Below are 54998 nucleotides of genomic sequence, written 5' to 3' on the forward strand. Positions count from 1 at the left end.
AAGCTCCTGGCCGAACTGGGCGTGGCCGACGGCGTGCTGATCGACATGCTGCAGGGCCAGCCGGAAGTGGCGCTGCCGACCGCATATGCGTGCGCCGTGGCGGCGCTGGCCATTCCGCGCGAGGAGGCGCTGCTGGCCATGCTGTTCGCCTGGGCGGAAAACCAGGTGCTCGTCTGCGTGAAATCCGTGCCGCTAGGGCAGGTGGCGGGCCAGCGCCTGCTGCTGTCGCTACGGCCGGAGCTGGAAGCGGCGGCCCTGACGGCGCAAACCTTGCAGGACGACGAGATGGGCAACTGGGCGCCCGGCCTGTCGCTGCTGTCGATGCGGCACGAAGTGCAATACAGCCGGCTGTACCGTTCCTGAACCATTAATGAGAGAGCAAAAATGACATCGATTACCTCGAATCCGCTGCGCGTGGGCATAGGCGGCCCCGTCGGCTCGGGCAAGACGGCGCTGTGCGAAATGCTGTGCAAGGGCATGCGCGCGCGCTATGACATGGCCGTCATCACGAACGACATCTACACCAAGGAAGACATGGAAATCCTGCTGCGCGCCGATGCCTTGCCGGCCGAGCGCCTGATGGGCGTGGAGACGGGCGGCTGCCCGCACACGGCCATCCGCGAAGATGCGTCGATCAACCTGGAGGCGATCGCGCGCATGCAGGCAGATTTTCCCGACCTCGACTTGATCCTGGTCGAATCGGGCGGCGATAACCTGGCCGCCACCTTCAGTCCGGAATTGTCGGACCTGACCATTTACGTGATCGACGTGGCCGGCGGCGAAAAAATCCCGCGCAAGGGCGGGCCCGGCATCACGCGTTCCGATTTGCTCATTATCAACAAGACGGACCTGGCGCCATATGTGGGCGCCAACCTGGACGTGATGGCGCAGGACGCCAGGCGCATGCGCGGCGAGCGCCCGTTCGTCTTCACCAACCTGCGCAGCGGCGACGGCGTGCAGGTCGTGATCGATTTTATCCGCGAGCAAGGTTTGCTCGACCAACCAGGCAAGGAGCTGCAATGAGCGCAAGACTGATGACGAAAACGGCCGCCGTGGCCGCCCTGTGCCTGCTGGCGCTGCCCGCCGTGGCGCATCCCGGCCATGGCGAGAGCGCCGGCTTCCTGGCTGGCCTGGCCCATCCGTTCACGGGCATCGACCATTTGCTGGCCATGCTGGGCGTGGGTCTCTGGGGCGGCCAGCAGCGGCGCGGCCTGGCGCAACCGGGCACCTTTCTCGGCATGATGTTGCTGGGCGCGCTGGCCGGCATGGTCGGCTTGACCGTGCCCGGGCTGGAAACGGGCATTGCCGCCACGGTGGCGCTGGTGGGGCTGGCCATCGCACTGGCGCTGGCCATGCCGAACTGGCTCGGCATGGGGCTCGTGGGCCTGTTTGCGCTGGCGCATGGCAATGCGCATGGGCAGGAATTGCCGGCCGCGTCGGCCGCCTGCGGCTTCATGCTGGCCTCGGCCACCTTGCTGTTTGCCGGGCGCTTCATGGGCCAGGTGATGGCCGAGCGCATGCTGCGCGTGGCCGGCGTGGCGCTGACGGCCGCCGGTGTGGTACTGATGGGAATGAATTAGGCGTCGGGGCGGCGTTCCGACAGCACGATGGGCGCCGCGTTTTCAGGGTGCAAGCCCTGGTGCCCTGCATACACGGCGGCGATGGCCGCCATGTCGGCATCCTTGTCGCCCGTCAAGTCGATGTGGTCGACGACGCCCAGCACCTTGTTCGGATAGTCGATGTAGACCAGCAGCAGCGGCACCTTGGCGGCCAGCGCCAAGTGATAAAAGCCGCTCTTCCAGTTCGGGCGGTAGCTGCGCGTCGCTTCCGGCGTGATGGCCAGCCAGTACCAGTCGGCGGCCAGCATGCGCTCGGCCTGGCGGCCGATGGTGCCGCTGGTGGTGCTACGGTCGACGGGCTCGCCGCCGAGGTAGCGCAGCACCTTGCCCAGCGGGCCGCGGAACAGCGAATCCTTCGCCAGCCAGCGGAATGGCAGGGCCAGCGCCCATTTGCCGAACAGGCCCACCATGAAATCCCAGTTCGACGTGTGCGGGTAGACGACGGCGATGCCGCGCGGACCCGGCAGGGGGCGAAAGCGCATGCGCCAGCCGAACAGGTGCAGCACGCGCAGCGCGCAGCGCTGGTGCCAGGTCGGCAAGTCGCCCGCTTGTACAAATAAGTCGTTCATGGATACCCTCTACTATGTGCGTGTCTCTGTTCTTATAAGATGGCGCTGATGGTGATGTTGCTTGAAGCAAAAAATCTGCGCAGGCATTCTATACGGGGCTGGCGGTGGCGACAAGCAGCGAAGGCCGCTATCCATGCGGTGCCGGGGCTGTTGGTGCTGCCATTTTAGCCATGTTTGTGGCGAATGCCGGGCACTAACCGCGGGGGATGTGGTCAAAATGTGATGCAGTGTTGATCCACCCGACATGGAGCCGTGGCATGAAAAACAACATCGATATGGTAAATGGGGACAATGTCAGATCGGACAAGGCGATGGCCGAACTGGTCGAGCGCGGCGTTGCCTTTCATCACACCTTGGGCAGGACGGTGGCGACGGCCTATTTGCGTGAACACGCGGTGCCGGTCGACGTGATACACCGCGTCTTCAGCAGCGTGCAGGCGCGCCGCCCGGCAAGGCCGGCGCGGCGCCGATGGCGTTGAGCGGCTAGCCGCATGCCATGCAAGAAATGTTGAAATAACGACAGACAGCGGAATTGACGCTGGCGTACGGCGGCGGGCGCTACGATAGTGACGCATGATTGCGTGGGTATCGTTGTGCCCGCCATCAGGGGAGCGCAGGCACCGCCGTCAGGAGGCGCCTGCGCTGCCGCGAGTGGTGACGGGCCGCCCGGCCAGGTGCTCAGGCCATCCAGGCCAGTCACTCGGGCCAGTCGCTCAGGCCATTCAGGCCACGCACTCAGGCCAGTGCGGGATAATCCGTGTAGCCGGCAGCATCGGGGGCGTACAGGGTTTCCGCGTTCAGCGGATTGAGCGGCGCGTCGCTGTGCAAGCGGATCGGCAAGTCCGGGTTGGCGATGAACCACAGGCCAAAGGCGACGGCATCGGCTTCGCCGGCCGCCAGCAGGGCTTCGGCGGCGGCCTTGTCCATTTTCTCATTGGCAATGTAGACGCCGCCGAATTGCTGTTTCAGGTAAGGGCCCAGGCGGTCTTCGCCGAGCGCTTCGCGCGCGCAGATGAAGGCGATGCCGCGCTTGCCCAGCTCGCGCGCCACATAGCCGAAGGTGGCGCGCGGGTCGGAGTCGCCCATGTCGTGCGCATCGCGGCGCGGCGCCAGATGCATGCCGACCCTGTCGGCGCCCCATACCTCGATGCAGGCGTCCGTCACTTCCAGCATCAGGCGGGCGCGGTTTTCAATCGAGCCGCCATAGTTGTCGGTGCGCAAGTTGGTGCTGTCTTGCAGGAACTGGTCGAGCAGGTAACCGTTGGCGCCATGGATTTCCACGCCGTCGAAGCCCGCTTTTTTCGCGTTGACGGCGCCCTGGCGGTAGGCGGCCACGATGCCGGGAATCTCGTCCGTTTCGAGCGCGCGCGGCGTGACGAATTCCTGTTTCGGCCGCACCAGGCTCACGTGGCCGGCCGGCTTGACGGCGCTGGGCGCCACGGGCAGGTCGCCGTCCAGGAAGATCGGGGCGGAAATGCGGCCCACATGCCACAGCTGCAGCACGATCAGGCCGCCGGCGTCATGCACCGCTTTGGTGATATGTTTCCAGCCTTCCACCTGTTCATCGGACCAGATGCCGGGCGTATCCGCATAGCCGACGCCCTGCGGCGTGACGGCCGTCGCTTCCGAGATGATCATGCCGGCCGTGGCGCGCTGCGTGTAGTACTCGGCCATGAGGGCGTTGGGCACGCGGCCCGGGTTGCCGGCGCGCGAACGCGTGAGCGGCGCCATGATGATGCGGTTTTTCAGTTGCAGGCTGCCAATGGTGATGGGGTCGAATAAAGTTGCCATGATTGTTATTTCCTTGAGGTTGCCGGTCAGGCGTCAGAGTGGATGTGGCGTAGGGTATTGCTTGCTTATAAACCTTGATGCATATGGTCGAGAAAGGCCTGGATGGTTGCTTCATTGCGGCTGAAAAAACTCCATTGGCCGACTTTCCTGACTGAAATCAGGTCAGCCTTTTGCAAGGTGGCCAGGTGTGCCGAGACCGTCGATTGCGACAGGCCCACGCGGCGGTCGATCAGTCCGGCACAGATGCCGAAGTCGAGCGGATGCTCCTGCTCGCCGAAATACTGCTCGGGCTCCTTCAGCCATTGCAGGATCTGCCGCCGCACGGGATTGGCCAGCGCCTTGTGGATGGCGTCGATGTCCATGCTGATACTCCTGGTGGTTTAATTCGCCTTTCAGCGATGTATATATCGTATTTTTCAAATTCCAATATCGTAATATTACGATATAAATGGACAGCGTGCTGGCGGTGCGCGTTTTTGCCGCTTCAGGCGGGCTGGGAAGTGCGCTGCAGCACGGCGGGTCCGGTGAGCACGATGCGCACCAGATCCACCTGGCGCTGGGCGCCGGCCTTGGCGGTGGCGCTCTTGATCTGCGTGCGCGCCGTGTGGATGGAAATTTGCTGGCGTTCGGCATATTCCTGCAAGGAATAGCCGTTGACCAGCGCTTCCGTCAGGCGTGCCTCGGCCATGGTCATGCCATAGAAATTGCGCAGGGTGGCCGCGAGGGACGTGATCAAGTCATTGGTATCGCTGAGGAAGACGGCAATCGCGCTGGCCGAGCCAAACGGGCTGTGCCAGGAGGGCAGGGGCGTGATGCGCAGGCGCAGCCGCTCGCCGGCCAGGCCGCTCAGGTTCAGCACGCCACCGGGGCCACCGGCGGCGGCGCTGCCCGTTTGCGCGGCGTCGTGCAGCAGGCGCCGCAGCGAACCGTTATCCGCTTCGCGCGGGCAATACAGGGGGGCGCCTTCGCGCAATTGCAGCAAACGCGTCGCGGCCGTCATGGCCAGTGCCCGTTCGTTGGCGTACAGCAGCAGCGACGAGGCATCGAGCAGCAGCACGCCGAACGGCAGCAGTTCCAGCACCTGCGTGGAACTCTGGGACAGCATTTCCAGGCGGCGCAGCTTGCGCTGCAGGGCGAAGGCCGTTTGCAGGTGCGGCATCAGGCTGGCGATCAGCGCCAGCTCGTCGGCGTCATACGCGCCCGCCCTTTCGGCGCGCACGACGGTGACATTCGTCGAGCGCTCGGCGCGCAGCTCGACGACGGCCGCCGCCGTGTAGAAAATGTCTTGCGGGCGCAGCCAGTCCGTCCAGTATTCCGTCTTTTTCAGGCAGTGATCGGGAAACAGCATGGAGCCGGTGACGACGGCCCCTTCCCGGTGCAGGCTGGCGTCTTCCAGCCAGACATTGCGCGCGCCGTAATAGCTGGCAAAGCTGGCCATGGCTTGCGACTCGAAGCCGTAGGTGGCGGACAGGCCGCTGCCCGGCAACTGCACGTCGACCGAGCGGTTGCTGAAATCATTGGCCCAGATCAAGCCCGCATGCGATTGCAGTTGCTGCGCAAAGGCGGCGAGGAATGCCGGCCAGGCGCCATGCCGCATGGCCGCCTCGTAAATCAGGGTGATCAGCGCCTGGCTGGCGGCGGGGAGCGATGGCGTCATTGACGATCCTCATGGCGGCAAGCGATGGGTAATGCACGGGAAACGGGGGCTGCGCGGAGGCGGCCGCAATGGCCATCCCCGTCCTGCCATCGTGTTCAGCGCGCTTCCAGCCAGCTTTTGCCGCCGGAGGTGCAGCTGCTGAGACTAGCGTACTGGCTGACATAGCTGTAACCGCTGCCGCAGCCCCCTTCGCCGGATTTGACGGGGCCGTAGCAAGCGCCTTCATAGCTGAGCTTACCATTGACCGACGTGCTTTTGACACAGAAATTGTAGTTGCTTGCCGTGCTGTTGTTGGGCAAGGTCGGGCCATTGTTTTGTCCGCAACCGAGTTCCTTGCTCACGGAGCGCGCGTAGTCGACCATCTTCTTGTAGGTGCTGTTGTAGTAATTGTCGGCCGTGGTTTTTTGTCCCTGTTTGCAGGCGGCAATCACGCTATCGTAGCCGGAGTCGGCCTGGGCATAGTTGCCCGACACTTGAATGCCGCAGGCGCTGGCCTGGCTGCGTTCCGAGTCGCTGATCAGGTTGCTGTACTGGCAGCTTGCCGACGTGCCGCCACTGCTGCCGGCGTTGCTGGAACCGCTGCCCGAGCCGCTGTCTGCGCTGCCGCCGCCACCGCAGGCGGACAGCAGTGTGCAGCTTGCCAAGGCGACGGCAAGCATGGATGGATGTGTTTTCATGATTTCCCCTGTGGACTGTGACTTGCCACCATCGTGTCTGGTGGTATCTTTTTTATTGCTACAAGGAATTGTATCGAGCATGTTTTCAGGAAACATCACCCATTTGGGGTATGCCCGTGGCGGGCGGGGGACGGCGCGGATGGCCGTCCCGGCAGGAATCAGGCGAAGTGGAACAGCAGCAGGGCGATGACGGCAGGCACCGTCTGCAGGTAGAGGATGCGCGTCATGACGGTGGCCGCGCCCCATAGTCCCGCCACGGCGATGCAGGCGAGGCCGAAGACGGTGAAGGCATGGGCGATGGCGTCATCCGGGTAAAAGAAGCCCAGCGCCAGGGCGGCCACGAGGAAGCCGTTGTAGCAGCCCTGGTTGGACATGGCGGGGCGCACGATCTCCGCTTTTTCCTTGCTGAGACCAAATACCTTGCGCCCGCGTGTATCGAACAGCACGGTTTCGAGCAGCACGATATACACGTGCAGCAGCAGAATGATGGCGGTGAGGGCCTGGGCCAGTAGTAGCATCGTTGCTCCTGATAGTGGGTGGGTGCTGCCATTATCCTGCCGATGCCATGGTTTTTCGCTATTTTCGATTAGAGCGCAGGCACTAGCGATAGTGTGCTTCCGGCAAGAGTTTCCGCCCGATGGTATACTTTTCCTTTTGCTCCTGTGGGGACGACCCCGCTCGATGACGGGGCTCATGGCGGGGACGACCCTGCCGCCTCAGGAGGGTAGTATGGCGTGGATAATCTTGGTCCTGGCGGGCTTGCTGGAAATCGGCTGGGCCATCGGCCTCAAATACAGCGCCGGCTTTACCCGCCTCGTGCCATCCGTGCTGACGGCCATCTCCATGGTGGGCAGCGTGGTGATGCTGGGCCTGGCGCTACGCACCTTGCCGCTGGGTACGGCGTATGCGATCTGGACGGGCATCGGCACCGTCGGCACGGCCATTTTCGGCATCATGGTGCTGGGCGAGCCGGCCAGCGCCGCGCGCATCGCCTGTATCGCGCTGATCGTCTCGGGCATCCTCGGCTTGAAGCTGCTGAGCCCGCAGTAAGTTTTTTGACGCGCCCTGCGCCGTTGCGCCGCCCTGAACGAACAGGCGGCGAGCGGGCAGGGCGTTGTTGTATCTGCCATCTTTGAAAGGACTATCGCATGAGCCTAGCCATGACCTATTTCTACCTGGCCATCGCCATCATCGCCGAAGTCATCGCCACCAGCGCGTTGAAGGCATCCGAGGGTTTCAGCCGACTCGTGCCCAGCATCATCACCGTGGTCGGCTATGCCATCGCCTTCTGGTGCCTGTCGCTGACCTTGAAGGTCATTCCTACCGGCATCGTGTACGCGATTTGGTCGGGCGTGGGCATCGTGCTCATTTCCGCCGTCGGCTGGTTCTGGTTCAAGCAAAGCCTGGACACGCCGGCGTTGATCGGCCTGGGGCTGATCATTGCCGGCGTGCTGGTGATTAATCTGTTTTCCAAGTCGGTCGGGCATTAGCGCGCCAGGCATCGGCTGCTGCGCGTCGCGATTTGCGGCCTCCGATGCTCACTGACTCGGCGTCCCCGTGCATGCGCACAGTTCCGCTTCTCGGGCCAGCGGGCGCGCCGAGCCTCACTGCCGCTCGCTACGGCTTTGTCGGGTGCCGTACAGCATTCAAAAACTGCTGGCCACGCGCGCCAGGTAATACCACTCGGCATTCGCTGCCGCATTGACGTCGGGGAACAGGATGTAGGCGTCGAATTCGGCCGTCACCGGCGTGCCGTCGGCGCGCACGCCGATCTGGTCGCCCTGTTTCACCTTGTCAAAGCTGGACCAGATCTTGATGAAGCGGTCGTCCGCGTGCAGCTTGTCGTGCACGACGACCATGTTCAGCGCTTCCATGTCGGCGTCGGCGATGGCTTCCGGTTGTGGTGCATCAATGAAGCCGAGGAAGGCCAGCGTATTCTTGATGGCGCGGTAAGCGACGTCCGGCGCGGCCGGGTCCGCGTGCTGGCCGCATTCCAGGGTCAAGGCGTAGCCGCCCGTCGAGCGCATGTATTCGGTGGTGCCCACGCCATAGCGCAAGACCATGCCCACCTGGTCGCTGCTGCCCATGCGGCGTTGCACGCCCGAGCCATAGGTTTGCAGCCAGCCATCGACGAAGCGGCGCACGCCCAGGCGACGCGCCAGCGCGCGTTCTTTTTCCTCGTGCTGGAACGGTTGCAGCGGGCCATCGTTGTTGCGCGGACCCACCATCACGAAAGGCTGGCTGTCGGCATTGAACGAGTGCAAGTCCAGCAGCACGTCGTGCTGGCCCAGCAAGGGGCACAGCCAATTGGCGATGCGGTCTTCGAAATCCTGTGGATTGTCGTTCGGGAACAGATTGCGGTTCAGGTTGCGGTCGCCGCTGCGCACGCCCTTGGCGTAGGCGAGCGGGTTGGTGATGGGCACGAAGGTGACGCTGCCGGCCACGATGGAGAGGGCGCCGCTGTCGAGTTCAGCCATCACGCGTTCGATGCCTTTGGTGCCGCAGGTTTCATTGCCGTGCACGGCGCCCGTGACGATCAGGCGCGGGCCGCTGCCCTGGCCCGTGTAGTTGATGGACTTGAAGTGGAGTGCGCTGCTCATGCTGGACATATCCTATGCTGTTGCGGGAAGGGGAAGCGGGGTCGGCATATTTTAGCGGGATTCGCCGTGGCCGCCTGTAAAAAGTTGGCCATGGCAGCGTGCGGCGTGGCATGATCGGCGCCACCGTTGTTTTCCCTTGCTGATATTCATGTCGACTTCCCTGCATTCCTCCCGCCTGGCCGGCCTCGACACCTTGCGCGCGCTGGCCATCGTGCTGGTCTTCATGAACCATTATTTGCTGTTCGTCAGCGATGGCGGCGCGTTTGGTTTCTGGGGAGAAATCGGCTGGACGGGCGTGGACCTGTTCTTTGCCCTCAGCGGCTTTCTGATCGGTAACCAGATCTTTGCCGCCCTGCGCAGCGCGCATGGTTTTTCCTTGCCGCACTTTTATGCGCGGCGCTTCCTGCGCACCTTGCCCAGCTTCTATGCCGTGCTGGCGCTGTATTATTTGTGGCCCGCGTTCCGCGGCGACAGCGCGCTGCTGCCGCTGTGGAAATTCCTCACCTTTACGCAAAACATCAACCTGACGCCGGGCACGGCGTTTTCGCATGCGTGGTCCTTGTGCGTGGAAGAGCAGTTCTATGTCTTGCTGCCGGCCGTGGCCCTGGCTGTCGCCGCCTGCCGCCGGTCCTTGCTGTGGGCGTGGCTGGCCGTGGCCGCCAGTTTGATTGCCGGCATGCTGGTGCGCGCGTATTTATGGGATGAGTATGTGCAAGTGCCGCGCGGCGGCCTCGGTTATTACAAGTATATCTACTATGCCTCGTGGTGCCGTTTCGACGAGCTGGTGGCGGGCGTGGCGCTGGCGCTGCTGAAGAACCACCATCCTGCCGCCTGGTCGCGCCTCATTTCCTATGGCAACCGCACTCTGCTGGCAGGGATGGCCGCTACGGCGCTGATGTTTTATGTGTTTCTCACCGATCACTATGGCTATTGGGTGACGGTGTTCGGCTATCCGGCCCTGGCGGCCAGTTTCACCTTGCTGCTGATCGCCGCCTTGAGCCCGGGCAGCGTGCTGTACAAAGTGCGCGTGCCGGGCGCGGCCAGCCTGGCCTTGTGGTCGTATGCGATTTATTTGCTGCACAAGCAGCTGTGCATCCTGCTGCGGCCCCTGTTGCAGGATATGGGCTACGGGCCGGACAGCGTGCCGGCCATGCTGGCGATGATTGCTTTCAGCATCGCCTCGGGCTGGCTCCTGTATCTATTGGTGGAAACGCCGTTCATGCGCTTGCGGGCGCGCTATGTTCCCGCCAATCACGCCTGACTGCAAATCGCTCGCTACATGTCGATCACGTCGAGTCCCCGTGGCGTGCCGACCAGCAATTCCAGGATGGCGTGCACGCGCAGATTCGTTTCCTCGTGCTGCGTGTCCTGGATCAGCTTGCGCAAGCCGGGCACGGCTTCCGTGATGTGCGCGCTGGCGTAGGCCTGGATCAACAGCAGGACCAGGTCCGTGGCGCCCGCGCCGGGCTGGCGCCGCAGCCGCTCGTGGATCACGCCCAGCAGCGCGCGCTGCATGCGCGGCGTGGGATTCGTGATGTAGGCGAACACGCTCGGCGTGTTGGCGATGGCCGCGCACAGGCGCCGTTCCATGTCGTCGGGCTTCACGTCGGAAGCGATATCGAAGTACGCGGCATTCCAGCGCGTGCGCGCATACGGGTGGCCGGGCGGGAAGGAGTCGGCCGTTTCGAAACCGCAGATGCGGCTCAGGGTTTTCAGCCAGGCTAATAGGGTGGAGTTCATGCCGCGATTTTAGCGGCATTCCATGCGCGCCGGGCCGTATGCTTTTGCTTGCCTATATAAAGGGGGCTGACGCCCGGGAGGCGAATGAAAAACAGATTAAAGTTTCCTGTAAAACAGCCCTTGTCATTCTGGGAAAGCCTCTCTATAATGCTGGTCTTCGGGGCGGTTAGTTCAGCTGGTTAGAATACTTGGTCGACATCCAAGGGGTCGGGGATTCGAATTCCTCACCGCCCACCAGAATTTGGCAGTAGATGGTTTTTTAAGCTGGCGCAAGCCGCAAGCGGTCATTTGAAATAAAATGATCAACAAAAGTTTTACGGGCGGTTAGTTCAGCTGGTTAGAATACTTGGTCGACATCCAAGGGGTCGGGGATTCGAATTCCTCACCGCCCACCAGAATGCAGTTAGAGAGAAAGGTAAAACCGGTTATGACACCGCGAACTACTACCAAGCTTTGGGAGTGACGCTAGTCGAACGGGTTTCCTTTGTCTCAAGAAAGTGAAAAACGCGGCTAGTCCGCGTTTTTTTGCGTCTGCGTTTTCCTTTCAGTTTTTCAGTCCACACCATTCATTGCAGTTTTACCTGGCGCCAGCGCCGATATGGAGATCAATATGCTTACAATCCGACTTCCCGATGGTTCCGCCCGTCAATTCGACGGTCCGGTCACCGTGGCCCAGGTTGCGGCCAATATTGGTACCGGCCTGGCCAAGGCTGCCCTGGCCGGCAAGGTCGACGGCAAGCTGGTCGACACTTCCTATCTGATCGAGCAGGACGCGGAGCTGGCGATCGTCACGGACAAGGATGCCGATGGCCTGGAAGTGATCCGCCACTCGACGGCCCATTTGCTGGCATATGCCGTCAAGGAATTGTTCCCGGACGCGCAAGTGACCATCGGTCCCGTGATCGACAACGGTTTCTATTACGATTTCGCCTACAAGCGCCCGTTTACGCCGGAAGATCTGGTGGCGATCGAAAAGAAAATGGCCGAACTGGCCAAGAAGGACGAGCAGGTCACGCGCAAGGTCGTGGCGCGTGACGAAGCCATCGACTACTTCAAGGGCATCGGCGAAGCGTACAAGGCTGAACTGATCGGCTCGATTCCGGCCGACCAGGAAGTGTCGCTGTATTCCGAAGGCAAGTTCACGGACTTGTGCCGCGGCCCCCACGTGCCATCGACGGGCAAGCTGAAAGTGTTCAAGCTGATGAAGCTGGCCGGCGCCTACTGGCGCGGCGACTCGAAAAACGAGATGCTGCAGCGTATCTATGGCACGGCCTGGGCCAAGAAGGAAGACCAGGAACTGTATTTGCACAACCTGGAAGAGGCGGAAAAGCGCGACCACCGCAAGCTGGGCAAGCAGCTCGATTTCTTCCATTTCCAGGAGGAAGCGCCGGGCCTGATCTTCTGGCACCCGAAAGGCTGGTCGATCTGGCAACAGGTTGAGCAATACATGCGCAATGTCTACCAGGTTAACGGCTATCAGGAAGTCAAGGCGCCGCAAATCCTCGACCGCGGCCTGTGGGAAAAGACCGGCCACTGGGATAACTACCGTGAAAACATGTTTATCACGGAATCGGAAAACCGCGCCTACGCGCTGAAGCCGATGAATTGCCCTGGCCATATCCAGATTTTCAACAACGGCATGCGCAGCTACCGCGACCTGCCTTTGCGCTACGGCGAATTCGGCCAATGCCACCGCAATGAGCCGTCGGGTGCCTTGCACGGCATGATGCGCGTGCGCGGCTTTACGCAGGATGATGGCCACATCTTCTGCCTGGAAGAGCAGATTGCCGGCGAAGTGACGGCTTTCCACCAGCAGGCGATGGATGTGTACACGGCGTTCGGCTTCACGAATATCGACGTGAAACTGGCCTTGCGTCCCGATAACCGCATCGGCACGGAAGAGTCGTGGGATTTCGCCGAGGAATCCTTGCGTTCGGCCCTGCGCGCCTGCGGCGTGGAATGGACGGAGTTGCCAGGCGAGGGCGCGTTCTACGGTCCGAAGATCGAATACCATCTGAAGGATAGCCTGGGCCGCGCATGGCAGGTGGGTACCGTGCAGATCGACCCGTCGATGCCGGGCCGCCTCGGTGCCGAATACGTGGCCGTGGACAACACGCGCCAGGTGCCGATCATGCTGCACCGCGCGATCGTCGGTTCGCTGGAACGTTTCATCGGCATCCTGATCGAACACTATGCGGGCGCGATGCCGTTGTGGTTGTCGCCGGTACAAGTGTCGGTGTTGAATATTTCCGACGCTCAAGCTGATTATGTACAAGAAGTAACAACAAAACTGCGCAAAGCGGGGCTGCGCGTACAGGCTGATTTGCGTAACGAGAAGATTACCTATAAAATACGTGAACATTCCGTACAAAAATTGCCTTACATCTTAGTAATTGGCGACAAAGAGCGGGATGCCAATACAGTGGCCGTGCGGGCGCGGGGCAATGTCGATCTGGGCGTCATGTCCGTCGATGCCCTGATAGAGCGACTCAAACATGAAGTCGACACCAAGGCCTGACGAGGAAACTCGCTGCACGACCGTCTTACAAGATTTTTAAAGGAAATTACAATAGCTACTGACAAGTCACATCGCATCAATGGCGAAATCACTGCCCCTGAAATGCGTTTAAGCGGGGTCGATAACGAGCCACTCGGTATCGTAAGTTTGGCTGAAGCCTTCCGCCTGGCGGAAGAGGCAAACGTCGACCTGGTGGAAATTGCGCCTACCGCGCAGCCACCGGTCTGCCGTTTGATGGACTACGGCAAATTTAAGTATTCGGAGCAAAAGAAAGCTCACGAAGCCAAATTGAAGCAAAAGATCATCCTCGTGAAGGAAGTCAAATTCCGTCCGGGGACTGATGATGGTGACTACAATATCAAGTTGCGTAATCTCATCAAGTTCCTCGAGGATGGCGATAAAACCAAAATCACGCTGCGTTTCCGCGGCCGTGAGATGGCGCATCAGGATATTGGCTTCCGCATGCTGGAACGTCTGAAAGCGGATCTGGAGCCGTACGGCCAGGTCGAGCAGTTCCCGAAGATGGAAGGCCGCCAAATGATCATGGTTCTTTCGCCTAAGAAGAAGAAGTAAGCTACAATAGCGTTTTACTGTGGATCGACGTGGTTTGTGCCAGCATAGGCGCGACACCAGATTCCAGGCAGAATTTGCGCGGCCCGGCCAGTCATGTCCGGGCCGCGTGAACTGTAGCGGACTCGCATCCGCTGCACAACATGTGAAAGCAGGCATCTAAGCGCAGCGTCGTGCTGCCACCTGCAATCCTGTTATAAATGGAGCTGTCCGTAAGAGGACAGATTGCTATGCCTAAAATGAAGACCAAAAGCTCCGCGAAAAAACGTTTTCGCGTGCGTCCAGGTGGAACAGTCAAGTCGGGTCACGCGTTCAAACGCCACATCCTGACCAAGAAAACCACCAAAAACAAACGTCAGTTGCGCGGTACCCGTAACATCAACGCATCGGATGTCACATCCGTCATGCGCATGATGCCGACTGCTTAATCTCACACTCAATTTAAGGAGTTACTATGCCTAGAGTAAAACGTGGGGTTACAGCTCGTGCCCGTCATAAGAAGATTCTTGTTCAAGCTAAAGGCTACCGTGGTCGCCGCAGCCGTGTATACCGTGTTGCCAAGCAAGCAGTTATGCGCGCTGGCCAATACGCTTACCGCGATCGCCGCAACAAGAAACGCGTTTTCCGCCGCCTGTGGATCGCCCGTATCAACGCCGCTTCCCGTGAGCATGGCGTAACGTACAGCGTATTCATGAACGGCTTGAAAAAAGCAAATATCGAACTGGACCGTAAAGTCCTGGCCGATATGGCTGTGATGGACAAGCCAGCATTCGCTGCGATTGTCAACGCAGTTAAAGCAAAAATCGCTGCGTAAGCATCGGTCATTGCACAACGTCATCCGTAGGGTGACGTAATAAAGAGCGGGGCAGGGGTTTTAACACCTTATGCCCCGTTTCCGTTTTTGATTGTTGGGCTTTAGATCGCTGAGTCCAGAATTGATGTCCAAAACAGGAAATGCCGCATGAACTCCCTAGAAGAACTCGTCGTCTCGGCCCAGGCTGACTTTATCGCCGCCGCAGACGCTGCCGCACTTGAAAACGCCAAAGCCCGCTACCTGGGCAAGACTGGCCAGATTACTGAAATGATGAAGGGCCTGGGCAAGCTGGACCCGGACGCGCGCAAGGCGCAAGGCGCCCTGATCAATGCCGTCAAAGTGCAGATCGAAGACGCGCTGACGGCGCGCCGTGACGCGCTGGCCGATGCCCAGATGCAAGGCCGTCTGAACGCCGAAGCGATCGACGTGACCCTGCCAGGCCGTGGTCGCATGCCCGGCGGCATCCATCCCGTGATGCGCACGTGGGAGCGCGTCGAGGAAATCTTCCGCTCGATCGGTTTCGACGTGGCCGACGGCCCCGAAATCGAGAACGACTGGACCAACTTCACGGCGCTGAACAGCCCGGAAAATCATCCAGCCCGTTCCATGCAAGACACGTTCTACATCGACGGCAACGACACTGACGGCAAGCCGCTGCTGCTGCGCACGCACACGAGCCCGATGCAGGTGCGCTATGCGCGCACGCATACGCCGCCGATCAAGGTCATCGCGCCGGGCCGCACCTACCGCGTCGACAGCGACGCCACCCATTCGCCGATGTTCCACCAGGTCGAAGGCCTGTGGATCGCCGAAGACATCAGCTTTGCCGACCTGAAGGGTGTGTACCTGAACTTCGTCAAGGCCTTTTTCGAGACGGACGACCTGCAGGTGCGCTTCCGTCCGTCGTACTTCCCGTTTACGGAACCGTCGGCCGAGATCGATATCGCCTTTGGCTCGGGCCCGCTGAAAGGCCGCTGGCTGGAAGTGTCGGGCGCCGGCCAGGTGCACCCGACCGTGGTGAGGAACTTCGGCCTCGATCCCGAGAAATTCATCGGTTTTGCTTTCGGCTCCGGTCTGGAACGCTTGACGATGCTGCGCTACGGCATCAACGACCTGCGTCTGTTTTACGAGGGCGATTTGCGCTTCCTCAAGCAGTTTAACTAAGGCGTTTCATTATTCCATGTCACTCGATGCGCTGGAGCGTGCCCTTGCATGCTCGCGTATTGAACATTTGAAAGCTTGATTATGCAATTTTCCGAAAACTGGCTCCGTACCATGGTCGATCCGAAGATGACTTCGGACGAACTGGCCCATCTGCTGACCATGTCCGGTCTCGAAGTCGAGGACGTCGATCCGGTCGCGCCCCCGTTCTCGAACGTGGTGGTGGGCCTGGTCCTGGAGATGGAGAAACATCCGAACGCGGACCGCCTGAATGTGTGCCAGGTCGATGTCGGCACCGGCACCATGCTCAACATCGTTTGCGGCGCGCCGAACGTGCGTCCTGGCTTGAAAGTCGTGTGCGCGATGGCTGGCGCCGTGCTGCCGCCTGGCGCCGATGGCAAGCCGTTTGAAATCAAGGTGGGCCAGCTGCGCGGCGTCGAGTCGCAAGGCATGCTGTGCTCCGCGCGCGAATTGAAATTGTCGGAAGAAAACGCCGGCCTGATGGAATTGCCGGATGACGCGCCGATCGGCCAGAACTTCCGCGATTACTTTGCGCTCAATGACTTGAAATTCACCATCAAGTTGACGCCGAACAAGGCGGACTGCCTGTCCGTGCTGGGCGTGGCGCGCGAAGTGTCGGCCCTCACGGGCGTGGTCCTGAACGCGCCGCAATTCCGCACCGTACCCGTCAGCAGCGATGAAATCCTGCCGGTGAAAGTCAGCGCGCCGGACCTGTGCGGCCGTTTCACGGGCCGCGTCATCCGCGGCCTGAATGCCAAGGCGGCCACGCCGGACTGGATGAAGCAGCGCCTCGAGCGCAGCGGACAGCGTCCGCTGTCGGCCCTGGTCGACATTTCCAACTATGTCATGCTGGAACTGGGTCGTCCCAGCCACGTGTTTGACCTGGCGAAGATCCACGGCAGCCTCGACGTACGTTGGGGCAAGGCTGGCGAATCCGTCAAGCTGCTGAACGGCAATACGGTCGCCGTCGACGAGTGGATCGGCGTCATTGCGGATGACCAGGAAATAGAATCGCTGGCCGGCATCATGGGCGGCGACGCCAGCTCCGTGTCGGACGAGACGGACAGCATCTACCTGGAAGCGGCATTCTGGTGGCCGAACGCGATTCAAGGCCGCACACGCCGTTTGAATTTCTCGACCGATGCGGCGCACCGCTTCGAGCGCGGCGTCGATTTCGCCACCACCGTCGAGCACATCGAACGCATCACGGCGCTGATCGTGGAAATCTGCGGCACGCCGGCCACCACCGTCGGCCCCGTCGACGACCACGTGGTGAACCTGCCGCAGCGCCAACCCGTGTCGATGCGTACGGCGCGCGCGCAAAAAGTCATCGGCGTGCCGCTCAACGATGAGCTGATCGCCGATATCTTCACGCGCCTGGCCCTGCCATTCACCCTGGCCGACGGCGTGTTTTCCGTGACCTCGCCCAGCTACCGTTTCGACATCGAGATCGAGGAAGACCTGATCGAGGAAGTGGCGCGCGTGTACGGTTTCGAAAACATCCCGACCCTGCCGCCCGTGGCCGCGAACGTGATGCAGATTGCACCAGAAAATACCCGCTCCCTGTTTGCGGTGCGTCATGAGCTGGCCGACCTGGGCTTCCAGGAAGTGGTTAATATGAGCTTTGTCGATACGGCATGGGAGCGCGATTTCTCGGGCAACACGAACCCGATCAAATTGCAGAACCCGATCGCCAGCCAGATGAGCGTGATGCGCTCCTCGCTGATCGGCAGCCTGATCGCCAATGTGCGCTATAACCTGAACCGCAAGACGAACCGCGTGCGCATCTTCGAAGTGGGCGCCATCTACCAGCGCGACGACAGCGTGGAAAACGGTCCCCTGTCGGTGGCCGGCTATGCGCAGCCGAAGCGCGTGGCCGCCATGGCGTATGGCGCCGTGGCCGACGAGCAGTGGGGCCAGCCATCGCGCACCGTCGACTTCTTCGACGTGAAGGCGGACCTGGAAGCGCTGTTCGCGCCGCTGGTCTTGCGTTTCACCAAGGCCGAGCATCCAGCCCTGCATCCGGGCCGTTCGGCCAATGTGGAACTCGATGGCAAGGTCATCGGTTTCATCGGCGAATTGCACCCGCGCTGGATGCAAAAGTACGACTTGCCGCTGGCGCCCGTGCTGTTCGAAGTCGATGCGGATGCGCTGACGCAGCGCGTCGTGCCCGTGTACCAGGAAATCTCGAAATTCCCTGGCGCCAGCCGCGATCTGGCCGTGGTCGTCAAGCAATCGGTGGGCGCGCAGGATCTGCTCGACAGCTTCCAGGCCGCCGCCAAGGCAAGCCCGGCAGCACGTATCGTGCAAGCCATTGTTTTATTTGATGAATATCGTGGAAAAGGTCTGGAAGCGGATGAAAAAAGCCTTGCTTTCCGGATTAGCTTGCAAGATACTCAAAACACCCTGCAAGACGATGTCGTCGATGGCCTGATGGCTGTCCTGATCGAGGCCGCCAAGCAGGGCCACGACGCGAAACTGCGTTCGTAATTGCCGGGCCGGCCGTCGCTTTTGCGTGACGGCCGGCCCGCCGTCAACCGTTAACGCGTCCGCCATGTGGCGGGCTCGGGCGCACAGAAAAGGCAGGGCAGGAAAATTAATAATAGCGACGTTGATTCCGCCGTACTGCAGTCCGCACTGGCCGCCGATCTGCATCGGGCCATGCTGGTTGCCAAAGTGCGCCAGGAAGCGGAAAAAGATTTACCCACCTTGACCAAGGCGGAACTGGCCGAACTGTTGTTCGAACAGGTGGGCCTGAACAAGCGCGAAGCGAAGGACATGGTCGAGACCTTCTTCGACGAGATCCGCAATGCGCTCGAGCGCGGTGAAGCCGTCAAGCTGTCCGGTTTCGGCAATTTCCAGTTGCGCGACAAGCCGCAACGGCCGGGCCGCAACCCGAAGACGGGCGAAGAGATTCCCATCACGGCACGCCGTGTCGTGACCTTTCATGCGAGCCAGAAGCTGAAGAGCATGGTCGAAGAGACCAGTCCGCTGGCCCGTGCTGCCTGAGTGAGTGGCGATGAACGAGCGCATCAGTAAAACCGAGTTGATCGCCTTGCCGCCCATCCCGGCCAAGCGCTACTTCACGATCGGCGAGGTGAGCGAGCTGTGCGGCGTCAAGCCCCATGTGCTGCGTTACTGGGAGCAAGAGTTTTCCCAGCTCAAGCCCGTGAAGCGGCGCGGCAACCGCCGCTATTACCAGCACCATGAAGTGCTGTTGATACGGCGCATCCGCGAACTGCTGTACGAGCAGGGCTTTACCATCAGCGGTGCGCGTAACAAGCTCGACAGCCGTGGCGCGGCGCATGCCGTTATCGACGATCTGCCGCTGCTGCCGGACGGCCCCTTGCTGCCGCAGGAAGCGCCGCTCGATCGCGTATGGATACGCAATGAATTAATTGCGATTTTAAACTTGCTAAAATAAGATTTGTACCAATATAGGTCGGGTTGTCCGATACCGACTGACTATACTGAATTGGCGCCACGCCTCGGCGCATTGTTTTCGCGCACGGCCGGTATCGTACGGTGCGCCGCATTTTGAATATAATGTTAATGTTGCGTTTTTGTTAGTAACGCTGAACCGGAGCAGCGTTCAGGTTCCGGTAGTCTTTCCCAGACCAGGAAAATTTAAGGGGAAACAATGATACGCGTTGCCATTTGTGATGATCACCAAATAGTACGAGCTGGATTCAAACAGATTTTTTCGTCGTCGAGCGATTTCAGTGTGGTGGCGGAAGCCGGTACGGGGCGCGAAGCGCTCGATATCGCCCGCCGCGAAATTTGCGATGTGTTGCTGCTCGACATAGCCATGCCAGATCAGAGCGGCATCGATACCTTGCGCACGATCCGCCAGGGCCAGCCGGAATTGCCCGTACTGATCCTCAGCGGCTATCCTGCGCAGCAGTACGCGCTGAACCTGTTCAAGATGGGGGCGAACGGCTATCTGAACAAGGAATGCGAAGCCGACGAGCTGATGACGGCCGTGCGCACCGTGTTCCAGGGCCGCCGCTACGTCAGTTCCACCGTGGGCGAACTGCTGGCGCAGTCCTTCGACCGCGACACGAATGCCGCCCTGCATACGGAATTGTCGGACCGCGAGTTCCAGGTCTTCCTGCGCCTGGCGCGCGGCGCCACCGTGTCCGACATCGGCGTGGCCTTGTCGCTGAGCATCAAGACCGTGAGTACTTACCGTACGCGCATCATGGAAAAAATGGGCTTGCAATCCAACAGCGACTTGACCTATTACGCAATGAAAAACAATTTGCTTGACTAGCGCTGCGGTGCGATCATGGAAATATGATCGCTCAGCCAGCTAGCCAGGCACGACTTGATGTTGTGCAGTGCAGCAGTTTGTGGCGAGGACTATAATTGGCCGGCGCCGGCGCTCTCTCCCGCGCCGAACCTTGCTAAGGATGCACACCAGGATGTATTTCACCGCTGAACCGGCCCCGAATCACCGCCTGCCCCTGTACAAGACGATCCTGTGCGTGACTTGCGCCTTGCTGCTTGTACTCAATGGTTTCAGTCTCTTTCATAACCTGCAGTCGCTGAAGGGCACGAATGCCTTGCTCAGCCAGAGCGCCCGCGTGGCCGACCGCCTGCAGTATCTGAACGTGCTCGTGCTCGATGCGGAAAGCAGCTTGCGCGGCTATTTCATTTCCGGCTCGGAAACCTACCTGGGTCCGTCGAAGACGGCGTCCACGGAAATCGAAAACGAATTCAACGAGCTGCAGACCTTGCTGGCCGGCAGTCCCACGCAGCTGAAGAACCTGGCCCAGCTGAAAAGCTTGATCCGGCGCAAAATGTCGATGTTGCAACAGTCGATCGACGTCTACAAGCAGGGCGGGCTGGCCGAGATCGTCAATATTTCGCGCGTAACCGATGACCGCGCCACCATGGACGAGATCCGCCTGCAGGTGGTGATCATGACGCGCGAACAGAATGAAGCGCTGTCGTCCGGCAGCGCCGCCTTTTACCACGAGTACCAGAAAGCCGTCCTGCTGGGCATCGGCATCAATGCGCTGGCCATCCTCGTGCTGATCATGTTTTACCAGCTGGTGCGGCGCAGCTTCCAGAACCGCGCCGCCGTCGAGTATGCGCTGCAAAACGCCAACGACACCTTGGAATCGACGGTCAGCAAGCGTACCGAACAGTTATCCGTGCTGTCGCGTCATTTGATCAGCGTCAATGAAGTGGAAAAGGCGCGCCTGGCGCGCGAGTTGCACGATGAGCTGGGCGCCAACCTGACGTCGATCAGCATGGACCTGGGCGCCGTCACGCAGCAGCTGGCGCACGCGCAGCCGGAACTGGCCGCCCAATTGCGCCGCGCCAAGGCGACCCTGCTGGAAACGGTGGAGCTCAAGCGCCGCATCGTCGAAGACTTGCGTCCCAGCCTGCTCGACAACCTGGGCCTGTGCGCCGCCATCGAAAGCTATTGCGAGGATTTTGCGCGCATGAGCTCGGTGCGCTGCGACACGGACGTGGCCATCAATATCGATAACCGCGAAGCGACGCTGACCATCGCGCTGTTCCGCATCGTGCAGGAATCGCTGACGAATATCCTGAAGTACGCGCGCGCCGGCATGGTCAGCGTGACCCTGAAGCGCAATGAGCACGGCCTGGTGCTGCGCGTCATCGACGACGGCATCGGCATCACGGAAGATGCGCTGCAAAAACCCATGTCGCACGGCTTGCTGGGCATGCGCGAACGGGCCTTGCTGCTGGGCGGCACCCTGACCGTGCGCCAGGGCCCGGAAGGCAAGGGCACATGCGTGGAAGCCGTGATCCCGCTGCCGCTGACGCCGGAGCCGGAAGACATCGACGCGGATGCCGAGGCCTGAAGTTTCTTGGTGCAAAAAAAATGGCCGGGCAATTTGCCCGGCCATTTTTTTGCCTGTCTTGTTGATTCAGATCAGCAGCGCGACACGTCGCGCAGCAGGCGGTCGTATTCCGTCTTGGCCACCTTGTAGCATTCGCCCGCATAGCATTCGAGGCCGGCACGGTCCAGCACCGTGATATTGCCACGGCGATAGTGGATCAAGCCTTCTTCCTGCAGCTTGCCGGCGGCGGCCGTGATGCTTTCGCGGCGCACGCCGAGCATGATGGAAATGAGTTCCTGCGTCACTTTCAATTCGTTCGATGGCGAACGGTCCAGGCGGTCCAGCAGCCAGCGGCAGAGTTTTTGCTCGATCGAGCTGTGGCGGCCACCGACGGCGTTTTGCGCCATCTGCGCAAACAGGGCATTCGTATAGCGCATCAGCAACTGGGGCAGGGCGCCGCCCTGGTTGAAGGCATCGCGCAAGCTTTGCGTTTTCAGGCGGTAGCCGTAGCCGGCGCTCTGCACGACAGCCGTGCACATGGCGCGTTCGCCTGCCAGCAGCGAGGCACCGGCCACGCCTTCATGGCCGACGACGGCGATTTCCGTGGTGGCGCCGTCTTCCATCACATACAGCAGCGAAATGATGGCCGTGGTGGGGAAGTAGCTGTACTCGAGGTTGTTGCCGTAGGCATACAGTTCCTTGCCGAATGGCAGTTCCACCAGTTCCAGGTCTTCGAACAGCGATTCGAGCGCCGCGCGCGGCAAGGCGCCCAGCAATTCATTTTGTTGAGCACTACTGAGGCTAACCCGCGACGCAAGCTTGATTTCCCGGCCGGCCGCCGGCATGGCGCGCGGCAGCAACTGGTTCTTCTGGACCGGGGTGCTAAGTTGAGTATGGTTCATAGTATTCCTCACAGGCTTTTTACATCGGAGTGCGACTGCCGCGTTGCTGGCTGAAACAAGCCGCCGTTCCATTCGGTAACAGCGTTTTTTTTCAGCCGCGCGGTGCAGATCGCGATGTAGCTACTTTAAAAGCTTATGTAAGTGGCGAACATAAGATTAGCAGTCGCCACTTTGTAGTCTCTTTTGAGGCGAAATTGTAGTCCTAGTCCTACATGCACACTTTTGACTGTCAAGCCTTGCGCCGTTGTGTGCGATTTTGTGATATTACGCGCGGTTTATTCGCGCTCCACAGGCCGGCCGGACGCACGCTGGGCAAGCCTTCGCGGCTGGCCGGCGCCGCTGCCGGGCGCGCGCTGGCGGCGTCGCTTTCATGCAGGCGGAAGCGGCTGACGGCCTGCGTCAGCGCCTCGCCCTCCTGGTGCAGGCGCTGCGAGCCGGCGCGCGCCTCGTCGACCAGGCCCGCGTTCTGGCGCGTCATGTCGTCGATCTGCGCCAGGGCGCCATTGATCTGCGTGATCTCGGCATTCTGCTCGGCGCCGGCGCTGCTGATGCGCCCGATCACCACGGCCACCTGCTGCACGGCGTCCACCACCTGGCGCATGGTGCTGCCGGCCGTGTTGACCAGTTCGCCGCCGGCGTCCACGGTGGCGACGGAATCGCCGATCAGGCGCTTGATTTCCAGCGCCGCCGCCGCCGAGCGCTGCGCCAGGCTGCGCACTTCGGATGCCACCACGGCGAAGCCGCGTCCCTGTTCGCCGGCGCGCGCCGCTTCCACGGCCGCGTTCAGGGCCAGGATGTTGGTCTGGAAGGCGATGCCATTGATGACGCCGATGATGTCGACGATCTTGTGCGAGCTGGCCTTGATCGAGGCCATGGTCTCGACGACGGCGCTGACGGTCTCGCCGCCGCGCAGGGCCACCTCGGCCGCGGACGCCACCAGCGTGCGTCCCTGTCCTACGTGGGCTTCGTTGCGGCCCACGGTGGCCGTCAGCTCGCGCATCGAGCCCACGGTGGCCCCCAGCGCTTCCGATTGCGTGGCCGTGTGGCCGGACAGGGCGGCGTTGCCCTGCGCGATGTCGGCGCCGGCCGCCGCGATGACGGCCGCGCCGCCGCGGATTTCCTGCACCAGGGTGGCCAGGCCATGCGTCATGGCGCCGAAGTCGCGCACCAGGTCGCCGATCTCGTCGTGCGCCTGCGAGGTGATGCGCTGCGACAGGTCGCCCGCCGCCGCCGCTTTCACGGCCACGCGCAGTTGCGTGACGTCGCGCGCGAAGGCGGCGTAGAAGCCGGCGCACAGGTAGGCGGCGGCCAGCAGCACCAGCAGCATGGCGGCCAGGATCAGCGCGCGGCGCGCCTGGTCGCGCGCGATGCGCTCGGCCAGCAGATGGTCGAGCGCGCCGGCGGAGGCGCCAGAGAGCGCGTGCAGGGCGTCGATGGCCTGCATGCCGGCCGCGTGGAATTGCGCGCCCGAGGTCTGGTCGTAGGAATTCGTCACTTCATTCTTCGTGCGCTCGAGGAAGGCCAGTGCGGCCGGCAGCGCCTTCAGCGCCGGCTGCAGGCTGGCGTCCAGTGCCGGCTTGGCGGCGATGATTTCCGCGTAGCGGGCAGGCAGTCGTTCCAGTTCGTGGCGCGCGATCAGGGCGTTGGCGTTGACGAACTGGTCTTCATTCGCTTCGAACAGGCCCGTGTCGATGTAGGCGGCGCCGCGCCCGGCGATGTCGGCCAGGCCCTCGGCCAGGTCGGGCAGCGTGGCCGTAAACACGGCGCTCAGATGATTGGCGCCCGCGTCCGGGTCCAGGCTCAGGTGCGAACGGTCGGCCACCAGCTGGCTCAATTTGCCCGCCTGGCGCAGCAGCGCCGTGTGCGCCGCGTAGCTGTCGCGCGCCGTGATGGCGGCCTGGCGGCCCAGCAGGGCTTGCCATTGTTTGACCAGCTCGGCCGCCTGCGGCAGGCCGGCGCCGGCCTGCATGCGGCCCAGGCCTGCCAGCGCTGCCGTGATGCGCGGGTTCAGGGCCGTATTGTCCATGCCCGCCTTGCCGCTCAGGCGCAGGTGCTCGAGGCCGCGCCGCTGCTGCAGCAGGCGCGTGCCTTCGTGCAGCTGGCGCACATATGTCACGCCCCGCTGCGCATCCTGCGCCTGCGCCAGCGACTTGCCCAGTTCCGAGATCAGCAGGGTGGTCGCCAGCGCCAGCGGCAGCAGGAAAACGAGGCAGACGAGCATGAATTTGGGCAGCAGGCGCAAGCGCTGCATGAGACGGATGGCGGGGGTGAGGAGCATTTTCATCGGGTTTCCAGGGTAGGGTGACAACATTTCTGCAGTGCAATGTTGCCTGCCAATTGTGACCCCTTGATGAAGCGGGCCCCGGCATGTCCATTTTTGCCGCGCCCGGGAGTGGAACAGTTCACACGGAGTGCCCAACCTTCTGTAAAATCGAGGGTTTTTTGCGAGGGCCATATTATGGTCACCAATATGGCCAACGAGAACGACATCACTACCCCCGATTCCACCGACAGCGCGGACAGCGCGACCGATTCCGCCAGCAGCGCCGTCAGCAGCAAGGCGCCGGCCGTGATCGCGCGCGAAGTCAAGCGCCGCCGCACCTTCGGCATCATTTCCCACCCGGATGCGGGTAAGACCACCTTGACGGAAAAACTGCTGCTGTTCTCGGGCGCGATCCAGATGGCCGGTACCGTCAAGGCGCGCAAATCGGGCCGCCACGCGACGTCGGACTGGATGGAGATCGAGAAGCAGCGCGGCATTTCCGTCGCTTCCTCGGTGATGCAGTTCGAATTCCGCGACCACGTCGTCAACCTGCTCGACACCCCGGGTCACCAGGACTTCTCGGAAGATACCTACCGCGTGCTGACGGCCGTCGATTCGGCGCTGATGGTGATCGATGCGGCCAAGGGCGTGGAAGCGCAGACGATCAAGCTGCTGGCCGTCTGCCGCATGCGCAATACGCCTATCGTCACGTTCATGAACAAGATGGACCGCGAGACGCGCGACCCGCTGGAACTGCTCGACGAGCTCGAATCGGTGCTGAAGATCCAGTGCGCGCCCGTCACCTGGCCTATCGGCATGGGCAAGAACTTCCGCGGCGTGTACCACCTGCTGAACGACGAAATCATGCTGTTCAAGGCCGGCGAGGAAAAAGCCGACGGCGCCTTCGAAATCATCAAGGGCATCGACAACCCGCGCCTGCAGGAGATGTTCCCGCTCGAGATGGACCAGCTGCGCATGGAAGTGGAGCTGGTGCACGGCGCCTCGCATCCGTTCAACCTGGACGAATTCCTCTCCGGCGTGCAGACGCCGGTGTTCTTCGGCTCGGCCATCAACAACTTCGGCGTGCGCGAGATCCTCTCCGCGCTGGTCGACTGGGCGCCGGCGCCGCGCGAGCGCGACGCCACCGTGCGTTCCGTCGATCCGACCGAACAGCCATTCACCGGCTTCGTCTTCAAGATCCAGGCGAATATGGACCCGGCCCACCGCGACCGCATCGCCTTTTTGCGCGTTTGCTCGGGACGTTTCGAGCGCGGCATGAAGGTCAAGCATTTGCGCCTGGGGCGCGAAATCAAGGTGTCGAACGTGGTGACGTTCATGGCATCGTCGCGCGAACAGGTGGAAGAGGCGTACGCGGGCGACATCATCGGCTTGCCGAACCATGGCAACATGCAGATCGGCGACAGTTTTTCCGAAGGCGAGATGCTGACGTTTACGGGCATTCCGTACTTCGCGCCGGACTTCTTCCGCTCCGTGCGCATCCGTAATCCCCTGAAAATCAAGCAGTTGCACAAGGGCTTGCAGCAGCTGGGCGAAGAGGGCGCGGTGCAGGTCTTCAAGCCGGTGCTGGGCGGCGAACTGGTGCTGGGCGCCGTCGGCGTGCTGCAGTTCGAGGTGGTGGCCAGCCGCCTGCTCAACGAATATGGCGTCGACGCCGTCTTCGAAGGCACCAGCATCAGCAGTGCCCGCTGGGTCAGCTGCGACGACAAGCGCGTGCTGCAGGACTTCGAGAACGCGCTGGGCCACAACGTGGCCTACGATGCGGCCGGCAACATGGCCTACCTGGCCACGTCGGGCGTGAACCTGCGCCTGACGGAAGAGCGCTGGCCGAAGCTGACCTTCCACGCCACGCGCGAACATTCGGCCAAGCTGGCTTGATGTAGCGGTGGTGGTGTCGGATTGCGCGCTTTGCGCCAATCCGACCTACGCGCACCCTTGTTCAGACCGGCAGGCGTCGGCTCACGCGCCTTGCGCTAAGCCGGCCTGCCCGTTGATGGCGTAGGTCGGATTAGGCCAACGGCCGTAATCCGACAAGTGGCAGCTCGGATTAGCGCGGCAACGCCGCGCGTCATCCGGCGCCATCGTTGGCGCAATTCAAGCCGGCAGGATCGTCCGCGTGCTCCAGTCGCGCCGCTCCAGCAGCAGGGCCGTCAGCTGCGCCGCCGTCATGGGACGCGCGAAGAAGAAGCCCTGCACATTGTCGCAGCCGGCTTTTCTCAGGAATTCCACCTGCTGCAGGGTTTCCACGCCTTCGGCCACCACTTTCAAATGCAGGCTGTGCGCCATGGCGATGATGGCCGTGACGATGGCTTCGCCTTCGCCGGGCAAATCGTGCACGAAGCTGCGGTCGATCTTCAACTGGTCGATCGGCAGGCGCTTCAGGTAGGACATCGAGGAATAGCCGGTGCCGAAGTCGTCGACGGACAGGTGGATGCCCGTTTCCTGCAGGCGCCGCATCAGTTCCACGTTGGCGTGGATATTGTCCATCAACACGCCTTCCGTGATTTCCAGCTCCAGCAAGCCGTGCGGCAGCTGCGTTTCATGCAGGATGGCGCGGATATCGTCCATCAGCCCCGGATCGCGCGCCTGGCAGGCCGACAGGTTGACGGCCACGTGTTCCAGCGAGTCGAGCAAGCCCGCCTTGCACCAGGCGGCCGCCTGGCGGCAGGCGCTTTGCAGCACCCAGCGTCCCAGTTCGACGATGATGCCGCTTTCCTCGGCCACGGGAATGAATTCGGCGGGGCTCAGCTGCCCCATCTCGCGGCAGTTCCAGCGTATCAGCGCCTCGACGCCGACGATGCGGCCGCTGCGCAAGTCGATCTGCGGCTGGTAGTGCACATACAGTTCCTCGTTTTGCAGCGCCTTGCGCAGGTTGGCCTCCATGCGCAGGCGGCGCTGGGCGCGCAACTCCATTTCCGACTGGAAGACGGCATAGCGGTTCTTGCCCTGGTGCTTGGCGTGGTACATGGCCGTATCGGCATTGCGCGTCAGGGTCGCCACGTCCTGCGCGTCGAATGGGTATAGGCTCACGCCGATGCTGGCGCTGACGTACAGCTGGTGGCCTTCGAGGGCGAACGGCTCGGCCAGCACGGCGAGGATCTTGCGCGCCACGCTGGCCATTTCCGAGGCGTCGTCGGCCGGTTCGACGATGACGACGAATTCATCGCCGCCGATGCGGCAGATGATGTCGGTGGTGCGCAGGATGGCCACCAGGCGCTCGGACACCAGCTTGAGCAGCTGGTCGCCGCAATGGTGGCCCAGGGTGTCGTTGACGACCTTGAAGTTGTCCAGGTCCAGCAGCAGCAAGCCCACGCTGCTGTCCTGGCGGTCGGCGCGCGCCAGCGCGTAGGCCAGCGCATCGTTGAACTCATGCCGGTTCGGCAGCTGCGTGACGGGATCGACGTGGGCCAGGTAGTGCAGATGGTTTTCCGCATGCTGGGCGGCGATGCGCGTGCGCCGCACCATCAGCACCGTCAGGCCGAACGCGCACAGGCTCACCAGCAGGGTGAAGGCAGCAAAGTGCGCCAGGCTGCGGTATTGCTGTGCCAGGCTGGCGCGCAGGAACAGGGCGCCGCCGCCAGGCAGCGGCTTGAGCAGGCTGGCGTTGCCGGCCAGCAGGTCGACGTGTAGACCGGCAACGGGGGCGGCTGGCGCGGCATCGGCGCTGCTGCGCGCATAGCGGGCAAACGACGCGCCGTAGGGCGTATAGAGCAGGGCTTGCTGGATATGGGGGGCGGCCGCGAGGGGGGCGAGAACTTGTTCTGCGGCAAGACGATTGTCCTGGCGCAAGGCCATGGTGGCGGCGGGCGCCAGCATGTCGGCCTGGATGTGCAGGCCGCGCTGCAATGCCGCCTGCAGGGAAAACCATTGGAACAAAATCAGCAGCAGGCTGGCGCCGGCCAGCATGGCCGCCGCGGCCAGCAGGTTCAGCCTGGCTATCCGGTCGCCGCGCAACTGCGCCGACGGCAGCATCAATGGCGCCATCATGACGCCGTTTCCTGCCGGCCCCGCCTGCCGCCGCCCCGTGTGAACCTGCCTCGCCCTGCCATACTTTACGTTCCAGTCTGATGAAAACCGAAGTGAGCCGGAACTCTCAACGTGTTGTTAAGGCCGACATATTGTCATTTTGTAGCGTGAAAGTACAGGGTATGCGGCAATTTTGTGCGCCTGCCGCAGATGGGCGGCGGCAGGCAATGCGATAGCGAAGCGGTAAGGGCAGGCAGGCGCAAGACAAAAATCGGAGCATGTCTTTCTAATAATAATCGAATCTGAATTTTAATCCTTTTTTTGCGCGCCGGGTTTTTCCTCGCAAAGACATGCCAAGCGTAAACAAAATGCCATCAGGAATAACTTCTCGGCACCCGGGAAAATCGGGCAGTCCGCGCGGCGGTTTACTTTCGGTATAAATATTACCTTGCAAGTCATTGATTCTAATAAATTTTAATGGGGAATGCGCGAACGCTATGGCCTTGCTCGGCGAGTTCGTCCATAATCCGCTGATGATGGACGTTCTGATGCTGTTTGTTTTGTCTCGCGCGGCCAAGTACGGCGCCGCCAGCAAAACCGGACGTCGCCCTAATGATAATCAGTGAGGATATCTTGGAAAAAAAACCAAAAATTATTTTGTCGTCACAAGACCTGGAACGACTGGAAGCGTTGTTGTATGCCTTGGGAAATAACCTGTCGCCGGACAAGGCCGCCTTGCTGGAAGAGCTGGGCCGCGCCGAGGTGCTCGAGCCGCAGGAAATTCCACCCACCGTCGTGACGATGAACTCCACCGTGCGTTTCACGGTGGAGAACAAGGATGAGTTCTGCCTGACGCTCGTGTATCCGAAGGATGTGGAAGGCCAGGCCGACCGCATTTCCGTGCTGGCGCCCGTCGGCAGCGCGCTGCTGGGCCTGTCCGTCGGCGACAGCATCGCCTGGCCCATGCCCGGTGGCGTGGTGAAGGTGAAGATCGAAGAAATCGTTTATCAGCCTGAACGGGCCGGCGAATACCACCGCTAAGTACCGCAAGCTCCATGGCGGACGGCGCCTGCCGTTCGCCCGCCTGGCCGTGTATCCGATACCGTATTCCCGATAATTAGGTATTGCGTTGCACGCGCACCACCACCCATCCGGCCACGACCGTAAATGTGACGATGATGGCGACGATGATCCAGAAGCCCTGCGGATGCTGGGCCAGCGGAATTCCCCCCACATTCATGCCCAGCATGCCGGCAATGATGTTGATCGGCAACGCCAGCACGGTGACGATGGTCAGCACGAACAGGCTGCGGCCGTTTTCCTCGTTGACCCGGGCGGCAATCTCTTCCTGCAACAGCTTGATGCGTTCCTGCAGCGAGGACATATCGCTGAGCACGACGGAAAATTCCTCCGTCGACTGGCGCAATTCCAGGCTGTCCAGTTCCGACACCCATGCGGGCGGGCGTTGCAGCAGGCGGAACAGGGCCGCCGGCTCCGGCGCCAGCAGGCGCTGCAGCCGCACCAGCACGCGGCGCATGGAACCGAGGTCTTCGCGTTTGGGCACCAGGCGCCCGGCCAGCAGATGGTCCTCGATATCGTCGACCCGCGCCACGGCGTCGCGCACGATGTTGACCAGCACGTCGGCCTGGTCGCGCAGCAAATGGATCAGCAGTTCGACCGACGAGCGGATCGGCTCGCGGTTCTTGAGGACGGCCTGGCGCAGGCGCTCGATCGACTGCAGCGGCGCGCGGCGCGCCGTGATGACGAGGTCCTGCGCCACGCTGGCCCACATGGTGGCGATGTCGGACGCCTCGAACGAGAAATTGTGCACCACATCGTTGACGACGGCGATCAGGGTGTTTTCCGCCTGCTCGATGCGCGTCGAACGGGAACCCTGATGCAGGGTTTCATAGAATTCGTCGGCCAGCCGGGTGTGCGTCAGCAGCCATTTTTCGCTGGCCGCATGCGACAGATTGAAGTGCAGCCAGACGAATTCCTGCGCCGGGCGCGCCGCGCCATCGGCCAGCCAGGCCAGCGCGGCCCTTGAGTCGAGCGCCAGCGGCTGCGTTTCGCGACCAAACAGGAAGCCCCAGACCAGGCCCGAGGTGTCCGAACCATATGTAAAGCCGGCAGTTTCCATCGCCATCGTGAATCTTTCTCGCGCAGTGTGATTGATCGTCGCGCGATTCTAATACACGGATATGTCTGGGGCATGACAAGGCCACCGCGATGGGTGGCCTTGTGGGGGACTACGGCCGCGTGTTAACTGCGGCGCGGGTTGTCGGGCCGGTGATCGTCGCGGTTCGGCACGCCGTCACCGTCGCGGTCATGGCGGTTGCCATTGTCGCGGTCATAGCGGTTGGGGATGCCGTCGCGGTCGCGGTCGCCGTTCGGGCCGCGTGGCGACCAGCGGCCTTGCTCCATCTGCCAGCGGCCGTCGCGCTGGTTCCAGGCGGGCGGCGCATATACATAGCCGGGACGTTCGGCGATCCACACGCCCGGCGTCCAGGCGTAGCGCTGGGCGCGCCATTCCCAGTGGCCGGGCGCCCAGACGTAGCCGCGGCGCGCGCGGGGGATGGCTTCGCGGCGCGGTGGCGGCGGGGCGTTGCGGATCTCGTCATAGCGCACGGGCTGCACCTGCGCCGCGACCCAGCCGCCGCGGTCCAGGCGCCAGCGGTTGTTTTCCTGTATCCAGGCGGCGCGGCGGTACTGATTGCCGCCCCGTTCGCGCAGCCATTCGCCATTCGTCCAGACGTGGCGCTGGCCGTCCCAGTTCCAGTAGCCCGGCGCCCAGACATAGCCGCTGCGCGCGGGCGGCACGCTTTCGAACCGTGGCGGGGGCGGGGCGTTGCCGATGACAATGCTGACGCCGACCTGGCTTTGCGCCATGGCTTGCGCAGGCAGGAAAGCCGCGGTGCTGATGGCGAGCATGGCTGCTGCGTAGAGTGTGATGGGTTTCATTTCCGTCTCCATTTCGGTAATTGCGTGAAATGGACTATAGCGACTTGCTGGCGGCGGATACGCCTTTGATTCAACTTATTACAATTGACACAATGCTGTGTGTCCGTGTATCCGTGGCGGATACAAATGGCGGCCTGGCGCGGGTGGGAAAAGGGGCGCCAGGCGGCGTGGGGTCGGCATGCGGCGCTCAGATGGTGCTGGCGCTGGCGTTGGCCAGCATGGCCTGGCGCTCTTCGATCAGCGAGATCTTTTTCTCGTGTTCCGTCATGCGCTTGGCGCTGACCACCACCACGGGGATGGCGCCCGCTTGGGCCACGTCGGCCATGTTGGCGGCCGATGGCTGCATGAAGCTGACATAGCTGGCGCCGCAAGCGATCGCGACGGCGACGGTGAAGATGGCTTCCATGTTTTTCAGGGTTTTCATGATATGTCCTTTCGGGTGGCGGGTGGGTATGCATGCACTGTAGCCAGGCGCGCGCCCGGCCGCCATGCGCATGCGACCGGCCGCGTTTTTGGCGGGATGGCCTGCAAAAAAACGGCGCTGAAACGCCTGCGCATGGGGCCGGCAGCGGCACCGCTTGAATTGAGGGCTAAATAGCCCTGTATCCGGGCATATGAATGCAATTGCCGCATGGCATTATTTAAGACTGGACGGTGTTACGCACATGCCGCGCGCGGCGCGTGCCTGGCATGCCGTCCTGCTAGAATCGGCACAGCAGCCCGGTTGCGCACACGATCATTTTCATCAGGAGTCACACATGTTCCAATTGTTTGGTTTTGGCGGCGCCCGCTGTCCCCGTTGCGAGCACCGGAACGGTGCCGCCGCAGGCTACTGCGCGCAATGCGGCCTGTCGCTGGGCGCGCCCGACAGTGACGCGGTGCTGCACGCCAACCAATGGCGCCTGGCCGACGAGCAGCTGGCCCTGTTTTTCGGCGTGCGCGAACTGTCCTCGCTGTTCGGCGGCGCGGCGCGCCGCCTGCAGGTGCCGGCCGGGACGCGCGCCTGGATCGTGCAAACGGACGCTTTCACCTTGATACCCGCCGGCGACTACGACAGCGCCGCCTTTTTTGCGCGCCTGCCCGCGCTGCTGCCGGCGCGCCCGGCCGAAGTGCTGATCGCGCGCGCCGACGCGCTGGCGCTGGCATTCGACCTGCCCGACCTGGCCAGCACGGAAATGCTGTCCATCGCCGCCAGCCTGCGCATCGACATCGCGCTGGGCCAGCCCGATGCGTTCGCGCGCCAGTTCATGCGCGCGCCGGGCGCCGTTACGCGCGCCCACCTGCACGCCTTGCTGCTGCCCTCCGTGCGCCAGATCGCGCTGGAATTCATCGGCAGCCGCGCCTTGCGCGAGATGGACGCCAACGCCGACTTGCGCCCGGAACTGAACGAATGCCTGCAATCGGCCCTGACGCAGCGCCTGGCGCCGAGCGGCCTGGCCGTGGCGCGCGTGGAAACGCTGGCGCTGCGCCATGACAAGCGCGAGGGCGAGGGGGCTGCCTGCATCGGCACCCTGTGGCTGGGCGGCTTGCCGGCGCAGGAGCTGGAGCAGCACAGCATGGAGCGCATGAAACAGCTCGACCAGCTGTATGACGAGGAAGAGTGGCAGCGCATCCGCCGCGAAGAGATGGCGGCGCGCCATGCGCAGCGCCGCGCCGAGCTGCAGCAGGATGCGACGGTGGGGAAGGCCGAGCTGGGCCACCAGGAAGCGGAACGCCTGCAGGCGCTGCGCGGGCGCCAGATAGACCTGTATGGCCGCATCCTGGAAGCGAAATCGCGGCGCCAGGCGCTCGACCATGGCGCCGCGCTGGCGCTGGGCGAGCTGGAACAGGAACTGGCGCAGAAGGGTGCGCAGCGGGCCGACGAAGCGGCCAACTGGGAGCACGTGCGCGCGCTGGCGGCCATCAGGATGCGCGGCGAGCTGGAATTGTCGCAGTTGAACGGGCGCGAGCAGATCCAGCTGGCGCAGCAGCGTTTCACGCACCAGGTGCACCTGCAGGCGATCGCGCAGCAGATCGAAAGCGCGCTGCTGATCGACGACGAGGCGGGCCGCCGCACGCAGCTGGCGCGCCTGCGCCAGGCCGAGATGGAGGCGGCGCAGCGCGAGGCGCAGCTGGAGGCGGAGCAGCACAAGGCCGCCTGGCAGGGCCTGATGCTGGCCAATGCGGCGCGCAAGCGCGAGGCGGAGCGGGTACAGGAATGGGAAGAGCAGATGCAGCTGGCGCGCCAGCGCGAATTGCTGCGCGCCGAGGCGCACAAGGATGAAGCGGCGCAGGTGCAGGCGGCGGAGATCGCGGAAAAGGTCGCCGCCCTGCGCCGTGGCGGCGCGCGCGAGGACGCCATCGCGCAGCAGGAAAAGCTGCTGCGCACGATCGAGGCCGATGGCGTGCACGCGCGCCAGCTGCAGCAGCAGGCGCACCTGGCGCAGCTCGACGCGCTGGCCATCGAGGAACAGCGCCAGCAACTGCGCCAGCTGGAGCAGGAAGCGCAATGGCAGCGCGACTTGCTGGCCATGGCGCAGCAGCGCGACAGCGATTACGCGCGCTGGAAGGGCGAGTACGAATCCCTGCTGGCGCAGCAGGCGCATGCGGCCGAACTGGCGCGCATCGACATCGACCGCATCGAAAAGATCGGCAGCCTGAGCGACACGGGCAAGGTGGCCATGGCGGACGGCCCGAATGCGGCCGCGCTGGCGCAAGTGCTGCGGGTGCAGCTGCAGGCGGGCATGAGCGCCGAGCAGATCCACGCGCTGGCGGCGCTGGCCGCCGCCGAGAACAGCATTTCCCCCGCCGATGCGCTGCGCATGGCGCAGGACAGCGCGGCGCAGGAGCGCAGCTACCTGGAAGGCCAGGCCGAGCGCGAACGGCGCCAGCAGCTCGACCTGATCAACCTGCAGAATGCGGCGCACGCGCATGGCTTGACGGCGCAGGCGCAGCTGGGCGTGGCCGTGGCGCAGGCCCTGCAGCCCGGTGTCGGGCCGGGCGCCGCTGCGCCGTTGCGCTGCAAGAACGGCCATGCGCAGCGCGCCGGCCACCCGGAAGACAAATTCTGCGCCGCCTGCGGCGTCGCCCTGCAGCCTTGATGGAAGCGTTTCACCCCAGATGATGCAAAAAGCACGAGACAAACTGCGGGAACTGCGCGCCCTCCACGACGACGGGCTGCTCAGCGAGCAGGAATTTGAACGCCGCAAGAACGCCATCCTCGACGCCGAATACGCGCCGCCCGGTGCCGCGCCGGTGTCCGCTCCGCTGCCGGTGCGCCAGGGCACGGAACTGGGCTTCATGGCGGGCCAGGAAATCGGCCCGCAAAACCGCCGCTACCGGCTCGAACGGCTGATCGGCACGGGCGGCATGGGGCAGGTGTGGCAAGCCACCGACCTGGCCACGCACGCGGAGCTGGGCAGCAGCGAAATGGTGGCGCTGAAGATATTGCCGCCGCAGCTGACGCAGAGCGCCACGCATGCCAAGCTGCTGATCGAGGAAGCCACCCAGGCGAGAAAACTGGCGCATGAAAACATCGTGCGCGTCTACGAATGGGCGCAGGATCCGGCCACGGCCAGCTATTTCATCATCATGGAATGCCTGGACGGCGAAGACCTCGAACACTACCTGGGGCGCGAGGGCGCGCTGTCGCTGCCGGCCGTGCAGGAATTGCTGCAACCGGTGGCGGACGCCCTGTCGTATGCGTGGGAAAAGCACAAGCTCGTGCACCGCGACCTGAAACCCGGCAATGTCTTCCTGACGGCGAAGGGCGATATCAAGCTGCTCGACTACGGCATCGCCTCGCGCGTGCGCAATGCCGACAGCAGCCTGGCGCTGGACATGCCGAATGCGGGCACGCAGGGCTACCGGGCGCCGGAAGCGGGCGCGCACCAGCGCCAGCCCAGCCCGCGCCTGGACGTGTATGCGGTGGCGGTGATGATTTACCAGATGCTGGAAGGGCGCATGCCGTTTGACGGCTTGCGCAGCGCCAGCCATTTGCCGTCGGCGCCGCAGGCGCTCAACGCGGCCCAGTGGCAAGTGCTGCAGAACGGCTTTTCCCTGACGGCGGAATTGCGCCCGCAATCGGTGCAAGCCTTGCTGGAAGGGCTGGAGCGGGCCGCCGGGCCTTCGCCGGAGGAACTGGCGGAACTGGCGCGCCAGGAGCAGGCGCGCCTGGCGCAACAGCAAAAACAGGCGGCGCTGGCGGCGGAGCAGGCGCGCGAGGAAGAACTCAAACAGGCACGCGCGCGCCAGGAAGAACTGGACCAGCGCCGCAAGGCCGAGATCCAGGCGGCCGCGCTGGAAAAGCAGCGCCAGGACAAGGTGCGCCGCGAGCAGGAAGCGCAGCGCCACTTCGAGGCGGAAGAGGCGCGCAAGCTGCGCAAGGAAGCGTTGCGCGGCCAGTTGCGGGCGCGCCGCGAAGCCGATGCGGCGACGGCCTTGCAGGAACACCAGGAATTGCAGCGCAAGGCCATCGTCGCGAAAGCGGAAGCGGCCTATCGCGCCGAGCAGGAACGGGCGCGCCGCGAAGAGGCCAGCCGCGCCGCGGCGCAGCAGCTGCAGCCGCCAGCACGGGCGCCGGCGCCGGCGGCTGCCGAAGCGGAACATGCGGAGCCGGTGGCGAATGCGGAAGGCGTGCTGCGCGACGATTTTCTCGATGGCTCGGGGCAGGGCCCGGAACTGGTGCTCATTCCCAGCGGCCGCTTCCAGATGGGGGCGCACGAGACGGAGCACAAGGCGGCCCTGCAGGCAGGTTCGCAGCAGAGCTGGCTGGAGCGCGAGACGCCGCAGCACTGGGTCGGCATCGAGCGCCCGTTCGCGCTGGCGCGCCACCCTGTCAGCGTGGGCGAATGGCGCGCCTTCGTGAAAGCGACGGGGTGGGAGGCGGGCGGCGCGGAAACGGATTGGGATAATCCCGGTTTCGTGCAAACCGAGCTGCACCCGGTGGTGGGCGTGAGCTGGAATGACGCGCAGCTGTACCTGGCGTGGCTGAGCGAGCGCACGGGCCGGCAGTACCGGTTGCCCAGCGAAGCGGAATGGGAGTACGCGTGCCGGGCCGGCACGCGCACGGCCTTCAACGTGGGCAACACCATCAGCACCGAGCAAGCCAACTACGACGGCCTGTATGTGTATAACGGCGGCCCGCGCGGCGTGTACCGGGGCGGCACCAGCCCGCTGGGCACTTTCGCGCCGAATCCCTGGGGCCTGTTCGACATGCACGGCAATGTGTGGGAGTGGGTGCAGGACGTCGTGCACGATAATTACCAGGGCGCGCCCGTCGACGGCAGCGCGTGGGAAGAGGGCAGCGACAGCAGCCGGCGCATCCTGCGCGGCGGCTCGTGGCTGTACCACCCGCGCTACCTGCGCTCGGCCCTGCGCAACGGCTTTTCCACCGTGCTGTCGAACGATATCGTCGGTTTCAGGGTGGCGCGCACGCTCGATTAGGGTGGGCATGCCGCGGTTGCAAATCAACCGCCCTGGCGCACACGCGCCGGAGTGTCCGTGAGCCGCCAGCTGCTCATCCTGCGCGCCTGCCTGCCCCTTGCTCCATGCGACGGGCGCGGCATTCAGCCGGGTCGCGCCGGACCTGGGCTTGCGATGGCGCCGACGCCCGACGCCCTGTGCCGCATCAAACGGAGGCAGGCCGCCCGGGGGCGGGCTGCGCAAAGCGGGCAAACGGTGTAAATTGTGGCTTTCCAAACGCACCAAGGAACGCCATGACCATCAAAGCCATCCGCGACCAGTCGCAACCCATGCGCCACATCGTGCACGTGCGCGACCACATCATTTCCGCCGACGCCTCCGTGGCCGAGGGCGGCGGCGATGCCGGCCCTTCGCCGCACGACCTGTATGACGCCGCCCTGTCGGCCTGCAAGGCGCTCACTGTCGTCTGGTACGCCAAACACAAGGGCATCCCCCTGGAACACGTGGAAGTGTCGACCGAGCGCGATGCCAGCGAGGAGCGCAAGGGCGTGTACCGCCTGGCCGCCACCTTGCACCTGACGGGCGACTTGAGCGCGGCGCAGCGCGAGGAATTGCTGGCCGCGGCCGGCAAATGCCCGCTGCACAAATTGATGACGGCCGTGACGACCGAAGTGACGACGGTGCTGGCATGAGCGCGGCCATCCTGAAAAGCCACGAAAAGGACCTGGGCGGCGGCTTCGTCGTGCGGCGCCTGCTGCCGTCCGCCGTGAAGCAGGCCGTCGGCCCCTTCATCTTTTTCGACCATTTCGGCCCCATCGACGTGGCGCCCGACGCCAACCACGACGTGCGTCCGCATCCGCATATCGGCCTGGCCACCGTCACCTACCTGTTCGAAGGGGCGATCGACCACCGCGACAGCATCGGCTCCTGCCAACGCATCGAGCCGGGCGCGATCAACTGGATGACGGCCGGGCGCGGCATCGTGCATTCGGAGCGCACGCCGCCCGACCTGGTGGGCCAGCCGCACCGCACGCACGGCTTGCAGCTGTGGGCCGCGCTGCCGAAGGCGCACGAAGAGGACGAGCCGAGTTTCACGCACACGCCGCAAGCCGACATTCCCGTCGTGGCGCTCGATGGCGCCGTGGTAAAGGTATTGATCGGCACGGCGTTTGGCCAGACCTCGCCCGTGCGCACCTACATGCAGACGGTGTACCTGGACGTGGCGCTGGAGGTAGGCAAGGAACTGCGGCTGGACGGCTTGCCGGCGGAAGCGGCGCTCTACCCGATCAGCGGCGAAGTGCTGCTCGACGGCGTGGCGCTGCTGCCGCACACCATGGCCCTGCTGGAGGCGGGCGCCGTGCAAACGGGCGCCGTGCAAGCGGGCGCCGCGCCTGTCGTGACGGCAGGCAGCGGTCCGGTGCAGTTCGTCGTCATCGGCGGCGAGCCGCTGGATGGCCACCGCTTCCTGTTCTGGAATTTCGTTTCGTCCAGCAAGGAGCGTTTGTCGCAGGCGGCCGACGACTGGAGCGCCCAGCGCATGGGGCAGGTGCCGGGCGAGACGGAATTCATCCCGCTGCCGAAGGCACCCCTGCGCCCGGCGACCTGACAGCGCCTAGAAACGCGCGCGCAAGGTCAGTTGCGCCTTGCGCGGTTCGCCGTAGAAATTGCCCCAGGCCGGCGCGCCCACCGTCTGGTAGTAGCGCTTGTCGAGCAGGTTCGTGACGGACAGCGACGCCGTCCAGTTGCGGTCGATTTGGTAGGCGGCGCGCGCACTCCACAGCGCATAGGCGCCCTGCGCCACCGTGATGCCCTGCGTCACGCGCGAACTCTCCGTCTGGAAGTTGACGCCGCCGCCTACGCTCCAAGCCTGCAGGGCGCCGGGCAGGCGGTAGTCGCTCCACGCGCGCAGCATGTGGCGCGGCGAGTAGGTGCTGGCGAACATCACGCCCGCGCTCGACGTCTGTTCCAGGTACTTGAAGTTGTTCAGGGTGTAGCCGGCGAACAGCTGCCAGCCGCGCGCCACTTCGCCGCTGATTTCCGCATCGAGTCCTTCGCTGCGCACCTTGCCCATCGAGAAATAGCATTCCGTGCCGCTCGAGCAGGTATTGACCAGGTCAAGCTCCGCGCGGTTGCGCTGTTCGATGCGGAACAGGGCCAGCGAGGCATTCACCTTGCCGTCGAACAGTTCGCCCTTCACGCCCACTTCCAGGTTGCGTCCCTTCAGCGGGTCGAGCAGGGCGCCGTCCGCCGTGCGCTGGTTTTGCGGCTGGAAGATGTCGGAAATGCTGGCGTAGCCGGACCAGCGCGGATCGAAGGCGTAGATCACGCCGCCATACGGCGTGACGACGCCGTTTTCGCGGTACGGGTCGATGTACACCTCGCCCGTGTCGCGGTACACGCTGCTCGACTTGTAGTTCGACACGCGCGCGCCGGCCACCACGGTGAGCGGGTCGTTGACGCTGAAGCGGGCCACGCCATAGGCGCCCGTCTGCGTCATGCGGGTGACGCTGGGGTCGCCGCGGTAGCTGTTCTCGCGGAACCAGGCATCGCTCGGCTCGGCCACGCCGTGGTTCGGCTGCAGCGGGTTGTTCGGCTTTTGCAGCAGGGCCAGGCTGTAGTCGCTGTCGCTTTCCAGGCGGTTGGTGCTGATGCCGGCGCTGAAGCCGTGGCGGCGGCCGAAAGCGTTGAATTTGCCATCGAGCGACAGGTCGACGCCCTTGTTGGTGGTGCCGTAGTCGAATACGCCGCCGTACATCATCATGCCGGCCAGCGTGGCGGGGTCAATCGCGCCCTGGCTGAACATGTATTTCACGTCATGCCGTTCGCGCGTGTAGTTGGCGCTGGCTTTCAGCGACCAGTCGGCGTCGATGCGGTGTTCGAATTCGGCAAAGACGGCCGTCTGGCTGCTGTCCCAGCGGTTCCAGTCGGCGCCGAGGAAGGTCGAGCGGGGCAGTTGCGGGTCGCTGCCATCGCGGTAGCGCGGCATGCCGGAGAAGAACGGCGTCGACTTCAGCCTTTCATGGCTGGCGCCCGTCGTCAGCTTGCTGCCCGGCGCCAGGTCGAATTCCAGCACGCCATACAGTACGTCGGTGCGGCTGTCGGCCACGTCGTAAAAATAATCGCGCTGGTCGTGCGCGGCCACGGCGCGGCCGCGGATGCTGCCCGACTCGTTGAGCGGGCCGCTAACGTCCACTTCACCGCGCACATCGTTCCAGCGGCCGGCGCCCAGCGCCAGCTGCACCTGTTTTTCCGCCAGCGGGCGCTTGCGCACCATGTTGATGGCGGCGCCGGGCGAGCCCGTACCCTGCAGCAGTCCGGTGGCGCCGCGCACGATTTCCACGCGGTCCAGCATGGCCGTGTTGCTGGTAAAACTGTTCGCCTGCGGGTAGTACATGGCGCGGTTGACGCCGTCGAACTGGTAAGTCTCGACCATGAAGCCGCGCGAATACACGTAGCGCCCGCCCATCGGGCTGTCGTACATGGTGATGCCGGTGGTGTTGGCCAGCACGGCGTCGATGGTGTTGAGGTTCTGGTCGTCCATCTTCTGGCGCGTGACGACGCTGACCGATTGCGGGATTTCGCGCAGGGTCTGCACGCCCTTGCCGACGGTGACGGCGCGCGCCGCGTAGGAGTTGCTGTGTTCACTGACCGGGTCGCGCTCCATGCTGGCGTTCACGACCACGGGGGCCATGACCTTGTCGCCCGTCGCTGGCGATGCGGCAGGCGCCGCCTGGCGCAGCACATACGCGCCGTTCGGCAGCTGCACGGCTTCCAGGCCGCTGCCGGCCAGCACCTGGGCAAAGCCCTGCGCCACGCCATGGCTGCCGCGCACGCCGGGCGAGCGCAAGCCCCGCGTCTGCGCCGGGTCGGTCGACAGGCTGACGCCGGCGGCCACGGCGAAATCGTTCAGGGCCGTGGCCAGCGGGCCGGCCGGCACGGCGTAGGCTTGCGCGGCAGTGGCGGCCTGGCCTTGCGCCAGCGCGGGCGCGGCGACAAAGGCGGCGCAAGCCATGGCGATGACGGCCAGGCGGATGGCGCGGGCGGCGGGAAGGAGGACGGGGGTGTTCGGCTGCATGCTCGGTCTTTCTGCTCAGAGGGATAGGAAAATGGCGAATGAATCGGCTACTTACCTGTGAAGCCGAAGCAGCACGCCGAAACACCAACCCCTGGCGCAAAAAAAACGAAAAATATTATGCCGTCCTGGCCGAGACGGTGGCCCAGTAGCGCGTGAAGTACGTCACTTGCAGGCCGTGCGAGGCGCACAGGCCTTCCAGCACGGCGTCGATATCGTCGAGCCGGTAGGTGCCCGTCACGGGCCGCCGCGCCACGGCGGCGTCGCACGCGAGGCGCCCGCGCCGGTAGCGCGCCAGTTCCGACACCAGCTGCCGCAGCGGCCAGTCGGCGGCCACCAGCATGCCGCGCAGCCAGCTGTCCTGGTGCGCGGGCATGGCTTGCACGCCGTCCGCGCCCGCCGCCGTGAAGCGCAGCTGCTGGCCCGCGTCCAGGCGCTGCACGGCGTCGGGCCGCGCCGCGCAGCGCACCTCGACGGCGTGCTCGAAGACGCTGACGGTGCTGGCGCCATCGGGACCTTCGTCGCAGCGCACGCCGAAGCGCGTGCCCAGCGCGCGGATCACGCCATGCGGCGTGTCGACCAGGAAGGGGCGCGGGTCGGGCGCCGTCGTGATCATGATCTCGCCATGGTGCAGGCGGATGCGGCGCTGCGTGGCGCTGTAATCGACGCCCAGCGCGCTATCCGTGTTTATCTCCATCCGGCCGCCGTCGGCCAAGGTCACCTGGCGGCGCTGGCCCGGCGCCGTGCGCAGGGACGCCGTCCACGCTTGCCAGGGTGCCGACTGCAGGCTCGCCTGGCCCAGCGCGATGCCGCCGCCGGCCGCCACCAGCATGGCCAGCACCTTGGTCGCCGCGCGCCGGCGCTGCTGCGCCGCCTGCAGCGCGGGAATCGCCAGCGCTGGCGGTATCGTGCCCAGCTGGCCGCGCATGCGCTGCAGCAGGGTCCAGGCCCGTTCATGCTCGGCGCTGGCATCGCGCCATGCCTGCAGGGCGGCCGGGTCGGCGCTGCCGCATTGCTGTTCCACGTGCCAGTGGGCGGCGGCGGCCAGCACCTTGCGGGCAAGGGGCGCGGAAGGCGAGGTCGCGGGGCCGAACATCAGCAGGCCGCCAGCAGCAGGCATTCGGTGTAGGCGCGCACCAGGTGTTTCTTGACGGTCGGCAGGGACACGCCGAGGCGCTGGCTGATGTCCACGTAGCTCAATTCCTCGATTTGCGCCAGCAGGAAGATGGCGCGCGTGCGCGCACCGAGGCTGTCGAGCAGGCGGTCGATGGCCAGCAGGGTTTCGATGATGATGGCGTGCGTCTCGGCGCAAATCGTTGTCGGCTCGGCCTGCTGCGCCAGCGCTTCCAGGTAGGCTTGCTCCAGCGCGTGGCGCCGGTAGCGATCGATCAGCAGGCCGCGCGCGATGGTGGCCAGGTAGCCGCGCGGTTCGCGCAGCGGTGCGGCGTCGCGCTTGCCCAGCAGACGCAAAAACGTGTCCTGCGCCAGGTCGGCCGCCTCGGCCCGGTTGCCCAGCTTGCCGCGCAGCCAGCCATACAGCCAGCCGTGGTGTTCGCTGTACAGGGTGCTCAGGTGGGCGGCATGGATGGGACTGACGGTGCTCACTGCGTTCTCCAGGCAATGGATGAGCTGGGCTGACGGAACGCGATGTACCGGCTGGCTGGGCTATTTGAGAATGATACTCATTATCACATTGCCATGCGGGCGGCGTCAATTACTGTGCGCCGCCCAGGCGCCAGCGCTCCTGCCACTGTTGCAGATCCGCCCAGGCTTGCTGCAGGGCCGTGGCGGACCAGTGCAGCAGGCTGTCCAGCGCCAGCAGGGTGCGCCGCAGGTGGATGCCGTCGAAAAACACGTGGTCGGCCACCACGGTGGCGGCCAGCCAGGCGGCGATGATGACGATGATGTCGTGGCGGCCGCTTTTCCACCAGCGCAGCGAGTGACGGCGGAAGATCCACGGCACGCCCAGCGGATTGGGCCAGTCGGCCAGCAGGTGCATGATGCCGCCGGCGGCAAAGCCGAACAGGGGCGGCGCCCACACATGGTGCGGCAGTTGCAGATATGTGTAGACGAGCAGGGCGATCCAGGCCAGGCCCCAGTGCGTCCACGTGCGGTGGGTGATCCATAGCCGGTGCGTGCGTGCCCACCAGGCCACTTCCAGCCAGTCCGGCGCCGTGCCGCCCAGCGCGCCCATGACAAAGGCGAGCATGCTCAGCACTTGATAGGGGCCGCCGGCGCCAGCGTGCGCGACCAGGGCCGCGGCGATCACGCCGGCGGCCCAACCGGTCGCATGATGCGCTTTGTTGGAAGCCATAGGAAAGGTAAAACGCCATGCTGGCGCTTTGTGAAATATAGGGGGTGTTAACTGGATGAATATACAGTATGAAAAGGCGTGCTAGGGGCTATTTGCGGAAAAATCGTCAATAATTTGTTAAATTATGTGTCGCGATGGCGCCCAAGGCGAGCCTGGCAAGTCATGCCGGCCCATCAAGTGTATTGTGTGGCTGATAATGTATTTGGCGCGCGGCGCGCTATGCTGAAAGCAGCCGTCTGATTTGAGGAGGTGTCGCCATGAAAATCCCGCGCGAATTGCAGATTCCCGCCATCGTGTTTACGCTGGAAGCGGTGTTCATTCTGGGGCTGTCGATGATTTTTCTCGTGCTGGTGCCGCGCTAGCGCTTGAAGCAAGGCCATAACGGTGTGGCGCTGCCTTGCCGTACGGTTCGTACTGCCTGCGCTGGCGCGCCTTGCGCTGACCATTGTTCAGGCGCCAGCGATCAGGCGGGTGCGGGTAATCGTTGTGTCAGGTGGTTTGCATGGTGCTGCCGCCATGCCGCGTGGCGAGCGTCGCAGGCCGGCCATGCCCGCGCGCAGCAGGTTTGGTTCGGTGTTTCTACACGGTCAGCATGCCGCTATCGCACAGGGCGGCACCCTCGGTGCGGATGATCCAGCATTCCGGATACGGTTCGCTGGCAAAGCGGTTATGCCGGGCAAAACCGCTGAGCTTGTCGAGCGCCGTGGCGGGCGCCAGGGCGGTTTCCTTGCCGGTGGCGACGTCCAAGTGCCAGAAACCGCCGTTGCGGTGAAACAGCATGGGCAAGGCGGCCGCATTGGGTGCGGCGGCGTGGGCGGCCAGGCTGGGTTGGGCTTCCGGCAGCAGCAGGTAAAAACACTCTGCCCGCGCACCCTGGTCGATGCGGTGCAAAATGACGCCATGGCCGAAGATGGCCGTGACGCTGAGCACGACGATACCCTTGATGCTGGCGGTCAATTCGATGCGCATGCCCAGGCGCAGGGCGACGGGCTTGTGCTTGCCGGGCCAGACGCCATCGAGCAGCAGGCCGTAGCGCGACACGTCTTCGATTTCAAAGCCTTGCGGACCGCGCCGGATGACGGCGTGGCGGCCCGACAGGCGGCGCGTCAAGCCGTTGTTGTCCTGGCCGTCCGGGCTGAAGTGGCTGAGCAGCACGTCCGCTTCCGGGTCCACCAGTTCGAAGCGGCCCAGCATGCATTCCTCGAGCGCGAACAGGCGGATCTGGCGCTGCGCGCCCGCTTCCGGCGCCGCATTGACGAGGCAGGCGGCCTGGCTCGGATGCGGATGGCAATGGCTGGCGGCGGGCAGGTCGACCTCGATCAATTCCTCGTCCCAGGCGATGGTGGTAAAACCCATGTCGATCTTGCCCTGCGGCGCAGACAGGTCCACGTGGGCGATGCCGGCATTGCGCGCCGTGACATCGAGGTTGCAGCCATCGCCGCCCGTGACGCGGGCGATCGACGCGTCGTCGGCCATCACGCGCACGTTCTTGTGCGTGCTGAGGAAGATCTGGTGGATTTCCGTCAGGGTGGCATCGCGGCGCGGCACGAGGATGACGAACGTGCACACCCATTTCTGCGCCACGGCCCCGTCGACGTGGCTGTGCACTTCCACCTCGATCTGGTACTGGCCATGTTCCTTGTTGCGCGAGGAGAATTCGACAAACACGGGCCGCCAGTCGCCGCGCGTCGTGCGCACGAAATCATGCTGGACGGCGCCGCGCGGTATCAGGTCCGAGCGCAGGCGCAAGGTCAGCTGCGGCGCGCAGGCGGCCGCCATGCCGCGCAATTCCATTTTTAACGTTTGCCGTCCGCCTGCCGCGCGCGGATCGAAGCCGCTGATGTGCAGGTGGGCATGGACGGGCTGGTAGGCGGGGCGGGCCGCGGTGCCCGGGGCGGCAGGCGAGGCCGCCGGCATGGCAGCGGACACCGCCAGGGGCGCGTGGGCGGGCAGTGCCGGCGCGCTGGCTGCCGGCGCATTGCCAGTAGCCGGGGCAGGCGGGGCGTCATGGGGGCGGGCAGCGGTAGCGGCCGGGACGTCATGCGGCGCAACATGCGCGCCAACGCCAACGCCAGTAAGCGGTCCGATATGCTGTGCAGTAACAGCGTCAGCAGCAGGGGCGTGCGGAAGCTCCGTTGCCGATGGCTCGGAACGGGCGCTGCGCAGTGCGGTCAACAGGTCGTAGCTGCTGGGAGCAATCGTCGCTTGCCGGTGGTTGGCGGCGCAGACGTCTTCCCCAGGCAAGACCCAGAACGTACAGTGCGGGTGCTCCGGGTTGCTGCATTTTTTCATGACATTCTGACTCGAATCGAGCGGGGGCATTCTGCCCTCTGTTATACATGAGAGCTTACGCGCTTTTGCGCCCGCTTGGCAACCTTCGCGGCGAGCCGATGCACTCTTTTTGCAGGTTTTCATGTCGCTGGTCACATCTTGCCATGAATGCCATGGAAACTATTGCCTAAAAGAATATTTTATAATCTTTTGAATATGTCATTTTGATATGTTCATTCGAGCGCGGCGTTTGCTGGCGCCGATTGTCCGCATCCAGTGATGTCGTCGCTTGCGTCGCTGCTTCTCTCCGGCGCGCTGTGTGCTGCAAGGCACGCAGGACCTGCGGCATTTGCTATATGCTCGATTCTGCCCATCCACTTTATCCCGGAGAAACCCCATGTCTGCCTTGCGCCCGCTCCAGCTTGCCACCGCCTATGGCGCCGCCCTGGCGGTCTTTCTCGCCATCGATGCCCTGTGGCTGACCGTGCTGATGGGGCAGGTGTATGCGCAGGCGCTGGGGCCCTTGCTGGCCGGGCGGCCCAGGCTGGGGCCGGCGGCCCTGTTTTACCTCTTGTATATGGTGGGCCTGCTGGTATTCGCCATCGTGCCAGGATTACGCAAGGGCAACTGGCGCGCGGCGGCGGCCCTGGGCGCCTTGCTGGGACTGGTTGCCTATGGCACGTATGACTTGAGCAATTATTCCACCTTGCAAGACTGGCCGCTGGCCCTCACGGTGATCGACATGGCCTGGGGCGCCGTGCTATCGGGCCTGGCCGCCGTGGCTGGCTATCTGGCGGCGCGCAAGGCGCCCGCCAAAAGCTAGCTATGGAAGCGCAGCACCAGCATGGTGATATTGTCGCTGTGCAAGCCCTGCGGCGGGTGGGCGAGGAAGTCGTCGAATACGGCCGTGACGGCTTGTGCCGCTGTCTTGCCTGCGCACAGGTCCGGCCAGCGGGCCGTGGCCGCGAGTGGATGGTCGCAGGCCCAGAAGCCGTCGCTGGCCAGCACATAGTAGGCGCCGGCTTGCACTTCCAGTACGCGGCGGTCGCCCAGGTGGGCCAGGAAGGACGGCAAATTACCGTTGTCGAGCGCCAGCAGCGGTTTGTCGAGCTGGAGGGTATCGCCCAAGGCGTTGCCGAGAATAAACGCCTGCGAGATTTGCGGATGATGCTCGCCATGCACGCTGGCGCGCCAGCGCGCCTCGTCCAGCCCGCCGCGCATGGCATAGGCGGTAGCCGGCACATGGTCGACGGTAAGGATGGCGGCCATGCCGTCGCGCAATTCATACAGGCGCGTATCGCCCACGTGGTACAGCAGCGGCGCCTGGCCAGGCGGTATTTCCAGCAGGGTCAAGGTGGTGCCGGGCGCGCGCGCCTGTGTCGGTGCGGCGTCGGCGAAGCCCGCTTGCAGGCGCGCATGCAAATGATCGAGGTGACACGCCAGGCTGGCCGTATCGTGGCAGGCGGGTATGGATAGCAAGCCCTGCACGGCTGCCTCGGCCGCTTCGCGTCCATGGCCGTGGCCGCCCATGCCGTCGAGCACGGCGGCGCGCACGTGGCCGGCGGGCCAGCCAGGCACCTGGCAGTGCACAGGCGCTTGCTGCGACAGGCACACGGCATGGCCGCTGGCGTCGATCAGCAGGAAATTGTCCTGGTTTTCGTGCCGTGGCAGGGTGCCGGCGCCCACGCTGCTGCCAGCGGCGGCGTCCAGCCAGGGGCCGAAATCGAGCGCGTCTTTGATTAAATGCATCGTTTGCTGCGGTCCGGGCGGCCATCAATGTTGATCATGGGATAGAGCTTAGCCGATATTGCTTGCAGACGATACCTTGCTTATCCATCAAAAAAACCTGCGGCAGCAGGCTGGCGCAGGTTTCTTGATGGCACGGGGAGGTGCTTAACGGCGATGGCCCCAGCCGTGACCGTGGCCGTGGCCCCGGTCATAGTAGTCGCGGCGGCCATGGTCGCGGTAGTAGCCGCGGCCCGGTTGCACGTAGACGACGGCTGGCGGGCCGTAGTAGCGCGGAGGCGGCGCGTAATACACGGGCTGCGGCGCAGGCTGGTAGTAGACGGGCTGCGGCGCCGGCTGGTAATACGTTTCACGGTAGCCGCCGCGATAGCCGCCACGGTCGTAATAGCGGTCATTCGTGCTGATGCTGTTGCCGACGGCCGCGCCCAGCACGCCACCGACGATCGCGCCGTTCCGGCCGCCAGTGCTGTTGCCAATGGCCGCTCCGACGACGGCGCCTGCAACGGTATTGAAGTCGCGGTCGCCGGCGACTGCGGCCGAAGACACAGCCACTGCCGCTACCATTACCGCACCCAGGAGTTTCTTGTTCAACATGGCATTTCCTTCCATTCCGGCGAGATCACAATGATCTGCATGAACTGGACTATATCCGCTGCCTCCCGCTTGTTCCACGTCTAATACAACTTATTACAATCAGGGCGCGGCGGTAACAGTTTTAGCCGAACACGACAGGCGCATGCGCTTGCCATTCCGGGCGCAGCAGGCTATACATTTTCACGTCGCGCATGACGCCATTGATGAAAAAGGCCTGGCGCTTCACGCCTTCCTCGGTAAAGCCGCACCTTTGCGCGATGCGCTCGGACGCCGTGTTCTGCGGGTCCATCAGCAATTCCAGGCGGTGGTAGGGATAGGCATTGAACAGGTAGTCGACCATCAGGCGCGTCGCCTCGCCGCCGTAGCCGCGCCCGCCCCACTTGGGATCGAACAGGCGGTAGCCGATTTCGCGGCAGGCCGGCGTGCGGCTCTTGAAGTGCGTGATCGAACCGATGATGTGCTGGTGATGGTCTTCAATCAGGAACAGTTCGCTATCCTCCGTGACCAGGCCCGTCAGCATGAACTCGCGGCGGATCGCTTCGGGCGACTTGAATTGCATGGAAAAGAACTCGCTGCGCGCGGGCAGGTCGTTGATCAGTGCGATATAGGCGTTGAGGTCGGCGGCGGTCAAGTGCCGTACGGTACAAAGGGTTCCCTTGAGCATGGCGGTATCCGGTGGCGATCACGATCTGCATGGTAATCCAGTCTGGCGGCCACAGGCAATCGCTCGCGGCAAAAGTTGCTGCATTGACAGAAAAAATACGCTATCGTGCACAACTTCGCCATGCCCGATGCCGCTGCTGATGGCCATGGCGGGACCGCTCTTTCTTCATCGACTGGAACAGGAATCCTATGACTACCGTATCGCCCCGCGCGCCATTGCGCCGCTCCGCCTTGTTCATCGCCTTCGGCTGCGCCGTCAGCGCTGGCGCCCTTGCCGCCGCGCCGGGCAATGCGCCGCAGGCGCTGGCGCAGGTGCGCGACACGGCCCTGCACAGCGACTGGGCCTATGCGCGCCTGGCCGACATGACGGACTTGATCGGCCCGCGCCTGTCCGGCTCGGCCGGCGCCGCCGCCGCCGTGCAGCAGGTGGCCGAGGCCATGCGCCAGCTGGGCGCCAAGGTCACCCTGCAGCCGGTGAAGGTGCCGCACTGGGTGCGCGGCGTGGAAACGGCGGAAATCGTCGACTATGCGGGCCGTCCGCAGGGCGTCAGCCAGCGCGTCGTGCTGACGGCGCTGGGCGGTTCGGGCGCCACCCCGGCCGCCGGCCTGACGGCGCCCGTGGTCATCGTCAAGAGCCTCGAGGAACTCAAGGCGCGCGCGGCGGAAGTGAAGGGCGCCATCGTGCTGATCGACACGCCATTCGACCAGGAGATGGCCGAGCGCGGCCTGGCCGGCGTCACCTATGGCCAGGGTTCGCGCGCGCGCTTCCTCGGCCCGAAGGCGGCGGCCGACCTGGGCGCGGCGGCCGCGCTGGTGCGCTCGGTCGGCGGCGCCGATTTCCGCATCCCGCACGCGGGCGCCACGGGCCTGGATGACAACAAGCGCATTCCCGCCGCCGCCGTCACGGTGGAAGATGCCTTGCTGATGGGCCGTCTGGCCGCGCGCGGCCCCCTGAAAATGCGCCTGACCCTGACGCCGCAAAACCTGCCGGAAGCCGACAGCTACAACGTGATCGCCGACTGGCCGGGCACGGACAAGGCCGACGAAGTGGTGGTGGTCTCGGGCCACCTCGATTCCTGGGATCTGGCGACGGGCGCGCATGACGACGGCGCCGGCGTCGTGGCGGCCATGGGCGTGGTGGAAACGCTGAAAAAACTCGACTACCGTCCGCGCCGCACGATCCGCGTGATCGCCTGGATGAACGAGGAAAATGGCGGCCGTGGCGGCCAGGCCTATTTCGAGGCCAACAAGCAGGCGCTGGGCAAGCAATATGCGGCCATCGAGATGGACAGCGGCGCCGGGCGTCCGTTCGGCATCCTGGCCAGCGTGGGGCCGAAGGCGGAAAAACTGTTCGCGCCCCTGCGCGCGGCCCTGCAGCCGATCGGCGCGCACGCGTTCACGCGCCGCGACGCGCTGGGCACGGGCGACTTGCACCGGCTGGAAACGGGCGGTGTGCCCAGCTTCGAGCCGCTGGTCGACAGCCACAGTTACTTCCATTATCACCATACGCCGGCCGACACCCTGGATAAGGTCGACCCGGAGAACCTGAAGCGCAACGTGGCGCTGATGTCGTCGCTGGCCTGGTTCCTGGCGAATATCGACGGCGAGATCGGCCGCGCGCCCGAGCAGGGCGAATAAGGTCTGTCGCGTCGTTCCCGCGCGCGCCGCGCCGCCTTGCCAGCGCGGCCCCTTGCCGGCATGCGCCCATGCCGGCGCCGTCAACGCATGGAGAGTTCATGATGCAGCCATCTTCCGCCATCGAGCAGGCGCGCGACGCCATCCGCAGCTATCTGCAACGGTATCCGCACGGCGCCGACACGCTGGAAGGCGTGGCGCAGTGGTGGCTGGGCGGGGCTGTCGCGCCGGAAACCGTCGCGGCCGCGCTGGAGCAGCTGCGCGCCGCGGGCGAGCTGGAAGAGATCAGGGCTGGCCAGCGCCAGGTGTGGCGCCGCCGTCGTCCGGCGGCATAGCGGCCGTCAGATCGCGTTCAGCGGTATCTTCAGGTAGCGCACGCCGTTTTCTTCCGGTTCGGGCAGCTTGCCCGCATTGATGTTGACCTGGATCGCGGGCAGGATCAGGGTCGGCATGTCGAGGGTGGCGTCGCGGCCCGTGCGCATGGCCACGAACTGCTCTTCCGTGATGCCGTCGCGCAAATGGATGTTGCCGGCGCGCTGTTCGGCCACCGTCACTTCCCAGCGCGGCCCGCGGCCGCTGGGTGGGTAATCGTGGCACATGAACAGCCGCGTTTGCGGCGGCAGCGACAGCAGGCGCTGCGCCGAGCGGTACAGCAGCGCGGCCGAGCCGCCGGGAAAATCGCAGCGGGCCGAACCGACGTCCGGCATGAACAGGGTGTCGCCGACGAAGACGGCGTCGCCGATCTGGTAAGCGAGGTCGGCCGGCGTGTGGCCGGGCACGTGCAGCGCGCGCACTTCCAGCTTGCCGATATAAAACACCTGGTCGGGCGCGAACAGCTGGTCGAACTGCGAGCCGTCGGCCCTGGCCGCATGCTGGTGGTAGACCTCGGCAAACGCCTGCTGCACCGTCCGGATGGCGGCGCCGATGGCCACTTCGCCGCCCAGTTGCTGCTGCAGGTAGGGCGCGGCCGACAGGTGGTCGGCATGCGCATGGGTTTCCAGCAGCCAGCGGCACCGCAAGCCGTGCTCGCGCACGAAGGCGATCACCTTGTCGGCCGAAGTGGTGGCCGTGCGGCCCGCCTTGGGGTCGTAGTCGAGCACGGAATCGATGATGGCGCATTCCTCGCCGTCTCCCTCGTAGACGACATAGGTGACGGTGGCGGTGGCGGGGTCGAAGAAGGCTTGGATTTGTGGAGTCATCACGGCGGCTAGGTCGGGCAGGGAATGGCATTATATCGCCAGAGTTCGCTAAAAAAATGCTGCAAATTCACATTTAACATGCGAAAAACAGATAAGCGGCAGGGCTTGCGCGCCACACAGCCGTGCGCACCCTGCGCCTTGCTGCGTGGTAACCTCATTCTTACAAGGAGGAATTCATGAACGATACCACTGCACGCAGCGAACAGTACCGCGGTTTTACGATTTCGGTGACCCCGCAAAAGGACAATGACGATTTATGGGATTTTACCTACCGCCTGCAGCGCGACGGCGAGCCTGAAGCGCAAGGCATCACGCGCAGCCGCACCCTGGGCGGCTACCTGGCGCCCGAAACGGCGTGCACGGCCGGCCTGGAAGTGGCCAAGACGGAAGTGGATAATCTGCTGCGTCCTTGAGCCAGCGTAAATCGTTTAGCCTGATTGCCTGCGGGCGCATGAAACACGTCGCCTGCGGCCGCGCTTCATGCTACGATTTCCCGTATTCAGTCAGTTCATATGGAGGCACCCATGAATAGCAGTTCTAAAATTCACTATAAAGGCTGGGAAATCGTTCCCTTGGCCGTGCCTACCACCGACGGCAAATGGTCGGCCAGCTGCGACATCGAACGCGCCACCGCGGAAGGTCTGGAAGTGTTCGAAGGCTCGACCATGCAATTCGTGCGCGACGACGAGGAGGGCGCCATCGCCGCCGCCTGCGAAGAAGCCGTGCGCCAGATCGACAACATCATCGCCAATCCGCTGGTGCGGCTGGCCTAGTTTGCCGTTTCATCCGTAGTCTCAGCAGTAATTCTCAGCCGGCGTCCGCCGGCTGTTTTTCTTCCATGCCATTCCCGTTTCCCATCCTGTTCCGCAGCGCCTGCAGCGTCGCCCTGTTGCGCATTGCTGTTGCGTGTTTCAACCGGGTGTTTCAAAATGCAATGAATGAAACATAGTGAAACGCCAGGCACACGAAACGTGACATCGCCGTTTCCCTGCGTGACGGCCGGAGCGCGCTGGAAAGCGGCCGCCTTGCCCGTGTTGTCACTCTGGCGCGTGGCATAGTCATCGTGCCGCATGGTGCTGGCACGGCATTTGCAATACTGATGCGCATAGCAAGTCCATGAAACATTCGGGCTGACCCGAACTCCCCATAAGGTGCATACATGACTCAATACTCCGCAGGTGCCGCATTCCGCAAGGCCGTCCAGGAAGAATCCCCATTGCAAGTGGTCGGCGCCATCAACGCCAACCACGCGCTGCTGGCCAAGCGCGCCGGCTACAAGGCCATCTACCTGTCCGGCGGCGGCGTCGCGGCCGGCTCGCTGGGCTTGCCCGACCTGGGCATCTCCAGCCTGGACGACGTGCTGACCGACATCCGCCGCATCACCGACGTGTGCGACCTGCCGCTGCTGGTCGATGCCGACACGGGCTTCGGCGCATCCGCCTTCAACGTGGCGCGCACGGTGAAATCGATGATCAAGTTCGGCGCGGCCGGCCTGCATATCGAAGACCAGGTGGGCGCCAAGCGCTGCGGCCACCGCCCTGGCAAGGAAATCGTCAGCAAGGAAGAGATGGTCGACCGCATCAAGGCGGCCGTCGATGCGCGCACGGACCCGAACTTCGTCATCATGGCGCGCACCGATGCGCTGGCCGTCGATGGCCTGGAAGCGGCGCTCGAGCGCGCCGTCGCCTGCGTCGAGGCGGGCGCCGACATGATTTTCCCGGAAGCGATCACGGACCTGGACATGTACGCCACGTTCGCCAAGGCCGTCAACGTGCCTATCCTCGCCAACATCACGGAATTCGGTTCCACGCCGCTGTTCACGCTGGACGAACTGCGCAGCGCCCACGTGGGCCTGGCGCTGTACCCGCTGTCGGCGTTCCGCGCCATGAACAAGGCGGCGGAAAACGTCTACCAGGCGCTGCGCCGCGACGGCACGCAAAAGAATGTCGTCGACACCATGCAGACGCGCATGGAGCTGTATGAATCGATCAATTACCACGATTTCGAGCAAAAGCTCGATGCGCTGTTCGCCGCGCAAAAGAAATAAACAGAGAAGCAGGGGCCGCATGCCGGTCCCGCAGTGACGCACCCGAGACTATTCAATCTGGAGAACACAATGACCGCACCGCAAGCCGCCACTTTCAAGCCTAAAAAATCCGTCGCCCTGTCCGGCGTCACCGCCGGCAACACGGCGCTGTGCTCGGTCGGCAAGACCGGCAACGATTTGCACTATCGCGGCTATGACATCCTGGACGTGGCCGACAGCTGCGAGTTCGAGGAAATCGCCTACCTGCTGGTGCATGGCAAGCTGCCGACCAGCGCGGAACTGAAAGGCTACAAGGCCAAGCTGAAATCCCTGCGCGGCCTGCCGTCGGCAGTCAAGCTGGCGCTGGAAGCGCTGCCGGCCGCCGCCCATCCGATGGACGTGATGCGCACGGGCGTGTCCGTGCTCGGTTGCACCTTGCCGGAAAAAGACGACCATAACGCGCCGGGCGCGCGCGACATCGCCGACCGCCTGATGGCGTCGTTCGGCTCCATGCTGCTGTACTGGTACCACTACAGCCATAACGGCAAGCGCATCGAAGTGGAAACGGACGACGACTCGATCGGCGGCCACTTCCTGCACCTGCTGCACGGCGAAAAACCGTCGGCGTCGTGGGAAAAAGCCATGCACACCTCGCTGATCCTGTACGCGGAACACGAATTCAACGCCTCGACCTTCACCAGCCGCGTCATCGCCGGCACGGGTTCGGACATCCACTCGGCCATCACGGGCGCCATCGGCGCGCTGCGCGGCCCGAAACACGGCGGCGCCAACGAAGTGGCGCTGGAGATCCAGAAACGCTACGACAACCCCGATGAAGCGGAAGCGGACATCCGCGAGCGCGTCGCCAACAAGGAAGTGGTGATCGGCTTCGGCCACCCCGTCTACACGATTTCGGACCCGCGCAACGTGGTCATCAAGGAAGTGGCGCGCAATCTGTCCCTGGAAGCCGGTTCCACGAAAATGTTCGACATCGCCGAGCGCCTGGAGTCGGTCATGTGGGAAATCAAGAACATGTTCCCGAACCTGGACTGGTTCTCGGCCGTGTCCTACCACATGATGGGCGTGCCGACGGCGATGTTCACGCCGCTGTTCGTGATCTCGCGCACCTCGGGCTGGGCCGCGCACATCATCGAGCAGCGCATCGACAACAAGATCATCCGCCCGAGCGCCAACTATGTGGGCCCGGAAGACCTGGAATTCGTCCCGATCAAGGACCGCAAATAATGAGCACCGCAATGAGTACCCCCATGAATACCCTGTACCGCAAATCCTTGCCGGGCACCCAGCTAGACTACTTCGACACGCGCGCCGCCGTCGATGCGATCCAGCCAGGCGCCTACGCCACCTTGCCCTACACCTCGCGCGTGCTGGCCGAAAACCTCGTGCGC

General features: G+C 63.9%; 56 protein-coding genes and 2 tRNA genes (2 of these 58 running past the window's edge). 34 read left to right on the forward strand and 24 right to left on the reverse strand.

Translation table 11 applies throughout. The annotated features are described in order from the left end of the window. The 3 genes in view from YQ44_RS08870 to YQ44_RS08880 are tightly spaced (at most 21 nt apart) and all read left to right on the forward strand, a layout consistent with a single transcriptional unit that may run on beyond the window. Nucleotides 1-363, forward strand: partial view of an urease accessory protein UreF gene (locus YQ44_RS08870; RefSeq protein WP_071323065.1) — the 3' portion only. It extends 318 nt beyond the left edge of the window; the window shows 363 of its 681 coding nt (coding positions 319-681); its start codon lies beyond the left edge, outside the window; the stop codon is at nucleotides 361-363. 21 nt (nucleotides 364-384) lie between these two features. Then, on the forward strand, nucleotides 385-1023 hold the full coding sequence (gene ureG / locus YQ44_RS08875) for an urease accessory protein UreG (protein WP_071323066.1): 639 nt from the start codon (nucleotides 385-387) through the stop codon (nucleotides 1021-1023). Continuing rightward, complete coding sequence (locus tag YQ44_RS08880; protein WP_232251197.1) at nucleotides 1020-1580, forward strand: HupE/UreJ family protein; 561 nt, start codon at nucleotides 1020-1022, stop codon at nucleotides 1578-1580. The genes ureG and YQ44_RS08880 overlap by 4 nt, the downstream gene beginning before the upstream one ends. On the opposite strand, the gene YQ44_RS08885 is transcribed toward YQ44_RS08880, so the two are convergent. Then, nucleotides 1577-2188, reverse strand: a complete 612-nt coding sequence (locus YQ44_RS08885; RefSeq protein WP_071323068.1) for a 1-acyl-sn-glycerol-3-phosphate acyltransferase — start codon at nucleotides 2186-2188, stop codon at nucleotides 1577-1579. The genes YQ44_RS08880 and YQ44_RS08885 overlap by 4 nt on opposite strands. Before the next feature lie 257 nt (nucleotides 2189-2445). Between YQ44_RS08885 and YQ44_RS08890 the strand changes: the two genes are divergently transcribed. Then, on the forward strand, nucleotides 2446-2667 hold the full coding sequence (locus YQ44_RS08890; RefSeq protein WP_071323069.1) for a hypothetical protein: 222 nt from the start codon (nucleotides 2446-2448) through the stop codon (nucleotides 2665-2667). Between the two features lie 256 nt (nucleotides 2668-2923). Here YQ44_RS08890 and YQ44_RS08895 read toward each other — a convergent pair whose 3' ends face one another. From YQ44_RS08895 to YQ44_RS08915, 5 genes are all read right to left on the reverse strand, one after another. Next, nucleotides 2924-3979 (reverse strand): alkene reductase, encoded by a 1056-nt coding sequence (locus YQ44_RS08895; protein ID WP_071323070.1) that lies wholly within the window; start codon nucleotides 3977-3979, stop codon nucleotides 2924-2926. A 65-nt stretch (nucleotides 3980-4044) separates the two neighbouring features. Continuing rightward, nucleotides 4045-4341 (reverse strand): ArsR/SmtB family transcription factor, encoded by a 297-nt coding sequence (locus tag YQ44_RS08900; RefSeq protein ID WP_269466320.1) that lies wholly within the window; start codon nucleotides 4339-4341, stop codon nucleotides 4045-4047. A 122-nt stretch (nucleotides 4342-4463) separates the two neighbouring features. After that, complete coding sequence (locus YQ44_RS08905) at nucleotides 4464-5636, reverse strand: helix-turn-helix transcriptional regulator (RefSeq protein ID WP_071323072.1); 1173 nt, start codon at nucleotides 5634-5636, stop codon at nucleotides 4464-4466. Nucleotides 5637-5731: 95 nt separating this feature from the next. Next, complete coding sequence (locus tag YQ44_RS08910; protein ID WP_156894743.1) at nucleotides 5732-6313, reverse strand: hypothetical protein; 582 nt, start codon at nucleotides 6311-6313, stop codon at nucleotides 5732-5734. Nucleotides 6314-6471: 158 nt separating this feature from the next. Further along, nucleotides 6472-6831 (reverse strand): DUF1304 domain-containing protein, encoded by a 360-nt coding sequence (locus YQ44_RS08915; protein WP_071323074.1) that lies wholly within the window; start codon nucleotides 6829-6831, stop codon nucleotides 6472-6474. Between the two features lie 211 nt (nucleotides 6832-7042). On the opposite strand from YQ44_RS08915, the gene sugE reads away from it, so the two are divergent. Together sugE and YQ44_RS08925 are read left to right on the forward strand one after the other, a co-directional pair. Then, nucleotides 7043-7363, forward strand: coding sequence for a quaternary ammonium compound efflux SMR transporter SugE (gene sugE / locus YQ44_RS08920; RefSeq protein ID WP_071323075.1), 321 nt, complete (start codon nucleotides 7043-7045; stop codon nucleotides 7361-7363). Nucleotides 7364-7473: 110 nt separating this feature from the next. Continuing rightward, nucleotides 7474-7803, forward strand: coding sequence for an SMR family transporter (locus tag YQ44_RS08925; protein WP_071323076.1), 330 nt, complete (start codon nucleotides 7474-7476; stop codon nucleotides 7801-7803). A 156-nt stretch (nucleotides 7804-7959) separates the two neighbouring features. On the opposite strand, the gene YQ44_RS08930 is transcribed toward YQ44_RS08925, so the two are convergent. Next, complete coding sequence (locus YQ44_RS08930) at nucleotides 7960-8922, reverse strand: succinylglutamate desuccinylase/aspartoacylase domain-containing protein (RefSeq protein WP_083411719.1); 963 nt, start codon at nucleotides 8920-8922, stop codon at nucleotides 7960-7962. A gap of 139 nt (nucleotides 8923-9061) precedes the next feature. Here YQ44_RS08930 and YQ44_RS08935 point away from each other — a divergent pair, with 139 nt between their 5' ends. Next, complete coding sequence (locus YQ44_RS08935) at nucleotides 9062-10174, forward strand: acyltransferase family protein (protein WP_071326352.1); 1113 nt, start codon at nucleotides 9062-9064, stop codon at nucleotides 10172-10174. 14 nt (nucleotides 10175-10188) lie between these two features. Here the strand turns inward: YQ44_RS08935 and YQ44_RS08940 are convergent, their stop codons facing one another. Beyond that, entirely contained in the window at nucleotides 10189-10653 is a 465-nt protein-coding gene (locus YQ44_RS08940) for a hypothetical protein (RefSeq protein ID WP_071323078.1), read from the reverse strand. A 160-nt stretch (nucleotides 10654-10813) separates the two neighbouring features. Between YQ44_RS08940 and YQ44_RS08945 the strand changes: the two genes are divergently transcribed. The 12 genes from YQ44_RS08945 to YQ44_RS08995 all read left to right on the forward strand — a co-directional run bounded on the left by YQ44_RS08945 (nucleotide 10814) and on the right by YQ44_RS08995 (nucleotide 21577). Beyond that, nucleotides 10814-10890: transfer RNA gene (locus YQ44_RS08945), tRNA-Val, on the forward strand. An 81-nt stretch (nucleotides 10891-10971) separates the two neighbouring features. Beyond that, nucleotides 10972-11048, forward strand: a tRNA-Val gene (locus YQ44_RS08950). Between the two features lie 215 nt (nucleotides 11049-11263). Continuing rightward, the gene (gene thrS / locus YQ44_RS08955) at nucleotides 11264-13171 is read left to right on the forward strand and encodes a threonine--tRNA ligase (protein ID WP_071326353.1); all 1908 of its coding nucleotides are present in this window, start codon (nucleotides 11264-11266) and stop codon (nucleotides 13169-13171) included. 102 nt (nucleotides 13172-13273) lie between these two features. After that, nucleotides 13274-13744, forward strand: coding sequence for a translation initiation factor IF-3 (gene infC, locus YQ44_RS08960; RefSeq protein WP_034751918.1), 471 nt, complete (start codon nucleotides 13274-13276; stop codon nucleotides 13742-13744). 227 nt (nucleotides 13745-13971) lie between these two features. Further along, on the forward strand, nucleotides 13972-14169 hold the full coding sequence (rpmI, locus tag YQ44_RS28160) for a 50S ribosomal protein L35 (RefSeq protein WP_038493025.1): 198 nt from the start codon (nucleotides 13972-13974) through the stop codon (nucleotides 14167-14169). Between the two features lie 26 nt (nucleotides 14170-14195). Further along, on the forward strand, nucleotides 14196-14555 hold the full coding sequence (gene rplT, locus YQ44_RS08965; protein ID WP_010399214.1) for a 50S ribosomal protein L20: 360 nt from the start codon (nucleotides 14196-14198) through the stop codon (nucleotides 14553-14555). A gap of 147 nt (nucleotides 14556-14702) precedes the next feature. Further along, nucleotides 14703-15719 (forward strand): phenylalanine--tRNA ligase subunit alpha, encoded by a 1017-nt coding sequence (gene pheS / locus YQ44_RS08970; RefSeq protein ID WP_071323079.1) that lies wholly within the window; start codon nucleotides 14703-14705, stop codon nucleotides 15717-15719. Between the two features lie 81 nt (nucleotides 15720-15800). Continuing rightward, nucleotides 15801-18227 (forward strand): phenylalanine--tRNA ligase subunit beta, encoded by a 2427-nt coding sequence (gene pheT, locus YQ44_RS08975; protein ID WP_071323080.1) that lies wholly within the window; start codon nucleotides 15801-15803, stop codon nucleotides 18225-18227. A 171-nt stretch (nucleotides 18228-18398) separates the two neighbouring features. Then, complete coding sequence (locus tag YQ44_RS08980) at nucleotides 18399-18746, forward strand: integration host factor subunit alpha (protein ID WP_010399205.1); 348 nt, start codon at nucleotides 18399-18401, stop codon at nucleotides 18744-18746. Nucleotides 18747-18756: 10 nt separating this feature from the next. Further along, nucleotides 18757-19161 carry a MerR family transcriptional regulator gene (locus YQ44_RS08985; RefSeq protein ID WP_071323081.1) on the forward strand — a complete coding sequence of 135 codons (405 nt, stop codon included), beginning with the start codon at nucleotides 18757-18759 and terminating at the stop codon, nucleotides 19159-19161. Between the two features lie 216 nt (nucleotides 19162-19377). Next, nucleotides 19378-20010 (forward strand): response regulator, encoded by a 633-nt coding sequence (locus tag YQ44_RS08990; RefSeq protein ID WP_034783185.1) that lies wholly within the window; start codon nucleotides 19378-19380, stop codon nucleotides 20008-20010. Between the two features lie 151 nt (nucleotides 20011-20161). Further along, entirely contained in the window at nucleotides 20162-21577 is a 1416-nt protein-coding gene (locus tag YQ44_RS08995; protein WP_071323082.1) for a sensor histidine kinase, read from the forward strand. 71 nt (nucleotides 21578-21648) lie between these two features. Here YQ44_RS08995 and YQ44_RS09000 read toward each other — a convergent pair whose 3' ends face one another. Together YQ44_RS09000 and YQ44_RS09005 are read right to left on the reverse strand one after the other, a co-directional pair. Beyond that, nucleotides 21649-22458, reverse strand: coding sequence for a Crp/Fnr family transcriptional regulator (locus YQ44_RS09000; RefSeq protein WP_071323083.1), 810 nt, complete (start codon nucleotides 22456-22458; stop codon nucleotides 21649-21651). Between the two features lie 229 nt (nucleotides 22459-22687). Beyond that, nucleotides 22688-24742 carry a methyl-accepting chemotaxis protein gene (locus tag YQ44_RS09005; protein ID WP_071323084.1) on the reverse strand — a complete coding sequence of 685 codons (2055 nt, stop codon included), beginning with the start codon at nucleotides 24740-24742 and terminating at the stop codon, nucleotides 22688-22690. 174 nt (nucleotides 24743-24916) lie between these two features. Between YQ44_RS09005 and YQ44_RS09010 the strand changes: the two genes are divergently transcribed. Further along, a complete protein-coding gene (locus YQ44_RS09010) occupies nucleotides 24917-26617 on the forward strand; it encodes a peptide chain release factor 3 (protein ID WP_442905901.1) in 1701 nt (566 codons plus the stop codon). A 216-nt stretch (nucleotides 26618-26833) separates the two neighbouring features. On the opposite strand, the gene YQ44_RS09015 is transcribed toward YQ44_RS09010, so the two are convergent. Beyond that, complete coding sequence (locus YQ44_RS09015) at nucleotides 26834-28726, reverse strand: putative bifunctional diguanylate cyclase/phosphodiesterase (RefSeq protein WP_071323085.1); 1893 nt, start codon at nucleotides 28724-28726, stop codon at nucleotides 26834-26836. A 476-nt stretch (nucleotides 28727-29202) separates the two neighbouring features. Between YQ44_RS09015 and YQ44_RS29665 the strand changes: the two genes are divergently transcribed. Next, entirely contained in the window at nucleotides 29203-29331 is a 129-nt protein-coding gene (locus YQ44_RS29665) for a hypothetical protein (protein ID WP_257786881.1), read from the forward strand. 7 nt (nucleotides 29332-29338) lie between these two features. Continuing rightward, complete coding sequence (gene rnk, locus YQ44_RS09020) at nucleotides 29339-29746, forward strand: nucleoside diphosphate kinase regulator (RefSeq protein ID WP_198043895.1); 408 nt, start codon at nucleotides 29339-29341, stop codon at nucleotides 29744-29746. A gap of 76 nt (nucleotides 29747-29822) precedes the next feature. Here rnk and YQ44_RS09025 read toward each other — a convergent pair whose 3' ends face one another. From YQ44_RS09025 to YQ44_RS09035, 3 genes are all read right to left on the reverse strand, one after another. Beyond that, nucleotides 29823-30851 (reverse strand): transporter, encoded by a 1029-nt coding sequence (locus YQ44_RS09025; RefSeq protein WP_198043896.1) that lies wholly within the window; start codon nucleotides 30849-30851, stop codon nucleotides 29823-29825. A gap of 116 nt (nucleotides 30852-30967) precedes the next feature. Beyond that, nucleotides 30968-31666: a YXWGXW repeat-containing protein gene (locus tag YQ44_RS29500; RefSeq protein ID WP_232251198.1), complete on the reverse strand. Its 699-nt coding sequence runs from the start codon at nucleotides 31664-31666 to the stop codon at nucleotides 30968-30970. Between the two features lie 187 nt (nucleotides 31667-31853). Then, a complete protein-coding gene (locus YQ44_RS09035) occupies nucleotides 31854-32090 on the reverse strand; it encodes a hypothetical protein (protein WP_071323087.1) in 237 nt (78 codons plus the stop codon). A 334-nt stretch (nucleotides 32091-32424) separates the two neighbouring features. On the opposite strand from YQ44_RS09035, the gene YQ44_RS09040 reads away from it, so the two are divergent. The 4 genes from YQ44_RS09040 to YQ44_RS09055 all read left to right on the forward strand — a co-directional run bounded on the left by YQ44_RS09040 (nucleotide 32425) and on the right by YQ44_RS09055 (nucleotide 38675). Further along, nucleotides 32425-34746 (forward strand): hypothetical protein, encoded by a 2322-nt coding sequence (locus YQ44_RS09040; RefSeq protein WP_071323088.1) that lies wholly within the window; start codon nucleotides 32425-32427, stop codon nucleotides 34744-34746. 19 nt (nucleotides 34747-34765) lie between these two features. Further along, a complete protein-coding gene (locus YQ44_RS09045) occupies nucleotides 34766-37090 on the forward strand; it encodes an SUMF1/EgtB/PvdO family nonheme iron enzyme (RefSeq protein ID WP_071323089.1) in 2325 nt (774 codons plus the stop codon). 272 nt (nucleotides 37091-37362) lie between these two features. Beyond that, the gene (locus tag YQ44_RS09050; RefSeq protein WP_071323090.1) at nucleotides 37363-37761 is read left to right on the forward strand and encodes an OsmC family protein; all 399 of its coding nucleotides are present in this window, start codon (nucleotides 37363-37365) and stop codon (nucleotides 37759-37761) included. Continuing rightward, on the forward strand, nucleotides 37758-38675 hold the full coding sequence (locus tag YQ44_RS09055) for a pirin family protein (RefSeq protein ID WP_071323091.1): 918 nt from the start codon (nucleotides 37758-37760) through the stop codon (nucleotides 38673-38675). The genes YQ44_RS09050 and YQ44_RS09055 overlap by 4 nt, the downstream gene beginning before the upstream one ends. A 6-nt stretch (nucleotides 38676-38681) precedes the next feature. On the opposite strand, the gene YQ44_RS09060 is transcribed toward YQ44_RS09055, so the two are convergent. The 5 genes from YQ44_RS09060 to YQ44_RS09080 form a co-directional block, all read right to left on the reverse strand. Beyond that, nucleotides 38682-41144, reverse strand: coding sequence for a TonB-dependent siderophore receptor (locus YQ44_RS09060; RefSeq protein ID WP_071323092.1), 2463 nt, complete (start codon nucleotides 41142-41144; stop codon nucleotides 38682-38684). A gap of 115 nt (nucleotides 41145-41259) precedes the next feature. Continuing rightward, nucleotides 41260-42237: a FecR domain-containing protein gene (locus tag YQ44_RS09065; protein ID WP_071326356.1), complete on the reverse strand. Its 978-nt coding sequence runs from the start codon at nucleotides 42235-42237 to the stop codon at nucleotides 41260-41262. Continuing rightward, nucleotides 42237-42746, reverse strand: coding sequence for a sigma-70 family RNA polymerase sigma factor (locus YQ44_RS09070; RefSeq protein ID WP_071323093.1), 510 nt, complete (start codon nucleotides 42744-42746; stop codon nucleotides 42237-42239). The genes YQ44_RS09065 and YQ44_RS09070 overlap by 1 nt, the downstream gene beginning before the upstream one ends. Before the next feature lie 109 nt (nucleotides 42747-42855). Further along, the gene (locus YQ44_RS09075) at nucleotides 42856-43455 is read right to left on the reverse strand and encodes a metal-dependent hydrolase (RefSeq protein WP_071323094.1); all 600 of its coding nucleotides are present in this window, start codon (nucleotides 43453-43455) and stop codon (nucleotides 42856-42858) included. Between the two features lie 579 nt (nucleotides 43456-44034). Then, nucleotides 44035-45372 (reverse strand): FHA domain-containing protein, encoded by a 1338-nt coding sequence (locus tag YQ44_RS09080; protein ID WP_232251200.1) that lies wholly within the window; start codon nucleotides 45370-45372, stop codon nucleotides 44035-44037. A gap of 751 nt (nucleotides 45373-46123) precedes the next feature. Here YQ44_RS09080 and YQ44_RS09085 point away from each other — a divergent pair. Further along, on the forward strand, nucleotides 46124-46549 hold the full coding sequence (locus tag YQ44_RS09085) for a DUF2177 family protein (protein ID WP_071323095.1): 426 nt from the start codon (nucleotides 46124-46126) through the stop codon (nucleotides 46547-46549). Here the strand turns inward: YQ44_RS09085 and YQ44_RS09090 are convergent. The 3 genes from YQ44_RS09090 to YQ44_RS09100 form a co-directional block, all read right to left on the reverse strand. Continuing rightward, nucleotides 46546-47475, reverse strand: a complete 930-nt coding sequence (locus YQ44_RS09090) for a PP2C family protein-serine/threonine phosphatase (RefSeq protein WP_071323096.1) — start codon at nucleotides 47473-47475, stop codon at nucleotides 46546-46548. The two genes, YQ44_RS09085 and YQ44_RS09090, sit on opposite strands and share 4 nt — an antisense overlap. A gap of 144 nt (nucleotides 47476-47619) precedes the next feature. Next, nucleotides 47620-48018, reverse strand: a complete 399-nt coding sequence (locus YQ44_RS09095; protein ID WP_442905903.1) for a glycine zipper 2TM domain-containing protein — start codon at nucleotides 48016-48018, stop codon at nucleotides 47620-47622. A 169-nt stretch (nucleotides 48019-48187) separates the two neighbouring features. Continuing rightward, entirely contained in the window at nucleotides 48188-48697 is a 510-nt protein-coding gene (locus YQ44_RS09100; RefSeq protein WP_232251202.1) for a GNAT family N-acetyltransferase, read from the reverse strand. A 221-nt stretch (nucleotides 48698-48918) separates the two neighbouring features. Between YQ44_RS09100 and YQ44_RS09105 the strand changes: the two genes are divergently transcribed. Further along, nucleotides 48919-50367 (forward strand): M20/M25/M40 family metallo-hydrolase, encoded by a 1449-nt coding sequence (locus YQ44_RS09105; protein ID WP_071323099.1) that lies wholly within the window; start codon nucleotides 48919-48921, stop codon nucleotides 50365-50367. A 98-nt stretch (nucleotides 50368-50465) separates the two neighbouring features. Beyond that, nucleotides 50466-50699, forward strand: coding sequence for a hypothetical protein (locus YQ44_RS09110; RefSeq protein WP_071323100.1), 234 nt, complete (start codon nucleotides 50466-50468; stop codon nucleotides 50697-50699). Nucleotides 50700-50705: 6 nt separating this feature from the next. On the opposite strand, the gene YQ44_RS09115 is transcribed toward YQ44_RS09110, so the two are convergent. After that, a complete protein-coding gene (locus YQ44_RS09115) occupies nucleotides 50706-51563 on the reverse strand; it encodes an MBL fold metallo-hydrolase (RefSeq protein ID WP_071323101.1) in 858 nt (285 codons plus the stop codon). Between the two features lie 176 nt (nucleotides 51564-51739). Here YQ44_RS09115 and YQ44_RS09120 point away from each other — a divergent pair, with 176 nt between their 5' ends. Both YQ44_RS09120 and YQ44_RS09125 read left to right on the forward strand, forming a co-directional pair. Next, nucleotides 51740-51976 carry a hypothetical protein gene (locus YQ44_RS09120; protein ID WP_071323102.1) on the forward strand — a complete coding sequence of 79 codons (237 nt, stop codon included), beginning with the start codon at nucleotides 51740-51742 and terminating at the stop codon, nucleotides 51974-51976. 111 nt (nucleotides 51977-52087) lie between these two features. Continuing rightward, nucleotides 52088-52336, forward strand: coding sequence for a hypothetical protein (locus tag YQ44_RS09125; RefSeq protein ID WP_034751890.1), 249 nt, complete (start codon nucleotides 52088-52090; stop codon nucleotides 52334-52336). Here YQ44_RS09125 and YQ44_RS28750 read toward each other — a convergent pair. After that, nucleotides 52333-52635, reverse strand: a complete 303-nt coding sequence (locus tag YQ44_RS28750; protein WP_156894744.1) for a hypothetical protein — start codon at nucleotides 52633-52635, stop codon at nucleotides 52333-52335. The two genes, YQ44_RS09125 and YQ44_RS28750, sit on opposite strands and share 4 nt — an antisense overlap. 87 nt (nucleotides 52636-52722) lie before the next feature. Between YQ44_RS28750 and prpB the strand changes: the two genes are divergently transcribed. The 3 genes from prpB to acnD all read left to right on the forward strand — a co-directional run. Beyond that, nucleotides 52723-53610 carry a methylisocitrate lyase gene (gene prpB / locus YQ44_RS09130; protein ID WP_070220951.1) on the forward strand — a complete coding sequence of 296 codons (888 nt, stop codon included), beginning with the start codon at nucleotides 52723-52725 and terminating at the stop codon, nucleotides 53608-53610. 69 nt (nucleotides 53611-53679) lie between these two features. Beyond that, complete coding sequence (gene prpC, locus YQ44_RS09135) at nucleotides 53680-54834, forward strand: bifunctional 2-methylcitrate synthase/citrate synthase (protein WP_046684122.1); 1155 nt, start codon at nucleotides 53680-53682, stop codon at nucleotides 54832-54834. A gap of 23 nt (nucleotides 54835-54857) precedes the next feature. Next, on the forward strand, nucleotides 54858-54998 hold the 5' portion of the coding sequence (gene acnD / locus YQ44_RS09140) for a Fe/S-dependent 2-methylisocitrate dehydratase AcnD (RefSeq protein ID WP_071323103.1). The gene runs 2454 nt beyond the window's last position; the window shows 141 of its 2595 coding nt (coding positions 1-141); it begins with the start codon at nucleotides 54858-54860; its stop codon lies beyond the right edge, outside the window.

The organism is Janthinobacterium sp. 1_2014MBL_MicDiv (assembly GCF_001865675.1).
GTDB lineage: Bacteria > Pseudomonadota > Gammaproteobacteria > Burkholderiales > Burkholderiaceae_D > Janthinobacterium.

Bases quoted from the DNA above. Each gene is read 5' to 3' on its own strand.
- YQ44_RS09035 (WP_071323087.1), bottom strand. From the start codon at position 32,090: ATGAAAACCCTGAAAAACATGGAAGCCATCTTCACCGTCGCCGTCGCG.
- rpmI (WP_038493025.1), top strand. From the start codon at position 13,972: ATGCCTAAAATGAAGACCAAAAGCTCCGCGAAAAAACGTTTTCGCGTG.
- YQ44_RS09080 (WP_232251200.1), bottom strand. From the start codon at position 45,372: ATGCCGGCGGCCTCGCCTGCCGCCCCGGGCACCGCGGCCCGCCCCGCC.
- YQ44_RS28750 (WP_156894744.1), bottom strand. From the start codon at position 52,635: ATGCGGCACGATGACTATGCCACGCGCCAGAGTGACAACACGGGCAAG.
- YQ44_RS08930 (WP_083411719.1), bottom strand. From the start codon at position 8,922: ATGTCCAGCATGAGCAGCGCACTCCACTTCAAGTCCATCAACTACACG.
- YQ44_RS09120 (WP_071323102.1), top strand. From the start codon at position 51,740: ATGAACGATACCACTGCACGCAGCGAACAGTACCGCGGTTTTACGATT.
- YQ44_RS08935 (WP_071326352.1), top strand. From the start codon at position 9,062: ATGTCGACTTCCCTGCATTCCTCCCGCCTGGCCGGCCTCGACACCTTG.
- YQ44_RS09015 (WP_071323085.1), bottom strand. From the start codon at position 28,726: ATGATGGCGCCATTGATGCTGCCGTCGGCGCAGTTGCGCGGCGACCGG.
- YQ44_RS09075 (WP_071323094.1), bottom strand. From the start codon at position 43,455: ATGGCTTCCAACAAAGCGCATCATGCGACCGGTTGGGCCGCCGGCGTG.
- prpB (WP_070220951.1), top strand. From the start codon at position 52,723: ATGACTCAATACTCCGCAGGTGCCGCATTCCGCAAGGCCGTCCAGGAA.
- YQ44_RS08990 (WP_034783185.1), top strand. From the start codon at position 19,378: ATGATACGCGTTGCCATTTGTGATGATCACCAAATAGTACGAGCTGGA.
- YQ44_RS09060 (WP_071323092.1), bottom strand. From the start codon at position 41,144: ATGCAGCCGAACACCCCCGTCCTCCTTCCCGCCGCCCGCGCCATCCGC.
- YQ44_RS09105 (WP_071323099.1), top strand. From the start codon at position 48,919: ATGACTACCGTATCGCCCCGCGCGCCATTGCGCCGCTCCGCCTTGTTC.
- YQ44_RS09040 (WP_071323088.1), top strand. From the start codon at position 32,425: ATGTTCCAATTGTTTGGTTTTGGCGGCGCCCGCTGTCCCCGTTGCGAG.
- YQ44_RS08900 (WP_269466320.1), bottom strand. From the start codon at position 4,341: ATGGACATCGACGCCATCCACAAGGCGCTGGCCAATCCCGTGCGGCGG.
- YQ44_RS08910 (WP_156894743.1), bottom strand. From the start codon at position 6,313: ATGAAAACACATCCATCCATGCTTGCCGTCGCCTTGGCAAGCTGCACA.
- YQ44_RS09110 (WP_071323100.1), top strand. From the start codon at position 50,466: ATGATGCAGCCATCTTCCGCCATCGAGCAGGCGCGCGACGCCATCCGC.
- YQ44_RS08895 (WP_071323070.1), bottom strand. From the start codon at position 3,979: ATGGCAACTTTATTCGACCCCATCACCATTGGCAGCCTGCAACTGAAA.
- thrS (WP_071326353.1), top strand. From the start codon at position 11,264: ATGCTTACAATCCGACTTCCCGATGGTTCCGCCCGTCAATTCGACGGT.
- YQ44_RS08885 (WP_071323068.1), bottom strand. From the start codon at position 2,188: ATGAACGACTTATTTGTACAAGCGGGCGACTTGCCGACCTGGCACCAG.
- YQ44_RS09045 (WP_071323089.1), top strand. From the start codon at position 34,766: ATGATGCAAAAAGCACGAGACAAACTGCGGGAACTGCGCGCCCTCCAC.
- YQ44_RS08985 (WP_071323081.1), top strand. From the start codon at position 18,757: ATGAACGAGCGCATCAGTAAAACCGAGTTGATCGCCTTGCCGCCCATC.
- YQ44_RS09000 (WP_071323083.1), bottom strand. From the start codon at position 22,458: ATGAACCATACTCAACTTAGCACCCCGGTCCAGAAGAACCAGTTGCTG.
- YQ44_RS08890 (WP_071323069.1), top strand. From the start codon at position 2,446: ATGAAAAACAACATCGATATGGTAAATGGGGACAATGTCAGATCGGAC.
- YQ44_RS08940 (WP_071323078.1), bottom strand. From the start codon at position 10,653: ATGAACTCCACCCTATTAGCCTGGCTGAAAACCCTGAGCCGCATCTGC.
- YQ44_RS08915 (WP_071323074.1), bottom strand. From the start codon at position 6,831: ATGCTACTACTGGCCCAGGCCCTCACCGCCATCATTCTGCTGCTGCAC.
- YQ44_RS09125 (WP_034751890.1), top strand. From the start codon at position 52,088: ATGAATAGCAGTTCTAAAATTCACTATAAAGGCTGGGAAATCGTTCCC.
- YQ44_RS09085 (WP_071323095.1), top strand. From the start codon at position 46,124: ATGTCTGCCTTGCGCCCGCTCCAGCTTGCCACCGCCTATGGCGCCGCC.
- infC (WP_034751918.1), top strand. From the start codon at position 13,274: ATGCGTTTAAGCGGGGTCGATAACGAGCCACTCGGTATCGTAAGTTTG.
- YQ44_RS08980 (WP_010399205.1), top strand. From the start codon at position 18,399: ATGCTGGTTGCCAAAGTGCGCCAGGAAGCGGAAAAAGATTTACCCACC.
- YQ44_RS29500 (WP_232251198.1), bottom strand. From the start codon at position 31,666: ATGAAACCCATCACACTCTACGCAGCAGCCATGCTCGCCATCAGCACC.
- YQ44_RS09005 (WP_071323084.1), bottom strand. From the start codon at position 24,742: ATGAAAATGCTCCTCACCCCCGCCATCCGTCTCATGCAGCGCTTGCGC.
- ureG (WP_071323066.1), top strand. From the start codon at position 385: ATGACATCGATTACCTCGAATCCGCTGCGCGTGGGCATAGGCGGCCCC.
- YQ44_RS08905 (WP_071323072.1), bottom strand. From the start codon at position 5,636: ATGACGCCATCGCTCCCCGCCGCCAGCCAGGCGCTGATCACCCTGATT.
- YQ44_RS09010 (WP_442905901.1), top strand. From the start codon at position 24,917: ATGGTCACCAATATGGCCAACGAGAACGACATCACTACCCCCGATTCC.
- sugE (WP_071323075.1), top strand. From the start codon at position 7,043: ATGGCGTGGATAATCTTGGTCCTGGCGGGCTTGCTGGAAATCGGCTGG.
- YQ44_RS09065 (WP_071326356.1), bottom strand. From the start codon at position 42,237: ATGTTCGGCCCCGCGACCTCGCCTTCCGCGCCCCTTGCCCGCAAGGTG.
- YQ44_RS09025 (WP_198043896.1), bottom strand. From the start codon at position 30,851: ATGGCGATGGAAACTGCCGGCTTTACATATGGTTCGGACACCTCGGGC.
- YQ44_RS09055 (WP_071323091.1), top strand. From the start codon at position 37,758: ATGAGCGCGGCCATCCTGAAAAGCCACGAAAAGGACCTGGGCGGCGGC.
- YQ44_RS08880 (WP_232251197.1), top strand. From the start codon at position 1,020: ATGAGCGCAAGACTGATGACGAAAACGGCCGCCGTGGCCGCCCTGTGC.
- rplT (WP_010399214.1), top strand. From the start codon at position 14,196: ATGCCTAGAGTAAAACGTGGGGTTACAGCTCGTGCCCGTCATAAGAAG.
- YQ44_RS09090 (WP_071323096.1), bottom strand. From the start codon at position 47,475: ATGCATTTAATCAAAGACGCGCTCGATTTCGGCCCCTGGCTGGACGCC.
- YQ44_RS09115 (WP_071323101.1), bottom strand. From the start codon at position 51,563: ATGACTCCACAAATCCAAGCCTTCTTCGACCCCGCCACCGCCACCGTC.
- pheS (WP_071323079.1), top strand. From the start codon at position 14,703: ATGAACTCCCTAGAAGAACTCGTCGTCTCGGCCCAGGCTGACTTTATC.
- pheT (WP_071323080.1), top strand. From the start codon at position 15,801: ATGCAATTTTCCGAAAACTGGCTCCGTACCATGGTCGATCCGAAGATG.
- YQ44_RS08995 (WP_071323082.1), top strand. From the start codon at position 20,162: ATGTATTTCACCGCTGAACCGGCCCCGAATCACCGCCTGCCCCTGTAC.
- YQ44_RS29665 (WP_257786881.1), top strand. From the start codon at position 29,203: ATGGCCTTGCTCGGCGAGTTCGTCCATAATCCGCTGATGATGGACGTT.
- YQ44_RS08925 (WP_071323076.1), top strand. From the start codon at position 7,474: ATGACCTATTTCTACCTGGCCATCGCCATCATCGCCGAAGTCATCGCC.
- YQ44_RS09050 (WP_071323090.1), top strand. From the start codon at position 37,363: ATGACCATCAAAGCCATCCGCGACCAGTCGCAACCCATGCGCCACATC.
- prpC (WP_046684122.1), top strand. From the start codon at position 53,680: ATGACCGCACCGCAAGCCGCCACTTTCAAGCCTAAAAAATCCGTCGCC.